39 protein-coding genes and 1 tRNA gene (1 of these 40 running past the window's edge) are annotated in these 57,671 nt (G+C 46.9%); 27 read left to right on the top strand and 13 right to left on the bottom strand.

Translation table 11 applies throughout. The features are described from left to right. From ACTHMC_RS10310 to ACTHMC_RS10265, 10 genes are all read left to right on the top strand, one after another. Positions 1-2,955: part of a SusC/RagA family TonB-linked outer membrane protein coding region (locus tag ACTHMC_RS10310; protein WP_440413030.1), annotated on the top strand (this coding region is incomplete at its 5' end). 220 nt of the annotated region lie to the left of the window's left edge; the window shows 2,955 of its 3,175 annotated nt. Positions 2,956-2,982: 27 nt separating this feature from the next. After that, positions 2,983-4,455 (top strand): SusD/RagB family nutrient-binding outer membrane lipoprotein, encoded by a 1,473-nt coding sequence (locus tag ACTHMC_RS10305; RefSeq protein ID WP_440413029.1) that lies wholly within the window; start codon positions 2,983-2,985, stop codon positions 4,453-4,455. 32 nt (positions 4,456-4,487) lie between these two features. Next, complete coding sequence (locus ACTHMC_RS10300; protein ID WP_440413028.1) at positions 4,488-5,759, top strand: DUF5689 domain-containing protein; 1,272 nt, start codon at positions 4,488-4,490, stop codon at positions 5,757-5,759. A gap of 97 nt (positions 5,760-5,856) precedes the next feature. Next, entirely contained in the window at positions 5,857-7,278 is a 1,422-nt protein-coding gene (locus ACTHMC_RS10295; protein WP_440413027.1) for a calcineurin-like phosphoesterase C-terminal domain-containing protein, read from the top strand. A gap of 42 nt (positions 7,279-7,320) precedes the next feature. Beyond that, entirely contained in the window at positions 7,321-8,811 is a 1,491-nt protein-coding gene (glpK, locus tag ACTHMC_RS10290; RefSeq protein ID WP_440413026.1) for a glycerol kinase GlpK, read from the top strand. A 48-nt stretch (positions 8,812-8,859) separates the two neighbouring features. Further along, complete coding sequence (locus ACTHMC_RS10285; protein ID WP_440413025.1) at positions 8,860-9,603, top strand: MIP/aquaporin family protein; 744 nt, start codon at positions 8,860-8,862, stop codon at positions 9,601-9,603. Between the two features lie 12 nt (positions 9,604-9,615). Beyond that, on the top strand, positions 9,616-10,521 hold the full coding sequence (locus ACTHMC_RS10280; protein WP_440413024.1) for a glycerophosphodiester phosphodiesterase family protein: 906 nt from the start codon (positions 9,616-9,618) through the stop codon (positions 10,519-10,521). Between the two features lie 296 nt (positions 10,522-10,817). Then, positions 10,818-11,387 carry a hypothetical protein gene (locus ACTHMC_RS10275; protein ID WP_440413023.1) on the top strand — a complete coding sequence of 190 codons (570 nt, stop codon included), beginning with the start codon at positions 10,818-10,820 and terminating at the stop codon, positions 11,385-11,387. A gap of 76 nt (positions 11,388-11,463) precedes the next feature. Next, positions 11,464-14,802, top strand: coding sequence for a beta strand repeat-containing protein (locus tag ACTHMC_RS10270; protein ID WP_440413022.1), 3,339 nt, complete (start codon positions 11,464-11,466; stop codon positions 14,800-14,802). 18 nt (positions 14,803-14,820) lie between these two features. Next, positions 14,821-15,339, top strand: a complete 519-nt coding sequence (locus tag ACTHMC_RS10265) for a hypothetical protein (protein ID WP_440413021.1) — start codon at positions 14,821-14,823, stop codon at positions 15,337-15,339. 75 nt (positions 15,340-15,414) lie between these two features. Here the strand turns inward: ACTHMC_RS10265 and ACTHMC_RS10260 are convergent, their stop codons facing one another. Beyond that, positions 15,415-18,276, bottom strand: a complete 2,862-nt coding sequence (locus ACTHMC_RS10260) for a DEAD/DEAH box helicase (protein ID WP_440413020.1) — start codon at positions 18,274-18,276, stop codon at positions 15,415-15,417. 83 nt (positions 18,277-18,359) lie between these two features. Between ACTHMC_RS10260 and ACTHMC_RS10255 the strand changes: the two genes are divergently transcribed. From ACTHMC_RS10255 to ACTHMC_RS10235, 5 genes are all read left to right on the top strand, one after another. Further along, positions 18,360-18,956, top strand: coding sequence for a TetR/AcrR family transcriptional regulator (locus ACTHMC_RS10255; RefSeq protein WP_440413019.1), 597 nt, complete (start codon positions 18,360-18,362; stop codon positions 18,954-18,956). A gap of 65 nt (positions 18,957-19,021) precedes the next feature. Next, entirely contained in the window at positions 19,022-20,281 is a 1,260-nt protein-coding gene (locus ACTHMC_RS10250) for an MFS transporter (RefSeq protein WP_440413018.1), read from the top strand. Positions 20,282-20,409: 128 nt separating this feature from the next. Next, positions 20,410-22,284 carry a M1 family metallopeptidase gene (locus tag ACTHMC_RS10245; protein ID WP_440413017.1) on the top strand — a complete coding sequence of 625 codons (1,875 nt, stop codon included), beginning with the start codon at positions 20,410-20,412 and terminating at the stop codon, positions 22,282-22,284. 9 nt (positions 22,285-22,293) lie between these two features. Further along, positions 22,294-23,121 (top strand): formyltetrahydrofolate deformylase, encoded by an 828-nt coding sequence (gene purU, locus ACTHMC_RS10240; protein WP_440413016.1) that lies wholly within the window; start codon positions 22,294-22,296, stop codon positions 23,119-23,121. A gap of 53 nt (positions 23,122-23,174) precedes the next feature. Further along, positions 23,175-23,258 (top strand) — tRNA-Leu (locus ACTHMC_RS10235). A 196-nt stretch (positions 23,259-23,454) separates the two neighbouring features. On the opposite strand, the gene ACTHMC_RS10230 is transcribed toward ACTHMC_RS10235, so the two are convergent. Together ACTHMC_RS10230 and ACTHMC_RS10225 are read right to left on the bottom strand one after the other, a co-directional pair. Beyond that, positions 23,455-23,673 (bottom strand): hypothetical protein, encoded by a 219-nt coding sequence (locus ACTHMC_RS10230; RefSeq protein WP_440413015.1) that lies wholly within the window; start codon positions 23,671-23,673, stop codon positions 23,455-23,457. 266 nt (positions 23,674-23,939) lie between these two features. Then, entirely contained in the window at positions 23,940-24,635 is a 696-nt protein-coding gene (locus tag ACTHMC_RS10225) for a nuclease-related domain-containing protein (protein WP_440413014.1), read from the bottom strand. A 1,045-nt stretch (positions 24,636-25,680) separates the two neighbouring features. On the opposite strand from ACTHMC_RS10225, the gene ACTHMC_RS10220 reads away from it, so the two are divergent. The 12 genes from ACTHMC_RS10220 to ACTHMC_RS10165 all read left to right on the top strand — a co-directional run bounded on the left by ACTHMC_RS10220 (position 25,681) and on the right by ACTHMC_RS10165 (position 44,675). Further along, positions 25,681-26,961 carry a hypothetical protein gene (locus tag ACTHMC_RS10220; RefSeq protein ID WP_440413013.1) on the top strand — a complete coding sequence of 427 codons (1,281 nt, stop codon included), beginning with the start codon at positions 25,681-25,683 and terminating at the stop codon, positions 26,959-26,961. Between the two features lie 324 nt (positions 26,962-27,285). Next, positions 27,286-27,882, top strand: a complete 597-nt coding sequence (locus ACTHMC_RS10215) for an RNA polymerase sigma factor (RefSeq protein WP_440413012.1) — start codon at positions 27,286-27,288, stop codon at positions 27,880-27,882. Positions 27,883-27,935: 53 nt separating this feature from the next. Beyond that, entirely contained in the window at positions 27,936-29,138 is a 1,203-nt protein-coding gene (locus ACTHMC_RS10210; RefSeq protein ID WP_440413011.1) for a FecR family protein, read from the top strand. Between the two features lie 90 nt (positions 29,139-29,228). Then, positions 29,229-32,849, top strand: a complete 3,621-nt coding sequence (locus ACTHMC_RS10205; RefSeq protein ID WP_440413010.1) for a SusC/RagA family TonB-linked outer membrane protein — start codon at positions 29,229-29,231, stop codon at positions 32,847-32,849. 14 nt (positions 32,850-32,863) lie between these two features. Continuing rightward, positions 32,864-34,354 carry a RagB/SusD family nutrient uptake outer membrane protein gene (locus ACTHMC_RS10200; RefSeq protein ID WP_440413009.1) on the top strand — a complete coding sequence of 497 codons (1,491 nt, stop codon included), beginning with the start codon at positions 32,864-32,866 and terminating at the stop codon, positions 34,352-34,354. A 36-nt stretch (positions 34,355-34,390) separates the two neighbouring features. Continuing rightward, positions 34,391-35,323 carry a hypothetical protein gene (locus ACTHMC_RS10195; RefSeq protein WP_440413008.1) on the top strand — a complete coding sequence of 311 codons (933 nt, stop codon included), beginning with the start codon at positions 34,391-34,393 and terminating at the stop codon, positions 35,321-35,323. A gap of 27 nt (positions 35,324-35,350) precedes the next feature. Then, a complete protein-coding gene (locus ACTHMC_RS10190; protein WP_440413007.1) occupies positions 35,351-36,094 on the top strand; it encodes an RNA polymerase sigma factor in 744 nt (247 codons plus the stop codon). Positions 36,095-36,192: 98 nt separating this feature from the next. Then, positions 36,193-37,113 (top strand): ABC transporter ATP-binding protein, encoded by a 921-nt coding sequence (locus tag ACTHMC_RS10185; protein ID WP_440413006.1) that lies wholly within the window; start codon positions 36,193-36,195, stop codon positions 37,111-37,113. Positions 37,114-37,235: 122 nt separating this feature from the next. Further along, positions 37,236-39,614: a Gldg family protein gene (locus ACTHMC_RS10180; RefSeq protein ID WP_440413005.1), complete on the top strand. Its 2,379-nt coding sequence runs from the start codon at positions 37,236-37,238 to the stop codon at positions 39,612-39,614. A gap of 76 nt (positions 39,615-39,690) precedes the next feature. Continuing rightward, complete coding sequence (locus tag ACTHMC_RS10175; RefSeq protein ID WP_440413004.1) at positions 39,691-41,997, top strand: Gldg family protein; 2,307 nt, start codon at positions 39,691-39,693, stop codon at positions 41,995-41,997. A 22-nt stretch (positions 41,998-42,019) separates the two neighbouring features. Next, a complete protein-coding gene (locus ACTHMC_RS10170; RefSeq protein ID WP_440413003.1) occupies positions 42,020-43,363 on the top strand; it encodes a MutS-related protein in 1,344 nt (447 codons plus the stop codon). Next, entirely contained in the window at positions 43,356-44,675 is a 1,320-nt protein-coding gene (locus ACTHMC_RS10165; RefSeq protein WP_440413002.1) for a MutS-related protein, read from the top strand. The genes ACTHMC_RS10170 and ACTHMC_RS10165 overlap by 8 nt, the downstream gene beginning before the upstream one ends. 124 nt (positions 44,676-44,799) lie before the next feature. Here ACTHMC_RS10165 and ACTHMC_RS10160 read toward each other — a convergent pair whose 3' ends face one another. From ACTHMC_RS10160 to ACTHMC_RS10115, 10 genes are all read right to left on the bottom strand, one after another. Then, positions 44,800-46,998, bottom strand: coding sequence for an alpha-N-acetylglucosaminidase (locus ACTHMC_RS10160; protein ID WP_440413001.1), 2,199 nt, complete (start codon positions 46,996-46,998; stop codon positions 44,800-44,802). Between the two features lie 18 nt (positions 46,999-47,016). Beyond that, positions 47,017-47,751 carry an endonuclease/exonuclease/phosphatase family protein gene (locus ACTHMC_RS10155; protein ID WP_440413000.1) on the bottom strand — a complete coding sequence of 245 codons (735 nt, stop codon included), beginning with the start codon at positions 47,749-47,751 and terminating at the stop codon, positions 47,017-47,019. An 86-nt stretch (positions 47,752-47,837) separates the two neighbouring features. Next, positions 47,838-48,614 carry an endonuclease/exonuclease/phosphatase family protein gene (locus ACTHMC_RS10150; RefSeq protein WP_440412999.1) on the bottom strand — a complete coding sequence of 259 codons (777 nt, stop codon included), beginning with the start codon at positions 48,612-48,614 and terminating at the stop codon, positions 47,838-47,840. Between the two features lie 53 nt (positions 48,615-48,667). Next, positions 48,668-50,248 carry a DUF5689 domain-containing protein gene (locus ACTHMC_RS10145; RefSeq protein ID WP_440412998.1) on the bottom strand — a complete coding sequence of 527 codons (1,581 nt, stop codon included), beginning with the start codon at positions 50,246-50,248 and terminating at the stop codon, positions 48,668-48,670. Positions 50,249-50,284: 36 nt separating this feature from the next. Beyond that, positions 50,285-51,154: a SusD/RagB family nutrient-binding outer membrane lipoprotein gene (locus ACTHMC_RS10140; RefSeq protein WP_440413031.1), complete on the bottom strand. Its 870-nt coding sequence runs from the start codon at positions 51,152-51,154 to the stop codon at positions 50,285-50,287. After that, positions 51,094-51,849 (bottom strand): SusD/RagB family nutrient-binding outer membrane lipoprotein, encoded by a 756-nt coding sequence (locus tag ACTHMC_RS10135; RefSeq protein ID WP_440412997.1) that lies wholly within the window; start codon positions 51,847-51,849, stop codon positions 51,094-51,096. Before ACTHMC_RS10135 ends, ACTHMC_RS10140 begins: the two co-directional genes overlap by 61 nt. A 25-nt stretch (positions 51,850-51,874) precedes the next feature. Continuing rightward, entirely contained in the window at positions 51,875-55,402 is a 3,528-nt protein-coding gene (locus ACTHMC_RS10130) for a SusC/RagA family TonB-linked outer membrane protein (protein ID WP_440412996.1), read from the bottom strand. A 50-nt stretch (positions 55,403-55,452) separates the two neighbouring features. Next, positions 55,453-56,463 (bottom strand): FecR domain-containing protein, encoded by a 1,011-nt coding sequence (locus tag ACTHMC_RS10125; protein WP_440412995.1) that lies wholly within the window; start codon positions 56,461-56,463, stop codon positions 55,453-55,455. A gap of 88 nt (positions 56,464-56,551) precedes the next feature. Next, positions 56,552-57,106, bottom strand: coding sequence for an RNA polymerase sigma-70 factor (locus tag ACTHMC_RS10120; RefSeq protein ID WP_440412994.1), 555 nt, complete (start codon positions 57,104-57,106; stop codon positions 56,552-56,554). A 110-nt stretch (positions 57,107-57,216) separates the two neighbouring features. Next, the coding region (locus ACTHMC_RS10115; protein WP_440412993.1) for a GNAT family N-acetyltransferase at positions 57,217-57,671 on the bottom strand (455 nt) is incomplete at its 5' end.

Below are 57,671 nucleotides of genomic sequence, written 5' to 3'. Positions count from 1 at the left end.
ATCATCTCCGCTGTTGGATTTCAAAACCGTGAGATCAAAGTTGGTAAAAGCGATAACATTTCCATTCAGTTGTTACCCAATAACAATGAAATGGAAAGTGTGGTAGTTACTGCCCTTGGTATCAAGCGCGATGAAAAAGCACTTGGCTACTCTGTTTCCAAACTCGGCACGGAGGAGCTCACGGACGCCATGAGCAATAACTGGACGAATGCACTGACCGGTAAAGTAGCCGGTCTGAACCTCATTAAATCAGGCGGTGGTCCTGCAGGTACCAACCGTATCATTCTCCGTGGTGAGAACTCACTCACCGGTTACAGTGATGCCCTCATAGTTGTGGACGGAGTGGTGATCAACAGCAGCTCAGGTTCCATGACAGGTACCGGCAGCAGTTCTTACCTGCAGGCGGAATCTCCCGTTGACTTCGGTACCAGCCTCAATGATATCAACCCGGAAGATATTGAAAGCGTATCCTTCCTGAAAGGCCCCGGTGCTGCTGCCCTCTACGGCGCACGAGGCGCCAACGGTGCCGTGATCATCACCACCAAATCAGGCAAATCCGTTCAACGCGGACTGGGGATTACCCTCAATTCAAACTTCAGCATCGAAAGTATCAACCGCTGGCCTGATTATCAATATGAATACGGTCAGGGTGCAACAGGACAAAGTACCTGGTATTCTTATAACGATTCTGAAGACGGTCCTTCTACCCGCAGCACCAGCTCTGCATGGGGGCCTAAATTCAACGGACAAAGCTATTACCAGTACGATCCCGTTACACGCGCCAAAGGAGAAACAAGAACTCCATGGATCCCTTACAAAGATGCGCGTAAAGACTTTTTCGATAATGCGAGGACCTTCACCAATACCGTGGCTATTGAAGGTGGCACCAAAACAACCAATGCGCGTTTGAGCTTCACCAACCTGGATAACAAATGGATCGTTCCCAATACAGGTTACAAAAGGAATACAGCGGCACTGTCGCTTACCCATAAGTTGTCTGACAAAATGCAGCTGGCCACCAAAGTGAACTACACCAAAAAGAAAAGCGATAACCTGCCCACCACCGGTTACAATAACCAAACCATCATGTACTTCATCAGGGGCTTAACTCCCAACATGAATATGGACTGGTTCAAGGATTACTGGGTGCCGGGCAAAGAAGGTCTGGAACAAACAAGGCCATTCAGTTCCCTGCTGGATAATCCTTATCTGCAGGCCAATGAAATGCTGAACAGCTCCGACAGGAATGGTGTGATCGGCAACCTGTCTGCCACATACAATTTCACTAAGAACCTCAGTGTATTGGTTCGCACCTCACTGGATTGGTCATCTGAAACCCGCTCACAGCAAAGGCCGATGGGTACCCAGAAATTTGTGAACGGTATGTACCGCACGCAGAATATCATTACACAGGAGATCAACTCAGATTTCCTCGCCCGCTATACACATGAGATCACCAGCAAGCTGAAAGGAACACTGTCTGTTGGCGGTAGCACCATCACCAACAAATACAATAAGGATGAAGTAAGATCTGAGAAACTGATCTACCCAGGCATCTACTCTCATGCAAACAGCAAGGACGGATGGCAGGTATTCCCTTATCGTTCACAATTCAAAGTGAACAGTCTGTATGCACTGGCACAATTTGAATATGACGGCTGGTTGTTCATGGATATGACAGGCCGTAACGACTGGGCAAGCCAGCTGGCTACGCCAAAGAGCAAGGACAATGTAAGTTTTTTCTATCCATCCGTGAACCTCAGTACCATTCTGTCTGAGAAGTTCAAAATGCCGGCAGCTATCTCTTTCCTGAAAGTACGTGGATCATGGTCGCAGGTAGGTAGCGGAGGTTTCAGGCCTTACCTGACCTCATACGAGTTTCAGCCAACCCTGTTTCCCGGCGGCCTCGCCAACCCCACCAGCATGCCGAATGCAGAGCTCTCTGCGTTGTTGACCACCAGTCTTGAAGTTGGTCTGGATATCCGTTTCCTCAACAACAGGTTCGGACTGGATGTGGCATTGTACAAGAACAAAACAACTGATGATATCATCAACGTTCCTGTAGACAGGGCAACCGGTTACAGCTCCATGGTGGCCAATGCCGGCCGTGTAGACAACAAGGGTATCGAGATCACGGCCAATGCCGCTGTATATAAAAACCCAAAAGGATTTTCCTGGACGCTGAACGGAACCTTTGCTTCAAACCGCAACAAAGTGGTTGAACTGGTTGAAGGTGTTGATACTTATGTGATGAGCACTGGTCCTGCCAACCGCGGATCCATGGAAGCAAGGCCCGGTGGCAGAATGGGCGACCTCTACGGGATCGGTTACCAGCGTTCACCTGAAGGCCAGATCATCTACAACAGCCAGGGACTGCCGGTGAGAACAGAAGGAATTATTTATCTCGGCAATACCAATGCAGACTGGAAAGCTGGTCTGGGCAGTGAATGGAGATATAAGAACATCGGCTTCAGCGTGCTCTGGGATTGCCAGGTTGGTGGTGTAGCTTATTCACTCACACATGCAGTATTGAGTGAAGAAGGTAAGCTGAAGAAAACATTACCCGGCCGCGATAATGGAATCATCGGAAATGGAGTGGTGCAGACGCCTGATGGCAAATTCGTTCCCAATACAACTGTAGTGACCAATATCCAGGCATACTACGATGCGCATTTCAACAGGGACAATGTGGAAGGAAATATATTCAGCACAGACTTCGTGAAATGGAGGGAAGCCAGGCTGGATTACACATTCAATGCAAAACTGGTGAAGAGGCTGAAACTGCAGAAAGCATCAATCGGTCTTTATGGCCGTGACCTGCTGGTGATCAGCAAATGGCCTTCCTTCGATCCTGAATTCGGTACGCTGAATAACGGAACGGTGGATGCAGGTTTCGAGATCGGACAGTTTCCTTCTACCCGCAGCTTTGGTATTGCACTGTCTGTAGGCTTCTAAACATTGTTTCAATCTAAATTGACAAAAATGAAATCATTAAAAAATAAAATGCTCGCGGTGATGATGCTGTCAGGAGTTGGAATGATGAGCAGCTGCAGCAAAGACTTTGAAAAGATCAATACCAATCCCAATACGGTGAGTGCCGTAAGGCCTGAGGCTTTGATAGAAGCATCCATCTATGACCTGGTGACCAAAAACCAGACCCGCGCGCTCCGCATCACCAACGAACTGATGCAGGTGCACGTAACTACCATCAACTCGGATGAGATCCATCGGTATATCATCCGTCCTTCGGAATCGGATTATATGTGGAACAACTGGTACCTGCAATTGCTGAACATCCGCGACATGTACAACCAGGCGAAGAACCTGGATGATCTTACCTTCCAGGGGATTGCCCGTGTGCTGGAAGCCTGGGTGTTCTCACTGGTAACAGATACTTATGGAGATGTGCCTTATTCCGAAGCACTGAAAGGATACAGTGATGCAGTCTATCAACCCAAATTCGATCCGCAGAAGGATATCTACACTGATATTTTCGCTAAACTGGAAGAGGCCAACGAGGCGCTGAGAACAGCCGCTGTACCTGCTTCTGAAGTTGCGCTCCGCGATCCGCTGTATGGCAAGGCCAATGCTGCCAATATAAATGCACTCTGGAGAAAATTCGGCAATACACTCTACCTGCGTCTCCTGCTCCGCGTTTCCAATAAAACAGAAATGAATGCGGTGGCAAAGATCAAAGAGATCGCTGAAACCAATAAGGCCAATTACCCGATGTTTGCGAGCAATGCAGAATCGGCCGTACTGAAATTCACTACCACACTTCCTTATGTGAGCGCTTTCAACTCATACAGGGATTATGATTTCAACGGGGATAACGGGCTTACACAATTTTTCATCAATACCCTCAATACCTGGGAAGATCCCCGCAGAACAGTGTGGGCCAACACGGTTGGTGTTTCCAACTATGAAGGTGTTCCCAGTGGCTATGCGCCTGGTCAGATCCCCGAGAGGCTGAGCACTTATAAAGTGACGTTGAAGAATGAACCTTTGATGGGAAATATCATCAACTATCCCGAGTTGCAGTTCATGCTGGCAGAATGTGCCCTGAAAGGGTATATCACCGGAAACGCACAAACACTGTATGAGTCCGGTGTGACCAATGCCATCACTTTCTGGAATCTGGCAGTGCCGGCAGGACATCTTGCAAAACCGGGTGTGGCCTGGCTTGCAGCCGGAACTGATGAAGAGAAACTGGAGCAGATCATCACACAGAAATACTTCACCTACTTCTTTACAGATTTCCAGATGTGGTTTGAGCACAGGAGAACCGGTTATCCCATATTGCCTAAAGGCCCTGGTTTACAGAATGGAGGAGAGATGCCTGCCAGGCTCAAGTACCCGGTTTCGGTACAGTCGCTCAACAGGACCAATTACCAGAAGGCCGTTGATGCAATGGGTGGAGATGATATCAATATCAAAGTATGGTGGGCAAAATAATTCCTGCAACTATTCACTTTAAAATGAGAACAATGAAATTCTTACAATATAGTTTATTGATTGCGGGAGTGGTGTCAATGACCTCCTGCCTGAAAGATTACAACAATCCTGCGGAAGGTGTGCTTGCCAGTGATGTGAATATCTGGGCGGTACGCAATGCGTTCAAGGGAAATGCCCTGGAACTGGGGCCCAATACGCTGTCTGGTGCTGTAAACACATATGGCGTGGTGGTGTCTGATGCAGCGTCAAAGAATATCGCTCCAGGTACATTCATATTGCAGAGCGACCTGGCTTCACCCAACCAGGCTGGTGATATCACCAGGGGTATTGTGGTTGATATGGGTGCTTCCACGGTAGTTCCTTTTGTTCCCGGCGATTCTTTGAAGATCAATGTAGAAGGAGCAAAGCTGGAGAAAGTGAATGGCCGCATGACCATCACTGGTGTAAAGGCAGAAAAGATTACCAAACTTGCGAGCAATGCAAGTTTCACTATCCGCCCGGTAACCCTCAATATGGTGGCTTCTTCCTTTGATGATTATGAATCCACTGTGGTGAGTTTTCACGCTGATCTCAAAGACTACAGTGCCGGCGCTACTTTCAGCGGAGAACATACGCTCTATGATAACAGTGGCGCTGATCTGACACTGCTCACCAGGTCAGATGCCGCTTTTGCTGCTGATCCGCTTCCAGCCAATGCAGGGCTGACGGGTGTGGTTACTTATGAAGGAGAGAAGAAGGTGGTACAGCTGAGATCAGCTGCCGATGTGCAGTCTGCCAGCGGCCAGCTGTATGCGGGTTTCCCGGAAAGTTTTGAATCGCCTGATTTTACGGCGAAATCAAGTTACAATATGACTGCCACTAACAATGATATAGATCTCAAGACCGGTAACTGGAAGCTGTTACAGGCGATCCTCGGCAATACATTCCTGCGTGATAAATACAACCTGCCTGGTAAACAATGTGTCCGGATGCAGCAGAACCTGTCTTCTTCAGGATATGTTCAGATGAACTTCGATCTTCCTGATGGTGCTTCCAAAGTGACAGTGTTCTACGGCAAATATTATACTGATGTACCCAGCACTTTCAGACTGGAATACTCCACCAATGGAGGGACTACCTGGACACAGACCGGAGCTGATGTAAAAGATATGCCTGAGCGGGGATCCAAGCAGGCAGTATTCATGGTGAACATTTCCGGCCCCGTTCGTTTCCGGATCAACAAACGTGGCCTGGGCACTTCTTCCGCCACTATCAATAATGGCCGTCTTTGTATAGAAGATTTCGCAATTTATAAAGCACTTTAAAATTCGTTAACATGAGTAAGCGGTAAGAGGGGATTGCTTTTTATAAAAGTTTCCTATCTTACCGCGTCTCATATTTAATGGAAGAACACCACAAAAAATGCAGCGTAGAAAATTCATTCAACAGGCAGGTTTACTCGCAGGTGGATTGGTGATTGCAGGATGGCATGCAGCCAGTGGATATACTGCAAACGATAAGAAATTAAAAGGGATTGTCCGCTCCGGAAAAAAAGGAATTGCAGGCGTGATTGTCAGCGATGGCTACAGTGTTGTGGCCACTGATAATGCCGGCAGATTTGAAATGGAAATCCACCCGGATGCGGTGGCGGTTTTTGTTTCAACGCCGTCAGGATATGCTTTCCCCCAGGAGAAAAACATTGCACGTCATTATAAAATGGTATCGGATATCAATAAGCGAAAAGACCTGGTGTTCAACCTGGAGAAACTTGCCAGGAATGATGAAGAGCATCAGTTTGTGATCTGGGCCGATCCGCAGGTAAAGACGAAGCAAGATGTTGAGAAGATGATGGCGAAGGCAGTACCCGATGTACAGCAGTGGGTAAACGCTGCCGGAGCAGGTGCCCTGATCCATGGTATCACCGTTGGTGATATCGTGTGGGATAATCATGCGCTCTTTGCCGATTACGATGAAGCGGTAGGGCAGATGGGCATTCCTTTCTTCCAGTGCCTGGGCAATCATGATATGGACTACAGGCAGGGAGGAGATGAAATGTCCGATAAAACTTTCCAGAAACTATACGGTCCTACCTGGTATTCTTTCAACCGCGGCAAAGCACATTATGTGGTAATGGATGATGTGCGTTATCTTGGTAATGAAAGAGAATATGATGGATATATATCGCAGCAGCAGCTTGACTGGCTGGCGAAGGACCTTCAGTTCGTTCCCAAAGATCACCTGGTGATCCTCAATGTGCATATTCCCGTGCACAATGGCGTAAAGAACAATCTGGAATTGTATGAAGTGCTGAAGAATCACAGTAATGTTCATATCATGAGTGGTCATACCCATTACCACCGCAATGTGGTGATCGGGAATATCTATGAGCACAATCACGGTACCGTATGTGGTGCCTGGTGGACCGGCCCTATCTGCGGCGATGGTACTCCCTGTGGATATGGCGTGTACAGTGTGAAAGGAACAGAGCTGAGCTGGCAGTACAAGTCTACCGGACATGATACCAGCTTCCAGTTGACTGCCAGCATCAATGAAAAAGAGAAAGAGAAAGAAGTGATCGTGAACGTATGGAATTACGATCCGGAATGGACAATCAATTGCACCAGTAATGAGGGAACCAGCATCAAAGCTGAGAGGTTCAAAGGACTGGACCCTGTTGCCGTTGCATTGTATCAGGGCCCTGAACTGCCCAAGCCACGCGGCTTTGCGGAACCCAGCAAAACCGATCATCTTTTCCGGGTGAAGGTACCTGCGTCTGCTCAGAATATAAAAGTGGTGGCAACAGACCGCTTCGGGCAACAATATGAAACAACAGTTACAGTATAGGAATTGCTTATAAAAGTCAACATACAAAATAAACGCTACGATATGCAGCCATACATTCTCGCACTAGACCAGGGCACTACCAGTTCCCGAGCTATCATCTTTGATCAGCAGGGTGGTATCGTGAGCCTGGCTCAGAAAGAATTCCAGCAGATCTATCCGCAGCCCGGCTGGGTAGAACATGATCCTACCGATATCTGGAGCACCCAGGTGGCGGTGGCCGCTGAAGCCATCGTAAAGGCAGGGCTTTCTTCCGGACTGATCAATGCCATCGGTATTACCAACCAACGGGAAACCACCATTGTGTGGGACCGTAAAACAGGTGAGCCGGTATACAATGCCATCGTATGGCAGGACCGCCGTACGGCCGAGTTCTGTGATCAGTTGCGTGCTGATGGTCATGCTTCCATGATCCAGCAGAAAACCGGATTGATAGTGGATGCTTACTTTTCGGCCACCAAAGTGAAGTGGATCCTCGATAACGTTAAAGGGGCCCGCGAACGCGCCAATGCCGGTGAACTGGCATTCGGTACGGTTGACAGCTGGCTGATCTGGAACCTTACTTCCGGTAAAGTGCATGCAACGGATGTTACCAATGCATCGCGCACCATGCTGTACAATATTCATTCTCTTCAGTGGGATAAAGAGTTGTTACAACTGCTGGATGTTCCTGTCTCCATGTTGCCGGAAGTAAAGAATTCAAGCGAAGTGTTTGGGCATACAGCCACACAGCTGTTCTCTGCCGATCTTCCCATTGCGGGAGTGGCGGGCGATCAGCAGGCCGCACTCTTCGGGCAGATGTGCACAAAGAAAGGGATGGTGAAAAATACTTACGGAACAGGTTGTTTCATGCTGATGAATATCGGTGATCAACCTATCGTATCACAGAATAACCTGGTGACCACCATCGCCTGGAAGATCGGTGACCAGGTGCAGTACGCACTGGAAGGCAGCATCTTCATCGGAGGCGCTGTTGTGCAGTGGTTACGTGATGGGCTGGGCATCATCCGTGCTTCGGGAGATGTGGAAGAGCTGGCGCAGAAAGTACCGGATACCGGTGGTGTGTACCTGGTGCCTGCCTTTGCAGGATTGGGAGCTCCTCACTGGAATCAGTATGCGCGCGGTACGATGGTGGGTATCACCCGCGGAACGGAGGCTTCGCATATTGCGCGCGCGGCACTGGAAAGCATTGCCTACCAGACCATGGATGTGCTGAAGGCGATGGAAGCGGATGCAGGTGTAGAGATCGCTGAGCTGCGGGTTGATGGAGGTGCCACTGCCAATAACCTGCTGATGCAGATCCAGGCGGATGTGCTGCAGGCTTCGGTGGTGCGTCCGGAGATCACGGAAGTAACGGCCATCGGTGCCGCGTATCTTGCAGGCCTGGCAACAGGTGTATGGAAGAGCGCAGAAGAGATCCAGCAGCAATGGAAGATCAACCGCAGCTTCAAGGCTGACGGAAATACAGATATTGCTTCGAAGATCAAAGGATGGCAACGTGCTATCAGGGCTGCCAAAGCCTGGGCCGAAGAATAATCCGGCTGCTTTCGCTTCAAATTTTCTTAACCAGAACCAAACCTTCTTATGACAGCATTTATAGCAGAGATCATCGGCACCGCAGTGCTCATTCTGTTGGGCAATGGCGTTGTGGCCAATGTGGTACTCAATAAAACAAAAGGAAACGGGGGAGGATGGATAGTGATCACTACTGCATGGGCCCTTGCCGTATTTACAGGCGTTGTGATTGCGGGCCCCATCAGTGGAGCACATCTCAATCCGGCCGTGACCGTTGGATTGGCCGTTGCCGGCAAATTCACCTGGGACCTGGTACCTGAATATATGCTCGCGCAGTTGCTGGGGGCAATGATCGGCGGCTTCCTGGTATGGTTGATATATAAAGACCATTATAAAGAAACAGCAGATGCGGGCGCCAAGCAGGCTACTTTCTGTACGGCCCCTGCCATCAGGAACAATGCATCCAATCTGATCAGCGAGATCATCGGCACCTTTGTGCTGGTGTTCACCATATTCTATTTTACTGATCCTTCTTTCGGAGGCAAAGACCCTGTACCATTGACCAATATCGGAATGGGGTCTATCGGTGCAGTGCCGGTGGCCTTCGTGGTATGGGTGATCGGTCTGAGTCTGGGTGGCACTACCGGTTATGCCATCAATCCTGTACGTGATCTTGGCCCGCGCATCATGCATGCCATCCTTCCGATACCCGGTAAGGGATCGAGTGGCTGGGATTATGCATGGATCCCGGTGATCGGACCGGTACTGGGCGCAGCAGCGGCTGCCGGATTGTATATCCTGTTACAAAAATAAGCTCTTATAAAAATGAAACTGATCCTTCCCCTCCTTGCGGCAGGCTGCCTGGCGGCCTGTGGCACAACAAAACAGGCATCATCAAGACTGGCAGGTTATCCTTCATTCTACAAAGAAGGTCATCGTGGCGCTCGTGGATGGATGCCTGAGAATACAATACCTGCCATGAAGAAAGGTATTGAACTGGGTGCTAATATCATTGAAGTGGATGTGTATGTAAGTAAAGACGGACAGGTGCTGATTGCCCATGATCCCTTTGTGAACACCGGTATCTCCACGCTGCCGGGTGGCCATAGCGTATCGAAGGATAGTGCCAGACTGTATACCTGGCACCAGATGAACTATGCAGATATCCGCAGGATCGATGTAGGGGCGAAGGGCAATAGCGCTTTCCCTAAGCAGGTGCCTACGCCGGCTTATATGCCGCTGATGGGCGAGCTGATCGATTCAGTGGAAGCGTTCACGGCATCCCGGAAAATGAAGCCGGTGATCTACAATATCGAGATCAAGAGCAGTCCGAAAATGGATGGAGTATATCAGCCGACTCCGGATGTGCTGGTGAAAGCGGTGATGGATGTGGTGAAGACAAAGCAGATCGGTAAAAGATTTTATCTGCAATCATTCGATATGCGTCCCTTGCAGGAAGCGCATAAAAAATACCCGGATGTGACCATTGGTTTTCTCACGGGTGACGCAAAGAAGAGTGTGGAAGAGAACCTGCAGGCGCTGGGTTTCAAACCAGACATTTATAGCCCTGCTTACCAGTTGGTGAAGGCGGAAACAGTAGCTGCCTGCAAAAAGCAGGGGATGAAACTGGTGCCCTGGACGGTGAACACGGCTGCTGAAGTGGAGCAGATGGTGAAGCTGGGTGTAGATGGTATCATCACGGATTACCCGGATCTGCTTACGAAGTACTAAATATTTGTAATGTTCAAAACAGCGGTCATTCTTAACCGGGAAAGGTTTTGCGTGATCGCTGTATTATTTATCCGTACATCTACTATTTTTTATAATCTGTTTTTTCTATACTTTTGATTCATCATCAGTCAATCCCCGCGACTGACCCTCTGATTTGGTACTGATATCAGCTTTTATCATTTACAACCCCGACTCCTGCACTGTAGTTACGCTTCAGTCATTTTCACATTACCCTTACTGAGCTCTGGTTGATAGCATTGATAGCAATTATTAACCTTTTTTAATTGATCCTGCTTATGAACAAAATTTACAAGCCAGGGTTTGTTGTTGTATTGCTGTTACTGATCTCCATTGGAACTTTTTCTCAATCTGTGACGCCGGCTACTTTCAATGTGGCGGGTGGTACGTATCAGAATGCTGATTCGTATTTTCAGTTTGAGTGGAGTCTCGGGGAGTCATCATTAATAAGTGCATTCGCAACGGCAGACAGTTCCTTGTTCCTTACCCATGGCGTATTACAACCCTGCACAGACAAAGCAGAGAAGTCTCCATTCATTGTGTATTTCGAAACAACGGACATCAAACTTTTTCCCAATCCAACAAAGGGGAGGTTTGAAGTGGATTTCTTTGTGCGGCAGACGGGCCGTATGGAGATCCAGCTGGCGGACGCTACCGGCAAAGTGCTGGAGAAGCGTACCTATCCCTATGACGGCTGTTGCCGCATAGAGTATTTTGATCTCACTCCTTACCAGAATGGTGTGTATTTCGTGATCGCTACTTTATATCCCAGTACCAATCGCCCGGGTGACAACCTGAATGTGGTACGTCACAGCGGATTCAAGGTGGTGAAGAATGCCCACCGTTAAACGTATTGCATTATCCCTCCAATAGTGCAGCCTTTTCTTCGTGATTGTTCAATAACCTATCAACAAAGCAACAACTATGAGACAATTTTTACTGGCATTATCAGCCCTGTTACTGATAGCAGCAGGCAGTTATGCGCAGGCGCCCGGACTTATGAATTACCAGGGCGTAGCAAGAAATGCAGTAGGCAATGTGCTTGCCAATACCAAGATCACTTTACGTTTATCCATACGTGATAATTCAAGTGCTGGTCCGATCGTTTATTCTGAAACAAGATCCATTACCACCAATACGGTTGGTCTTTTCAACGTACAGATGGGAAGCGCCGGGGCTACCAATGTTACGGGAACACTTCCCACTGTCAACTGGGGAGTTGGTAACAAATTCATCCAGGTTGAGATCGATCCGGCTGGTGGAAGTTCATTCGTCAATATCGGTACCTCACAACTGGCTTCCGTGCCATTTGCCATGAGTGCCGGAAACAGTGCGCCTACCGGACCTGCCGGCGGCGCGCTCACCGGAACCTATCCTAACCCGCAACTGGCCAATGGAGCTGTTGATGCAGGTAAGATCGCCAATGGCGCTATCACCCAGGCAAAACTGGCTCCTGGTATCACTGCCATACCGAGTGGTGCGGCGGGAGGTTCGCTTACGGGCAATTATCCCAATCCCACCATTGCGGCCAATGCTGTGAGTGCAGCGCAACTGGCCAACAATGCTGTGAACAATACAAAGATCGCTGACGGTGCAGTGAGCACTACCAAACTGGTGGATGCTTCTGTAACTACACCCAAGATAGCAGATGGTGCTGTTACGCTTGCCAAGATCGCTCCGGGTGTTATCCCTGTTGGCTTGCCTCCTACAGGCGCAGCAGGTGGCAGCCTGGCAGGTACTTATCCCAATCCCACCATTGCTGCCAATGCGGTAACCACTGCTGAGATCATGGATGGTGCTGTTGTTGCCGCTAAACTGGCCGACGGCAGCGTACTGACTATCAAGCTGGCTGATGCTGCTGTAACCACCGCTAAAATAGCCGATGCAAATGTGACCACCCCCAAGTTGGCTGACGCATCTGTAACGCTTGCCAAAATTGCGCCGGGCGTTATTCCTGCTTCATTACCTCCAAATGGTGCAGCGGGTGGTGATCTCAGCGGCAGTTATCCGAATCCGTTAGTTGCTCAATTACAGGGAAGGCCTTTGAGCAATGCTGCTCCGGCCCTCAATAATATTTTAAAATGGGACGGCGCCAGCTGGATACCGGCAGCGCCGGGCGGCGGCGGCAGCTTTACGATTCCATATGCCAGTGTTGAAAACGATCCGGCCACTTTGTTCTCTCTCACCAATGATGGTGATGGAACATCCCTGGAAGGTGTCAACAACACCACTACATCCAGCGTTGCTGCTGTAAGAGGTATCATTTCCAGCACTGCCCCGGGAGGTTTTTCTTCCGCAGTCCGTGGTATCAACAATGGTACCGGCGGTCTGGGTATCGGTGTATGGGGTAGCCAGGCCGGAAGCGGCTGGGGCGTATATGGTGTAACCCCTAATGGACTGGGTGTTTATGGTAATTCCTCTGCCAACGGATACGGTGTGTATGCCAATAGCAATACCGGTACCGGTTTGCAGGCAACCAGTAACAATGGGATTCCTGCTTCTATTTCCATCTTCAACAATGCCAACAACAACAATGCTCTGGTGGTGAATTCAGTTGGTAACGGAACAGTAGTGAATGTTACCACTTCCGGTAATGGCGTTGGTGTACGTGCCACAACCGGCGGAGGTTTTGGTATCCATGGTATCACGTCTGCACAATCATCCGCCGGTGTTGTGGGGGATAACAACGGAGGTGGTGAAGCAGTGGTAGGCCGTACAACATCCGATATTGCCGGTGCAGTAGTGGGAAGGAATGATGGCGGCGGATACGGTGTACGGGGCTTCATTGCCACCAGTACTGCCAATACAGGTGCGGGTGTGCTGGGGCAAGTGGGCATTAACAACAGTACAGGTATGGCAGGAAAATTCGAGAATTTCAATCAGAACAATACGGAAGCCAATATCCTCGATGTAGTGTCAAACAGTAACGGTAATATTCCTGACAATACATTGGGTAACGCTTCTTCATTCCTGCTTGATAATACAAATAGTGTAGGCGCAGCCGTTAGAGCCGAGGTGAATACCATTTTTGGTAATTTCGGGGCAGCCGGTGTATTTGGTATTTCTTCAGGTACAGGCGGCCGTGCCGGTCTCTTCTACGCTTCCAATCCTGCCGGTAATGGCGCTTCACTGATTGCCCTTACGGATGGAAATGGAAATGCTATCACTGCCAATGCAGGTAAAGATGGCAATGGTGTTGAAACCAATATCGATGGTGCAGGTACTGCATTGTATGCCTGGGTGCCTTCTTTTTCAGAAGGACGTGCAGGCAGGTTCGAGATCTTCAATGAAGACAATGAGAATGATGTAATATCAGTAAAAACTGTAGGCAATGGTACTGCAGGTAATTTCTTTGTAGACCGCACTACCGGTACATCTCCTGCCATCAAAGCAGAGGTGAATTCGCAATTCGCCAACTTTGGCACTGCTGGTATCTTTGCAGAGTCTTCGGGCACCGGTGGTTATGCAGGCTTGTTCTATGCATCCAATCCGGCCGGTAATGGCCCGTCTTTACTGTCACTTTCAGATGGAAACGGAAATGCCATCACTGCCAATGCCGGGGGTAATGGTGATGGTGTAGAAGCTTCCTGTGATGGAGGCGGTAACGCTATCTCCGGTTTCATTCCCAATTTCGGTACCGGTAAAGCAGGCAGATTTGCCAACTTCAATAATGCCAACGGACAACCGGTAGTTCATGTAACTACTACCGGTACTGGTTCCACGCTGCTGATCAATCATCAGGGCGCATCAGGCAATATTGCTCAATTTCAAAGCGCTTCAGCAAACGTGGCACGGATCAATAAGGCAGGACGCGGGTTTTTCAATGGCGGTACCCAGAACAGTGGCGCCGACGTGGCGGAATCCTTTGCTGTTACCGGTTCTGTGAATGCTTATGAAGCAGGCGATATCCTGGTGATCTCCACGAGTGCGGACCGTACCGTTGAAAAATCAAGCGCTCCCTATTCAACGCTGGTAGCAGGTGTATATGCTACAAAACCTGGCGTATTGCTCACTGAAAGTGATATCGATGCTGATCTGTCCGGTGAAGTTCCGATGGGCGTTATTGGTGTGATACCTACCAAGGTTTGCCTGGAAGGCGGCGCCATCAAACGCGGCGACCTGCTGGTTACTTCTTCCATTGCAGGTGTGGCCATGAAAGCTGACCCTGATAAGGTGAAAGTTGGACAGGTGATCGGAAAAGCGTTGCAGGATTATGATGCCAATGTAACCGGTAAGATCAAGGTGCTGGTTAGTATAAAATAACTGATTTAAATAAATATTATGAGAAGAATAAATTTGCTCCTGTGCATCATTACACTTGTAGTTGCAAACAACAACCTGATGGCGCAGGACGATAGAACATCATTCGATAAAAGCCGGAAGATCTCCGATCAGTTGAAGAATGGAACTGCACCGGGAATGAGGTTTGCTCCTGTCACCCACAAAAAAGTGAAAAGAGAAGAACCAGACCGTGCTAAGATTTCCACCCGCTTTAGTGAACAACTGAAAAATGGTACATTGGAAGGCAATAATGTGGCACGTGGAGGCGGTGGTACTAAATCCCGTACCATCAATACCAATGCAAGACGAAGCAATGCAGGCTCATCCAAACTTCCCAGTGATCAGCAAAGCAGCAAAACGCCCGAAACAACTCCGGCCGTTGATGTGAAGCAGCCTTCACAGGGTGGGGTAGCGCAGCCAGACCTGAAAGTAGTGGTGCCCAAATCAACAAAAAAAGATCCAACACCAGCGCCTGCTGCGGGTAATGCGCCCGACGCCGGTAAGCTGAAAAGGAATTGATACAGGAAATACAGGTAAAGCAGCACCGCAGTATATTTTTACTGCGGTGTTTTTTTTAATAATCCGCGAATGCGATTAGCTGAACAGGAACTGGATATCGTCTTCCGTGAGTGCCTTTACAAAGCCTTCGTCTTCTGAAACCAGGTCCTCCGCCAGTTGTTTCTTTCGCTGTTGCAGCTGAATGATCTTCTCTTCGATAGTGTCTTTACAGATCATCTTATAAGCAAAGATATTCTTCGTTTGTCCGATACGGTGAGTACGGTCGATCGCCTGCTGCTGCACGGCTGTATTCCACCAGGGGTCTACCAGGAATACGTAACTGGCTGCGGTGAGGTTCAGACCCGCGTTGCCTGCTTTCAGACTGATAAGGAAAACGTTGGTGGTATTGCCTTCCTGCTGGAATGCTTCCACCATTTCGGCTCTCTTCGCCGGAGGTGTTGAGCCGTCGAAATGGAAGAACTCAATTCCTTTGGCGGTGCATGCTTCGGCCAGGAGGTCAAGCATGCTGGTGAACTGGGAAAATACCAGTACTTTCTGATCCTTCAGGTTATTGCTGAGCTCGTCCATCAGCATTTCCATTTTCACGGCATCATCGGAGGTGCGGTCTTCCGATGGAAGCAGCATGGGAGAGTTGCAGAGCTGACGCAGTTTCAGCATGCCCTGCAGCACGGCCAGCTTGCTCTTGTTGAGGCCTTCGCTCTTGATATTGAGAAAGAGGCTGCTCCGGATGCTGTCGCGGATAGTATCGTACATCGCTTTCTGAGCGCTGCCCATTTCGCACCACATCACGATTTCCGTTTTTGCAGGGAGGTCTTTTGCCACCTGGTTCTTGGTCCGGCGCAGGATGAAGGGGGCAGTGAGTTTCTGAAGTCCCTGGATCCTGGCTTCATCACCATTGCGATCGATGGGATCCGCATATTCACGCTTAAAGAATTCCCGGCTGCCGAAGATGCCCGGTAGCAGGAAATCCAACTGTGCATAGAGATCGAATGTATTGTTCATCACGGGCGTACCACTCAGTGCAATGCGGGAAGCGCACTGGAGCCTGGCCACCGCCCTGGTGATCTGTGCTGCGGGGTTCTTGATATTATGGCTTTCATCCAGCACTACTACTCCAAATGGTTTGTTGCCCAGGTGATCGATATCCGAGCGGATGGTGCCGTAGCTGGTGATCACGATCTGTGATTTTGCATTCTGCAGCGTGCTCACATCACGGTCGCTTCCATGATACACCCAGGTACTGATCCCCGGTGCAAATTTCAGGAGCTCGGACTGCCAGTTATAGATCAGGGAAGAGGGAGCGATGATGATGTGCACGGCTTCAGGGTTCACTTGCAGCTGGTGGGCGAGAAAGCAGATGGTCTGTAATGTTTTACCCAGACCCATGTCATCGGCCAGACAGGCTCCTGCGCCTGCTTCTGCGAGCAGCTGCATCCATTCGAAACCTTTCTGCTGATAGGGGCGAAGGGTGGCGTTCACGGAAGGAGGTACGGGATAAAGCGTCGATTCAGGATCCTGCCAGCGGACCCAGCGTTGGCGCCAGCCTTCCTGCAGCGCAGGTTTGAGGGCAGACACCTGCTCTCCGTTCTTCTGTTCGCCGAAGGCCATCCATTTGCTCACTTTCATTTCCTTCTTGTTCAGTTTGCCATGTTTGAAGATGGCGCCGAACTGTTGCAGCCATTCATCGTCCAGGATACCGAAGGAGCCATCTTTCAGCATGATGGTGCGTTGTCCTGCCAGCAGTATCTTCTGCAACTCTTCGATGGGAATGGCTTCTTCGCCAAAACTCACTTTCACTTCCATAATGAGGAAATGCTCTTCTTCACGAAGAATATTCATCAGGGTTTCCGGCTTGAACTGCGAGTAGCGGAAATGCTGTAGCATATCCATGCCCGTTAGTTCGATATTCAGCTCGAGTAATTTATGGTAGGCTTTGAGGAACCATTGCTTTTTCTGTGCTTCCGCAAAAGGGAGGTAAAAGTAGCCGTTCATCTGTTTGCTGAAGAGCGGATGCATGCCTTCCAGCAGTTGTGTGAACTGTGTTTCCGCTTCTTTGTTGCGGTTGATTCGGTACACTTCTCCCTGGCGGTTGAACTCCACACTTTCTTTATAAGGGCCTTCAATCAGGAAACCATCATACAGCCATTGTGGCGTCAGCATCAGGAAAGAATTGCTCAGCTCACTCAGCATCACGCGGTTCACGGGAAGGGCGTCGATGGCTTTCTGCTCGAAGAGCTGGTTGCGGTTGACGGTATAATCCTCTTCCAGTTTGCCCAGGATCTCGCGGGCCAGTCCCTGCGGATCTTTGCTGTACTGAGCGGGCTTCTGCTGCTCCAGCCATTCGAGGGTCTGGAAGTCTTTAAAGGCGAGCAGGTAATATTCGTTCCGGCTTTCCAGCAGGAAATGATAGCGGGTAAAACCGGTGAGCGGGTAGGGCTGGTTGTTCAGGGTGATGGTGGTGCGAAGCTCCAGTCCGGCTGGCTCTTTCACTACCTCAAACTGCAATTGCGGTTTGTAAACGCTGAACACGCAGGGGCCGGTCCTGTAATTCCCTTTATCGGTCTTGATCTTATGGAACCATTTTGCCAGAACGGCAAAAGGCTTGAGTGTTTCCAGCACACCGTGCAGTTCCCGCAGCATGGCGTTGCGGAAGAAGGGCTCAAAGGCTACACCTGCGCGTTTGATGGTATAGCGTTGTTTGATCTGGCCGATGATATTGCTGACACCGGCTTTGGAGAACTGGATCAGCAGTTCCCTGGCAGGCTTGGGCAGTTGTTCGTATTTACTTTTGATCTCGGCGGCATCCAGTTCTTTATTGATGAAGGTGGTGCCTTTGGCATTCTTCACAATGTGGAGGCTTTCCAGGATCTGATGGTCTTCCAGCATTTTCTGCGGGCTTAACAGGAGAACGGTCTTCAGCTCATCTTTCATTGCCATAGGTAAACTCCGGACTTTTGGCCGCGAACATACAAATTTTTACGGCGGTGCTCTAAAGTGAATGATCATTCACTTATCTTTGTATGAATATGCGCACGCGCGACGAAAATAAGATTATTGCCATCAGGGAGAAGGCCATTGACCTGATGGTGGAGGAGGGCCTCGACGGCTTCAGTATTCAGAAGCTGGCGAAGGCGGCGGGCGTGTCTCCGGCCACTATTTATATCTATTACAAAGACCGCGAGGATCTCATCATCCAGCTGGCTACAGAGCTGACCAATATCTTGCTGGAATGGAGTTTACAGGGCTTTGATCCGGAAATGAGCTTCGCTGAGGGGTTGAAAGTGCAGTGGAAGAACCGGGCGGCGCATTTCATGAAATATCCGAAGCATGTGGAGTTCATGGAGCATATCCGTTATTCGCCGCTGTATGAGAAGGTGCGTGTTCAGATGACTTCGCAGTTTGGCGAAGTGATGGGCGCATTCGTTCACAATGCTGTCCGCAATAAGCAACTACACAAGCTTTCATTTGAAGTGTATTGGGCTGTGGCTTTCGCACCATTGTACCAGTTGATGAAATACCATTCACAGGGGAGGAGCCATAAGAGCGAGCATTTCGCGCTCAGCAACAGGATCCTGATGCAGGCCTGTGAACTGGTGATCAAAGGTCTTACACCCTGACCTTATTTTTTTTCTATTTTTTTAAATGAATGTTCATTTTGTTCTCGTGTTAATTTAATCCTTATATGACAAGTTCAACAAGGGCTTCCAAACAAAAGCTATTCAGTTCTTACCAGGTGTTCATGATAGCCATGATGTCTGTTCTGCACTTCACTATCATCGTGGACTTTATGGTATTGAGTCCACTGGGGGCCATCCTCATGCCTAAGTTAAATATGCATCCGGGTGAGTTCGGCATGGTGGTTTCTGGTTATGCGTTCAGTGCGGGGATCTCCGGCATCATTGCCGCAGGGTTTGCAGATAAGTTTGACAGGAAGAAAATGCTGGTGTTTTTCTATATCGGGTTCATCATCGGAACCTTTCTTTGCGCTATAGCTTCCAGCTTTGAATTCCTGCTGATAGCGCGGATCGTTACAGGTTTATTCGGTGGTGTGATCGGTTCTATCGGTTTCGCTATTCTGACTGACCTGTTTGCTGTGGAAGTAAGAGGCAGAGTGATGGGCTTTGTTCAGATGGCGTTGTCAGCCAGCCAGGTTCTCGGTATTCCCATTGGTTTGTATCTGGCCACGCATCTTAGCTGGCATGCGCCTTTCTGGATGCTCGTGATCTTTTGTACTATTGTACTGGTGCTGATTATCCGTTTCATGAAGCCTGTTACCGGTCACCTGGCTGCAAAGGGTACCCGGGATCCCATCATGCATCTTATTGCAACTGTTTCCAATAAACAATACCTGCTTGCATTTGCCACTACTACCTTACTGGCTACCGGTGGTTTTATGCTAATGCCATTCGGCAGTGCATTCAGCACCAATAATCTTGGTATCACGCTGAACCAGCTGACCCTGCTTTACCTGGTTTCCGGCATCTGTAATATGATCATTGGTCCATTTGTTGGAAAGGCATCCGACAGGTTCGGGAAATATCCCATTTTCGTGATCGGTTCCCTGCTTACCATCATCATGGTGCTGGTGTATACCAACCTGGGACCGATACCGGTATATGTTCTGATTCTGATCAATGTGGTGATGTTCACTGGTATTTCTTCCCGTATGATCGCAAGCTCGGCACTGCTCTCTGTAGTTCCTGCCATGCAGGACAGGGGAGCATTCATGAGCATCAATTCTTCTGTACAGCAGATCTCCGGCGGCATCGGAGCTTTCATTGCCGGATTGATTGTGGTGGAAACCCCGTCCCATAAGATCATGCATTTTGATACTGTTGGATATGTTGTGGTGGTGACCAGCGTGATAACCATCTTTATGATGTACCTGCTGAACAATCTGGTGAAGCGCATCATGGCAGCGCGTGCTGCACATACAAACTAGTTTGCACTCTGACATTCCATAGCGCCGCTCCGGATTCCCGGGCGGCGCTTCCAGGTTTACAATTGTGTTCAGCGGATATTGGTATTGGAGGATATTCAATAACTTTCCTGTCCAAATTCAATCATCTCATGTTTAAGAAAGGAATGTTGCCATTGCTGGTATTACTGACTGGTATTGGCCTGGAAAGGACGATAGCTCAATCTTTGTATATGCCTGCGGATGTCCGTAAAGCCTATGCGAATAAAACGCGTTCCATGGATGGAAGGCCCGGGCCTAAATACTGGCAGAATAAAGCGCGGTACAATATCCAGCTGCAGGTGAACCCGCCCGACAGGAATGTGAAAGGCTCCGAAGAGATCGTGTATATCAATAACAGTCCGGATACCATCCGTAACCCCCAACTTAAATTATTCCTCAATATCCATTTGCCTGGGGCTGCAAGGGAGCGGGATGCGTACCGGGATTATCTCACCAGTGGTGTACATATAGAAAGCATCAAAGCAAATGGACAGGTCATTGAATGGCCTGCAGATTACCAGTCCACTTCCATGGGATTTGAACTGCCAAAAGCCCTTGCTCCCGGCGATTCCGTGCTGCTCAATATTCAATGGAACTTTGATGTTTCCGTACAGAGTGGCCGTGAAGGCATGATCGACAGCACCAGTTTCTTCCTGGCTTATTTCTATCCCCGTTTTGCAGTGTATGATGATTACAATGGCTGGGACAGGTCTGATTTTACTGACGGCCATGAATTCTATAACGACTTCAACGACTATACTGTAACCATCCAGGTCCCGAAAAATTTCATTGTATGGGGAACGGGCACATTGCATCAGCCTGAAAAGCTTTTGCAGCCTGAGTTTGCAGCACGATATGTTAGATCTCTTAAAGAAGATAAGAAGATCAGGATTGCCAGCAGGGAAGAAATGACTGCCGGTAAAGTAACGGCACAGCAGGAATTCAACAGCTGGAAATTTACATCTTCACATATTCCGGACGTGGCCTTTGGCCTCAGCGATCATTACGTATGGGATGCTGCCAGTGTGGTGGTAGATGAAAAGACCGGCCGCAGAGCCAGTGTTCAGGCGGCTTTTAATGATACGGCTGCAGACTACCATCATATGGTTGGATTTGCAGGAGATGCGTTGAAATGGTTCTCGCGCAACTGGCCGGGCATTCCTTATCCATATGAAAAGATGACTGTGTACCAGGGTTATGCAGGAATGGAATACCCCATGATGGCGAATGATGAATCATATGAAGACAGTGCTTTTTCAAGACTGGTAGCCAATCACGAGATCGCTCATACCTATATGCCATTCTATATGGGCATCAATGAAACCCGTTATGGGTTTATGGATGAGGGCTGGGCAACCACCCTGGAGTTGCTGATCGGGTATGAGTACATGGGCAAACAGCAGGCAGAAGAACTGTTCAAAATGTTCCGTGTCAATAACTGGACGAAAGACCGTTCTGCAGATATGGACCTGCCCATCATCACACCGGGAACATCGCTCACAGGAAAGGGGCTTAGCGCCAACCAGTATGGAAAGGCAGCGCTGGGCTATCTGGCTCTGAAAGACATGATGGGAGACGCCATGTTCAAAAAATGTCTGCATGCGTATATGGACCGCTGGCATGGAAAGCACCCGATCCCCTGGGATTTCTTTTATACGTTCAATGATGTGAACGGGAAATCGCTCGACTGGTTCTGGAACAACTGGTTCTTTGCTCCGGGTTATATGGATATCGGAATTGAACATGTGAACAAATCAGTGGTTACCCTAAGCAACACAGGCGGGAAGCCAATTCCTTTTGATCTGGAAATTACATTTGCAGATGGCTCCAAAAAAGTACAGCATTGTACTTCGCAGGTATGGGAAGCCAATCCGCATAAAGCAACCGTTACTGTTCCCGCTACAAAAGCAATCAGATCTGTAATGATCAATACCGGGTATTTCCTGGATGCGAACACCGCTGATAACAGTTTCACAACCCGATAAACCGCTGATATGATCATCCTTATTCAATGCCGCGACCAGGTTGGATTGGTAGCCGCAATTTCAGGAGTACTGGCTGCTGAGCAAATGAATATCGTTTCCTTACGCGAGTATGTGGACAAGCAGGCCAATCATTTTTTCATGCGGGTGGAAGTGGAGGAGGGGGAAGAGGTCCCCGAGCTTCAGCAACGATTGCAGCAGGTATTACCACCCGATGCCGTGGTGCAGGTGAATCCGCAGCCGCAAAAGCGCATAGTGGTACTTGTTACGAAGGAATACCATTGCCTGGCGGATATCCTGATCAGGAATTACTTTCAATCTCTAGGCGCCACGGTGCAGGCTGTGATCGGCCATTACGATACATTGGAAGATATCTGCCGCCGGTTTGATATTCCCTTTCATAAGATTGAGGTGCCTTCTTCTTCGAGGGTATTGTTTGAGCAGCAGGTGGAAGACCTGGTAAGGCAGTATGAGCCGGATTATATTGTGCTGGCAAAATTCATGCGGATCCTTTCTCCTGAGTTTGTGGCAAAATTCCCGATGCGGATCATCAATATCCATCATTCATTTCTTCCGGCCTTTGCGGGCGCGCAGCCGTACAAGCAAGCATTTGAGCGGGGAGTGAAACTGATCGGCGCCACGGCGCATTTTGTAACGGACCACCTGGATGAGGGCCCGATCCTGTCCCAGCAGATCATTCCGGTGAGCCATTCGGCTACCACGGCGGATATGGTAAAGGCAGGGAAAGAGATAGAAACGGCCGTACTGGCGCGGGGTTTGAGGCTGGTGTTGGAGGACAGGGTGTTTGTGTACGGAAATAAAACCGTGGTATTTGAGTAAGGGATTTGGTACGAAAGGAGTTAATGCTTAATATTGCAGCCCCAAGATTATTGGCCCGGATGGCGGAACTGGTAGACGCGCTAGACTCAAAATCTTGTTATCGAAAGGTAGTGCAGGTTCGATTCCTGTTCCGGGCACTTGAAAAGAAAAGGCTTTAAGTCGTTAGACTTGAAGCCTTTTTAGTTTATACCAATTTATTGTTTTGACGCCAATATTCAAATCATTGATCCGAAATAGTTTATATGGTTCGATTCCGGATGGGGCTAATTCTTGAAAATTAAATTACGAACTAAACTTGCCATTAACGATCCTGAGTTTTGTGTTCAGTATTGACTATTTTTTTGGCGCCAATGGAATATGATGTTTGACTTCATTCATTTTCAAAGTCCAACGTAAATCTTTATGTCCCATTTCGTCAAGTTGAATAATTAATTGTTTAGTTTGGTCAATTTTATTTATTACTTTCCAATAAAGGTCATGGTTACTTTGTGATGATGTAGTGTCAAAAATAATTTCATCGCCTATATTTATGTCTTCAAATTTGTATTCCATAATTCTAATTTAAAAGTATTTTTTCAATTTCTTCACTGGCTTATTTCAAAGCTTCTTTTGTTTGCTTTTCGATGGTAGGGAATAGAATTCCGTCAGCCGGAGCCGCTACCTGGCTTTTTGATAAAGTTAAATATTAAGAACTAAAGCTAGCCTTTATTCGTTGAGTCCGCGAACCGAAATACAGGACAATTACTCCTGCTGATTGTTTCAATATCATGCTCCATTTTTGGCAACGCCAATGTTAGGGGAAAGTTTAATCGTATCTATTATCTATATCTACCACGCATGGCTTGAATATTCCTAATATGCTCTTCACAAATTTCGCTATTCTCGCCGTTTTGGACTGCCGCATTTAATAAATTTACAACTTCTCTTTTATCGGTATATTGTGCTTGTGGATTTGCTTGCAAGATCTGTTCCAATACATTATCTACTTGCCATGATTTGATAAGAAACACATCATCTGGAATTAATTTCAAATCTCTAAATTTACAATTTCCAAAAAAGACTATAACGGAATAAAATGGGATCTTTTCAAATTGAGGAAGTTGATGAATTAAATCGGTTATATGCTTTTTGTTCTGAAATATAGGATTATAGAAACGGAATTTCTGATTGCCATAAGCAAGAACCTGTGTCCATTCTCTTTGATTTCCAGTTCCAAAAATCCAACCACTATATTCTTTTATTTCAAATACTATAATTCCAACTTTTGTCACCACTACTAAATCCATTTGAGAATATCTTCCATTTGAATTTCTCAAGTACAAGTCGTGAAAAATAGTTTGGGCAGGAATTCTACGCTTCAAAAGAGTCAACACCATTTTCCGTTCTGACTGTGTTCCTCGGTAAGGCTTGGTTACAGTCTTAAGCAGCTTTTGATCTCTGAGGTGTATAAAGATCAAAGCTGCTATTGCCAGTATGCCTAAGCTCCCTATAATAACTATTGCACTCAGATTCATTTTTATTTTCCTGAATGTTCTTTAAGAAACCTGCATTTAACGTTCATTCAGGGTTTGCAGCACGTGTGGAATTAGTATTTCGTCTTCCCCGAAGACGCTGCTGACTGATGAAATAAAAGTGCAAGTTAAAAATCAAAAACTCATTGGCATTCCGTCAAGCCCGGACTGAAGTCCAACAGCGAACCTGCTTTTGGATATCCATCCACACTTGCAGAAAAACCCATGTTGTATGCCTTACCTCTGTTCAGTCTAAGTTAATAGTCAAGGTAGAAATTGGAAAATAAATTCCAAAAGCGTCTTGAGCCAGCACTCAACATGAACTGGCAAGTCTCCCCCCCATAAATTAATGAGGGATTCAATACTAGCAACTAGATTATAAAAATTTATAGAATTTTAGAAAGGCATTTTCACCCTTTTTCATCCTTAATAGACAGAGACAAGAAATCAATAAATCGATTTCGCATTGACTATCAGGTGTTTAAGTTTAAAAATAAGCCTTAATTCTTCTTTCTCCTGGTTCGATAATTCTCTAACGAGGGGCACTACGAAAGGCTTGTAATCAATTGATTTGCAATCCTTTTTCTTTTTGGAGCAGTTGTATTCGGTCACTTTCCAACACTCTTTTACAGTTACGATCAGCATTGTTGACTGAAAAATGACTGACCGTATGACTGACATTTTTTACGTCATATTCCTGCACTACACCTGCACCCCGCACGAACTACCTACGCTTCCGCACGCACTGCACGCGAACTACAAAACGACTTCATCAACGTTACACCAAACCGCCATGACATGCCATTACTTATACATGACACTGACATACTTTTGCTATGCCAGTCACCACCGCCATTACACGATAAATATTTCACCGGCTTTTACCGCTTCTTCACAATTTGGAAAATGTTACTATCAAAAAGGCCATTGAGGTTAATAAACCCAATGCCCATTTCTTTTGGTGTGGTTGCATGCGCTGAATTCACCTTTTCAGGGGATTGCCCGGCTTGCATTTCTGTGGAAATTTGAACTGAAAAAAATATAAACAATGAAAAAGCTTATCCTCCTGCTGGCTGCTACCATGTTTGTTACTGTCTCCCTTCAGGCGCAGTTACTGAAAAAGATGGCAGACAAAGTGAACAGCGCCGTTCAGCGTTCAGTAGATAAAGCAATAGACAAATCAGTGGACAAAACCGTAGATAAAACAGTGGGGAAGCCTACCGGAAAAGCTGCGGAGAAAACAAAGGAAGGATCTGCAGGTTCTCCGGCATTTCCACCAGAAGCCGATGTGGTGAATCGTCCTTCCTACTTGGCAATCGACAGCAAAGACAATATGTATGTAATTGACAGGGATGGCATAGTAATGATCACTCCTGACGGAACCGTAAAGAGGATACACAGCAGTGGCGGCCATCACATAATTATTGATGAGAAAGATAATATGTTTATTATGTTCGGAAGTACCATCAATAAAATGAAAGTGGTCAACGGGAAATGTGAGACCGAGTATTATGCGGGCGATAAAAATTATAGTGGCTTCGAAGACGGGGATCTGAAGTCTGCAAAATTCAATAGTTTCAGAAGCGTAGCATTCGGCAGCAACGGGGATATCTATATTGCAGATGTTGCATCGAGCTGCTTGAAGAGCATAGGAGGCGTAAAAACCGGCCGGGTAGCTTATGAACCGGGTATTCCCGAAAAATTGAGGACAGATGGCAGCTGGGACTACTGGTGCATTATACGCAAGGTCAGCAATGGCAAAGTAACCACCCTGAAAAACAGTGAAGGCCAGTATCTGCTGCTTTGCCTGGCTGACATGGCCGTTGATAAGGACGATAATATCATTTTTTCAGGAGGAGGGATCAGTCGCTCAGTAAGGAAACTGAACACAAAAACACTGCAGGTAAACACCATGGCCGGTAAGCCTTACAAAAGACAGTGGTGCCCTGTTTACACTACCGGCGATACCAGCAAAGCCGAATTGTTCGACCCAGGGTACGTAGTGCTCGATAAAAAAGGAGACATCGTGTATGCCGATAACAGAAGCCATCGCATCACTAAAATTGCAAACGGGAAAGTGATCACTCTCGCAGGGAATGGCGCTATCGCAGATTGCGGAAAAAATATTGGCGGCTTTGCAGAAGAAGGGCATAAGGATGGTAAAGCGCTGGCAGCCCTTTTCAATTTTCCGGATTGCATGGCATATGATAGCAAAGGCAATCTCTTTATCGTAGATACGAAAAACCTGGTGATCCGCAAACTCACACCTGATGGTATAGTGAGCAGCTTCACGCCCTTCGACCGGTCAAAAGCAGATATCTCCAATTGATCTCAAAATAATGGTGCTGTTGAGGGTAATCGTCATTTCTTATTCAGACTCGTTACCGGATACTATGCATATCCTAAGGTTTGTAATCTGTACTAACTAGCTGATTAGTAGTATCTTGAACTGCCTGCTCCGGGCGCATGGAAGTCCTGTTGGTCATAAATCAACAGGACTTCTTCTTTATTTACCGAGAGCTTTGTGCGGTAAAAGACAGAAAATAGCAGTCCTGCATCTTTTACAATCAACTTGTGTATATTCGCCTGATACTACATTTATTTGTTTTTGGTTCTGATACATATATCCGTGCTAACCTAAATTACTAATCCGGTGGATGGCGGCCCTCTCAATAGCGACGAAGAACTTATCAGGCGTCTGAACGCTGGTGAAAGCGAAGCGTATTGCAAAGTTTATCAGCAGTTTTACCCTGTTGTAATGCTCCTGGCCAAAAAATATGTAGCCAATGAAACAGCCGCCGATATAACTGCCGAAGTATTTATCCGGCTTTGGAACCAGTCCAAACACTTTGAATCCTTACGACATCTGCTTAATTCGTTACAATTAACCACCAGGAATTTATGCATAGATCACCTGCGTCTGCAGAAAACCGAGGATAAACATTATGAACAGCTCAAACAGCTGAACGAACATGAAACAACTGACAGTATCCAGCAGGAATTGGTCAGGGCACGTGTTTATGGATTGATCCTGGAAGAGATCGATAAGCTCCCGGACTATCTCAGAGAAGTTTTCCGGCTTGCTTATGTTGAAGGGCTTGGAAATGACCAAATAGGAGAGCGGCTGAACCTGAAAGATTCTACAGTGCGTACCAAGAAGTCCCAGGCGCTTGAAATGCTACGCAAAAAACTTTCTGGTTTGGAGTTTGCGCTTCTTTTGGCCGCAATTCCCCCGGACTACTTCAATTAAAAAAATCCGGAAAAAATCCGGTAACAATTCCTTCATACTCCCGTAATTAAGATATGTCTGATTCCGGCGATATCAATATTATAAGTCAACTGCTCTTCAGGTCGATGACCGGTCAACTGGATGCGGCCGAAAGAAAGCAGCTGAATGAATGGCGCAACGCTTCCTCAGAAAACAACAGCATATACGAAGAATTTCAGCGTGCTGAGCTGTGGCAGAAAGAAGTGAGAACGCTATTGGATAACAGGCGGAAAGTAGACCAGGCTTTACTAAATGCTAATGTTCCTGTCAATCATATCGACAGGCCTGAGCCTGGCGAGGGGCATATAGTTCCCTTCAGAAGAAAATGGATCAGATATGCTGCGGCAGCAGTACTGCTGATCGGAGTTGGCGCATACTTTTACAGGAGCAACCCATCTGTAGTACAATCGGCGGCTGTGGCGAATAATAATGAACCGGCTGCTTCCTTTGATAAAGCAACGCTTACGCTCTCTGATGGTTCAGTGGTTCAACTTGATAGTGCCGGTATTGGAATGGTGGCAAAGGAAGGGGAGTCCAGGATAGTGAAATTGGAGGATGGTCAGGTAAAATATGAACCTGGTTCAGGCATGAACAACCACCTGATGAATGAAATGGCCACACCAACTGGCGGCCAATACAAGTTGACGCTGCCGGATGGCTCCAGGGTTTGGCTGAATGCTTCTTCCTCTATCAAATATCCGGTGGCTTTTACCAATGAGGAACGTGTGGTGTCAGTAAAAGGCGAAGTTTTTTTTGAAGTTGCAAAGGATGTAAAGAAACCCTTCCGTGTAAAAGTGGGTGACATGCAGATCGATGTGCTGGGCACAAGCTTTAATGTGAATGCCTATGACAATGAACCATTAGTAAAAACAACACTGCTTGATGGATCAGTGAAAGTGAGCAACAAAAAGAGAGCGGTACACCTTTCCCCGGAGGAGCAGTCACAGATGGATCTTAACGGACAATTTGTTGTAAAGAATTCAATCAATACAGAAGAAACGATCGCCTGGAAAAACGGATATTTTTATTTCGATAAAGTTGAACTTCCCATTATTCTCCGCGAATTTGCGAGGTGGTATGACCTTGATGTGGTATATGAAGGCGCTATTCCTGATGAAAAACTCCTTATCATCTTAAAGCGGAGCAGTAGCCTGCAATCGGTATTAGGCGCTTTACAGATCAATAATATAGATTTTGCCATCGATGGCAGAAAACTGATCATCAGATCTGCCCGTTGATCAGTCCACTAAACCAGTCCTGTCAGCTGCATGCACTGCTTACATGCTGCTCATCATCTTTTTAAGGAATGCTTTAACCGAATTAATTGTATGAGAAAATTATTGCCCATCTTATTGCTATTTCTATGTGCTTTATCAAAGCGAAGTCTGGCGCAGGACAATGACCCCCGGGTTTCACTTTCAGTGAAGAATCAATCCCTGGAAGGGGTCTTTAAAATGATTCAGGCGCAAACCAGATTGAATATCATGATCACGGAAAAAATGCTGGCAGGGGCTAAAAAAGTTACACTTGATGTAAAGAATATGCCCCTGTCACAGGCACTTGAGCTGTGCTTCAAGGGAACTGATCTGACATTTACAATTTATGATGGTACTATCATCATAAAAAAGAAAGATCCTAAAAGCGACGACAGCTATATCATAAATACTGAGTCGGATAAAAGCATCAATATTGCCGGACAGGTTATTGACCGGAACCGGAAACCGGTTGTTGGCGTAACTGTACAGGCAGAAAAGAGGAATACTGCAGTACAAACTGACCTGGATGGTAAATTTCTCATAGAAGCTGATCCGAAAGATCAACTGTCGTTTACCCATATCAGTTATAAACGGGAACTTGTTTCAGTAAAAGGAAGGAGCAATATAGATCTTACGATGGAACCCGTTCAGGATTCAATGAATGAAGTGGTCATTTCTACCGGTTATCAGAGGATCCGTCAAAAGAGCCTTACAGGAGCTGTAACCACGCTGAAAATGGATTCCATTAACCAACCCGGTCTTACCACAGTTGATAAGATGCTTGAAGGGCGTGTTCCCGGTATGATAATGATGCAGAACTCGGGGCAGGTGGGCGCCGCACCTAAATTGCGTATCCGCGGTACTTCCACCATACTGGGTACAAGGGAGCCATTATGGGTGGTTGATGGCATAGTTCGGGTTGATCCGGTACCCATCCCCGCCAGTAAGATCAATGACCTGGATTTTGTAAATCTTGTAGGCAATGCCATATCAAATATTAATCCAAATGATATTGAAAGCATTGATGTATTGAAAGATGCCGCTGCTACCGCCTTGTACGGGGTAAGGGCGGCCAACGGAGTGATTGTGATCACCACCAGGAGAGGAACGCCGGGGCCACCATCAGTCAACTACAACAGCAGCCTCACTTATTCGCGCCGTCCGCGATATACGGATAATGATGTGTACATGATGAATTCACAGGAACGGATAGATGTTTCAAGGGAAATGTTCGAGAGGCAGATACCCGTTATCGGTTATCCGGAAGCCTATGAAAAGGCAGTAATAGATTATTACGGCGGCAGGATCGATTATGACACTTATAACGAGCGTATAAGAAGGGCCGGTCAAATGAACACGGATTGGCTGGGTATAGTAACACAGGACGTAATATCTTCCAATCATTCTCTTGGCCTTTCCGGAGGGAATCAGCTGAGCCGTTATTATGCATCGGTAGGATATACCAATGAACGCGGCGTGATCAAAGGTGAATATAATAAACGGTATACGGGACAGATAAACTTCGACCTGAACTACAGAAAGCTGAAGGCGCAGTTCAGCATCATGGCCAATAAGAATGATCGTATGTATACGCCATCCGATGTGGGGGTTATGAACTATGCCTATGGGACCAGCCGGACCATTCCTTTATACAATGAGGACGGCAGCCTGTATTTTTATCCCAATGGCCAGGCTTCCCCAAGACCCAGCTTCAATATTTTAAACGAAATGAACCGCAGCGGCCAGACAGTCAATGGCAGCGGTTATACTGCCACTGCCAACTTCAATTATGCATTGATGCAAGGTTTGCAATTGGAAGCCACCCTTTCTTACTCGGCAACGAACACGGAACAGCGCACCTGGTATGATGAACAAACGAATTTTATGGACCTGAAGAGAGGCGAATTTCCGGAAGATCTGACACGGAACGCTTTCCCGTTCGGCGGACTTCTTCAATGGCAGAATAACCGGCAAAGCGCCTACACTATCCGTGGGCAGGCAAACTACAGCCGGTATGTTGATGAGAGTAAAAAGCACCTTATCACTGCAAACCTTGGCAGTGAATTGTCTTCTGCAAAAAACAGCGGTATAGCGCAGCTCAGGCAAGGCTACTATCCTGAAAGAGGGCAAACATTCGCTGAACTGCATGACGCTAAGTATGTGGCTTATATCGCTGAAATGATGACTCCCCAATATACGCCTGTTATTTCGGAAGGGTTGACCAACCTGGCTTCCATGTATCTGGCGGCCAGCTATACTTATAATGACAGGTATATACTGAGCGTCAATACCCGCAGCGACTTTTCAAATGCATTTGGCTCCCGCAGCAACGAAAGGTTCCTGCCAACCTGGGGAATTTCGGGCAGATGGAATATTGACAGGGAACTGTTGAAAGATGTAAAATGGGTGAACCAGGCTGCATTGCGCGTTTCATATGGCACGCAGGGCACTATGCTGGCTGGGCAAACGCCTTATACCATCATTCAAAAAGGCGCATTCAACTCATTTTTTCAGACATATACTTCCAGCATTGTAAACTACCCCAATCCCAACCTGCAATGGGAAAAAACAGATGCCTATAATGCCACTTTGGACTTTATTCTTTTCAACTCCAGGATCAATGGCTCTTTTACGGTATTCTATAAAAAGACCAGCAATGCATTCCTGACCAGAACTATTTCAGAAGTAAATGGCCTGAATTCTTATGTGGTTAATGGAGGTAGTCTGGAGAACAAGGGAATAGAGCTGCTTTTCAACTTCACTCCCGTTAATCAGTCATTGGGAAGCAATAGAAGATTCATCTGGCGCATAGATCCTCAATTTGGTCAGGTCTTCAACAAATTACTGAGCAATGCAATCAAGATCCAGGGAAAAGGATCATTGGCCGATGCTGCTACCAGGGATACCTACGAGACCTACCTGGCAGGCCAGGTTGTGTTGGATGGGAAAGCGGTCAATACTTTTTACTCTTACCGTTTCAAAGGTTTGAACGGGATCGGGCAGCCTGTTTTTTATGGTGCAGAGCCCGAAAATGCGGAAGAACTGAAAGAACGCTATGGTAAAATGAACAACCAGGAATTATTGGGTGTGATACTGGTGGAATCCGGCAAACGCGAACCGGTGCTTCAGGGAGGTATCTCGAATTATGTTGCCTACGGGAACTGGTCGTTGAACTTCAATTTTACCTATAGCTTAGGCAATAAGATCCGCTTGCTGCAGATAGCTTCAGGCAATTACGGTACTTATAAACCAAGTTCCCAGAGAAACCTGCGTAAAGAGTTCGTTGATCGCTGGCGTTATCCCGGCGATGAACTGAAAACCAATATTCCCGGACTGTACCCTCCGGGCGCGGATATGAACTGGTGGCTGCAGACCGGAGGTGGAAATACAAGCACAGGTTCCTTTATTCCATTTGCCAGGGATTATTACCAGATGTATGATAATTCAGACATACGGGTTGTAAGCGGCGATTATATCAAATTGCAATCTGCTGCACTGAACTATACCTGCACACCTGAACTATGCCGGCGCATGCATCTTAAAGCTGCCAGATTCAGTTTGTCAGGCTCAAATTTACTCACCTGGGCAAACAAGGATCTGCGCGGACAGGATCCAACGCAATCCGGATCAACTCCCAATATCAATCTGGGACTACGGCCGTCTTTCTCATTTTCAATCAATGTTACATTCTGACAAATTATATCAGTATGAAATCAGTTACAATATTCCTCATCGCCGTGCTTATTCTTACAGGCGCTTCCTGTAAAAAATTCCTGGCGGCCTATTCGCAAAACCAGACATTTCTCCAGTCTGTTGATGATCTGCAGGAGGTGCTGTTAGGTGAAGGATATCCTAATAGTCAATTCTGGCATGATCAGGCTTTCATGGATGATGACGCCGAACATAATCCGGTACCCCGTTTTAATAATATCGAGCCATTTTATCAGTTTGGGATGCATTTCTGGCAACAGGTGCCGGAAGTGAAGAGTGATGGCACATTAAGCGATATCTATGGAAGATATTACTCCGGTTTTTATAAAATGATCGCGGCCCTCAACTCAGTTTTATTCAATATCTCCCAGATGAAGGAGGGAAATGCCTCCAGGCAAAAATTGCAACAGCTCTCAGGAGAAGCACACGCATTGAGAGCCTACTATTATTTTTTACTGGTAAATACTTATGGGAAACCTTATCGTGCTGCTACCGCTTCCACAGATTATGGAGTGCCGCTGAAAATAATACCTGAGATACAGAGCGCACCCTTTCCGAGATCCAGTGTTCAGCAAGTGTATGATCAGATCATTTCGGATCTGCTCGAAGCCGAAAAAGAGCTGGATGGGTTCAATGAAACATCAGTGGTCAGGGTCAACCAGGCATTGGCACAAACCTTATTGTCCAGGATCTACCTGTACCAGGAGAATTATGAAAAAGCAGTGATCTATGCGGATAAGGTCATTGCAAAACAATACAGGCTCAGGGATATGAACAATTGGGTAGCCGGCACTCCATTTGTGACACGCGCTTCTCCGGAACTCATTTATACAACCAGAAGTGGTCCTTATCTGGCAGAAAGAATGGCGGATATTTCATTGGGTTCTCTTTCACAGGACACTTACAGGGTTTCTGAAGATCTGCTGGGAATATTCTCTCAAAAGGATCTGAGATGGTCTTTCTTTTTCAAGAAAGCAGGTACAGGTGATTTCCTGGCCAGAAAATCGGGGGAGGTGCAGCAAATTGATATTTCAGACCTGAGCGCTTTCCGCCTGCCGGAGTTATACCTGAATAAAGCCGAAGCGCTGGCCATCCTGGGCCGTAATGAAGAAGCTATCGCTGTCCTGCAGGAGCTTCGTAAAAACCGGTTCAAACCAGCAGACCTTACGGTGATCGATCTGAGCGGAGCGCCCCTGGTTGATTTCATAAGAAACGAACGCCGCAGGGAGCTTTGTTTTGAATATCATCGTTGGTTTGATCTGAGACGCTATGGAGTGAACAGTAAATATCCTTTTGGTAAAGCCATCAGGCACCCCTCTTTTGTCCTGGATGGTATGGGCGGGCGGTCTCTGGAAGGTTATTATGAACTCAGACCCTATGCAGAAGAACCGTCAGCTTATGTGCTGACCGTACCTGTTGCAGAAATTGATTTTGGCCATGGAGTGATTTCCAATGAGCCCCGCCCGATCCGTCCATTGATACAATAGAGCAGTACATGTTTTTCTAATCCGAAAACAGCATATATGATTGCAATAAAAAAAAGCTATGGCTTCCTGATATTTCTCCTTGCTTTGACAATGATTGCCTGTAAGAAAGAAGCAGCGCTGCAACCAGACAATAAAGAAGAATTTCACCTGACAGTAAAGGATAATCCCTCCGATGCGGTTGATCACGCTATATTCCAGTTTTATGAAGCCACAGGCATACCTGTATTTTACAACGACACAGTTTCCAGAACTCAGGTGGATATTTTGAATGGAACTCCACGCTACTCTTACCAAAGGTTGTCAATAAAGTATTCTCCCACAGGCACGCAGCCAGGCATCACCTGGGTATTGCTGCCCGAAAAGGAAGCGTTGCTTCCTATGTTACCCTTACTGAAAGACAGGCTGGTGCCGCAACTGGCCAATGTATTTCCGCTGCAAAGCCTGTTTCTGGTGAAAAGCTCCAGAGCAAGGCAATTCGAGGGATTGTCGGCCAGGGTAAACAGACCTTTTCTGGGATTCAATACACTTATGCTGATCAATGTCAATCCTGCAACGATGTCTGATTCTGCACAAAGAAAATATGTGGCAGATGCGCTGGCTACCATTGCGTATAAGATGTTGAGACCTGGTTATGATAAACGGCTGGTATCCGATTTCAATAGTATTACGATTAGCACAACTTCGCATCCGGAGGTCTATGGAAGGGATCTGTATCTTTTATCTCCTGACGGAAACGGAACACTTGAAGACTTCAGCTTTTTGCCTCAACGTTTTTTGCCGGAAACACCTGCCGGACTCTCGCCCAAGTGGGAGCATGATTTCCTGTCGTACCTGGAAGCTGTATTCTTTTACAACAATAATCCCTCGGCCGATTTTGAAACAGACTATGCCGCCTATCCATTGATGATTAAAAAATTCAAAGTGATACGGACGTTTTTACAGGAAGCCGGATTCAAAATTTCCGGTTAATCCCCAACCTCCTAACCGTACATAAATATGGTTGATATGATCTCTCCCGATTATAAAATACAGTCCAGCGCTCAGTACGAAGAGCATCTGTTCAATCAAATGATTGTAATACATGCGCCACGCCTGCTTACGGATATAGCTGCCATTACCAGATGCAGGCATAGCGCCGCAGATATTCTACAGGATACCTTTTTGAAATTGTGGGACAAGCGGGATGCCATAACCGATGAGAACCCCGGTGGATGGCTGTACCGGGTAGCAGTACACGCTGCATACAAGCATCTGAAAAAGGAGAGCAGAAAAAGAAGGATACTGAATGAACTCAGAACAAGCGGCCAATCGGATGGTCTCACAGCTGAAAACAGGATACTCAGGAAAGAACAGCAGCACCAGCTCAAAGAAATATTCACCCGCCTTCCGCAAATGCAGCAGAAAGTATTCTGGCTGAGCAGGGAAGCCGGAATGAGCAGAGATGAGATCGCCTGCAAACTGCATATCTCTCACAATACCGTTAAAGTACATCTCACCAGGGCTCAACGTTTCTTTAAAGAACAGCTGAATGCTGTGGGGATCTTCCTGCTTTTTTCCGGATTTACTTTTTTTTGTTTCGGTACAGGTAATACCAAAAGTGGTTTGGAGGATATATACAATGAAGAGGAATTTTATAAAATCCGCTCAGTGGAAATGAAGTATTCTCTTAATTATGTAAGCAAACAAGAAATTATTACAACGGTCTGCATAACAGATGTAGTTAACCCTACTGGTGGTTGATCCGCGGACATTCTCAACAACATCCTGCGTTTACTGGTAACTGATGGGCTTTGTCCATTGAGGCAGGATCGTATTGTTCAATATTTATAACAAGAAGCATGATACTTAAAACCGAAAACCTGTCTCACAAATACAGCAGCAACTGGGCTATCCGGGATATCAATATTGAAATCGCAGAAGCAGGCATCATTGGGCTGCTGGGCTCCAATGGCGCGGGCAAGAGTACTACTATGAATATCATCTGCGGTACATTGAATCAGACAGAAGGCAACGTTTTTATCAATGATATCGATGTGAGAAAGTATCCATTGGAAGCAAAGAAGCAGATTGGTTTTCTGCCTCAGACGCCTCCCTTGTACACTGATCTTACTATCGATGAGTACCTGGAGTATTGTGCTGAGCTGAGGTTGATGGAAAGAACGAAGGTCAAAGCGGCGGTAGCGGAAGTAAAGGAGCGTTGCGGCATTGCACATTTCAGTTCCCGTTTGATCAATAACCTTTCAGGAGGATACCGGCAGCGGGTAGGCATTGCGCAGGCCATCCTTCATAAGCCTAAGCTGGTAGTGATGGATGAACCTACCAATGGTCTCGATCCCAACCAGATGATCGAGGCCAGAAAGCTCATCAAAGAAATTGCTGAAGAACACACGGTGCTTTTTTCATCGCATGTATTATCGGAAGTAAACCTGCTTTGCAGGGAAGTGATCATGATTGAGGGAGGCAGGATCGTTTTCTCCGATTCTATGGATGCGTTCAACAGTTATGCGCAATCAAACGCTGTATTGATGCGAGTGGATAATCCGCCGGCAACCACCGATATCCTGAAAGTGCCTGGCGTAACAGATGTACAATTCCTCTCAGACAAACAGGCCAGGATATTCTTCGAAGGAAGTGAAGAGGAAATCACTGACAGGCTGGTGGCTGCCAGTGTAGCAGGAGGCTGGCGCCTAAAGGAGATCAATCTCGAAAAAGGCTTGCTGGACGAAGTGTTCAAACAATTGTCGAACACCGGAGGATAATATTTACCATTATCAGGTTCATTTCACGGATACCTGTCAACTGCTTTACTGCAAAGTTGACGAGGCAGATTTTTGCTGCTAATCAATGATGAGTAGCCTGGAAACTATTAACTGATCAAAGAATGAGACGGATACTTATAATAGCGAAGAACGAATTAAGGAATCTCTTCTATACGCCGGTGGCCTGGTTTACGCTGATTGTGTTCTGGTGGATCTGTGCGTTATTCTATACCATGCGATTTGCCCGGGTTGGCCCCCGGTTGTATTATTCCGCTTTGGAATACCCGCATCTTCCATTTGTCAATCCCGGAACATTGACCGATGGGTTCATAACAAATCCAAACGGAAGTATGATTGCAGATGTGATGCAATATCTCTATCTGTTCATTCCATTGCTGACCATGGGCGCCATCAGCCGGGAATTCAATTCAGGCACACATAGATTGCTGTACTCATCTCCCTTGCGCATGAGGCAACTGGTAGCAGGCAAATTCCTGGGAATAACTGTTTTCAATCTGTTGTTTCTCCTTATTCTGGCGGCATTTATGGTTACAGCTGCATTCGATATAAAAAACATTGCTTATCCATTGTTATTATCGGCAGGACTCGGTGTTTTCCTGCTGCTTTCGGCTTACGCTGCTATTGGTTTTTTCGCCTCCAGCCTTACCAGGTACCCGATAGTGGCAGCAGTGATCAGTTTCTCCGTTCTTGTTATCCTGGGAAGTATAGATACCCTTTGGCAACAGTATGGATTTGTCAGGGATCTTACCTGGTTCCTTAGTATGAAAAGCAGGGCAGGCAGAATGCTGAAGGGCCTCATCACTACAAAAGATATTGTTTATTTCGCAGTGATCATCCTGATGTTTGTTTCCTTTGCTTTGTTGGTATTGAAACACAAGATGCAACAGTCCCCCTGGTATGTCAAACTCCGGAGATATCTTACTGTTATTGTTTTGAGTCTTGCTGTAGGCTATTTTTCATCCCTGCAGAATAATATAGGATACCTGGATGTATCAGCAGGAAAAACCAATACGCTTCACCCAAAGACCCAGCAGAACCTGAAATTATTTGATGGAGCGCCCATGGAAGTAACGCTCTATACCAACCTGCTGACACCAGACCCACAGGATGAATTTGCTTTTATCGGCTTTCCTGCAACTATCAACAGGTATTTAAGCATGTGGGAACCTTACCGCAGATTCAAGCCAGACATTGAATTCAAGTTCATTTATTATTACGCAGTACCTCCGGGCGACAGTTCTCAATACAGGACCTTTCCGGGAAAAACCCTCAAACAAATTGCAGGGCTTGTAGCAAGGACAATGAAAATTGACTCATCGATGTTTATGGGACCCGAAGAGATCAGGAAAATATTCGATCCGGAAAAAACAGGCTATAAAAGAGGACTCAAGATCAGTTGGAAAGACAGCTCGGTTTTTGTAGACTTCTTCCCCAGTGCAACCGGAAGCTCCGTATTTACTGGTGTGCAGAGGTCCAGCGAACCCGCATTTAATGCGGCTTTCAGGCGCCTGTCCGGTGAGAAAATGCCTCGCCTGGGATTTGTCACCGGCAATCTGGAACGCTCCATTACCAAAACTGGTGAGCGCGAATATGGCTGGCTGAACAGTTTATATCCTCTTGGTTTTGATGTAGACACTTTGAACCTGGCAACCCAGAACATCCCAGCTGATATCACCACCCTGGTGCTGGCAGATCCCAAAAAGGAACTGAGTGCAGATGTAATGAATAAACTGAAAAGTTACATCAGTGACGGAGGGAATATGCTCATATCAGGTGAGCCGGGTAAACAATATGTGCTCAACCCTTTATTGCAAAAACTGGGAATAAACCTGATGCCAGGTCAGCTCGTACATCCCTCTTATCATCAAACCCCTGATGTTGTTCCATATTATGAAGCTCCCGGCGTATTTGAATTAGGCGAAGAGTACAATCTTAAAACATACCGGCGATTGCTGACTCTTTTAGGAAACGGTATTCCATACAGTGATACCCAGGTTGCGTTGATATTTGGTGTAACAGGTATTGCACATAACAAAGACAGTGGGTTTAATGCCACCCCGTTATTTCAGGCATTGCCTGGAAGGAGCTGGCAAAAGATGGGAAAGCTGGTGCTTGATTCAGTTCCACCTGTATTCAATGAGCAGGAGGGAGACCGGAAAGAAAATTCATATGATATAACCCTGCAATTGACCAGGCAAAAGAATGGAAAAGAACAGCGGATCATTGTTGCGGGAGACGCTGATTTCATCAGCCCTTTACGGATAGACCAGAATGGTAAGCATGACCGTGTCCGCGCCATATTCAGCTGGCTGAATTACAATCGTTATCCAGCCTACACCATGTTCCCGTTCCCTGAAGACAACTGGCTCAAAATGACTCCCTCCTGGGTGAAACTGGAAAAGCTGATCTATGTATGGATCATTCCATCCCTTCTGATCTTATTGGGAAGCATCGTATTGGTCAGACGCAAAAGAAGATAAACGATCATATGCCAGGCTGGTAAGCCTGCACAAAATGTTCAGAAAAATAACTGTATCAAATAAAAATTCAGCGCAGATGCGATTGATCATCAGAATAGCTAAAAATGAATTGCGTTACCTGTTTTACTCGCCTGTAGCCTGGGTGGTGTTGCTGGCATTTTGGGTAATGATCGCATTGGATTATTTCAATGTGCTGCATGATATGGCCAATGTGCAGGAGGTTATGACAAAAAACAGTAACCCACAATGGAGCTGGTATCCCAAATCTGTAACCGGCATGCTGTTCGGTGGAGTATACAGAACAGCGGTGTCATACCTGTACCTTTTTATTCCCCTGCTCACCATGGGGCTGATCAGCCGGGAGAAAAATGCAGGTACCATCAGGTTACTGTATTCATCTCCAACAGGCTTGCGGCAAATAGTGCTGGGGAAATACCTGGGCATCATGCTATACCTTTTAATGCTGGTGGCCATTGTTGGCATTGTAATGATAGTGGGCGTGATCGATATACGAAAAGAAGATTATGGTTTGTTCATCTCCGGCCTGTTGGGATTCTATTTGCTGGCTTGCGCCTATTCGGCCATCGGTTTGTTCATGTCCGCAGTTTCAATACATCCGGTGATCTCCGCCATCAGTACTTTCATGATCATTTTTGTGCTGGACAGGATCGGGATGCTCTGGCAGCAGTATGATTTCCTCAGGGATCTTACCTGGTTCCTTTCAATGCAAAACCGGACGCAGAAAATGATCTTCGGTTTAGTGGTTACCAGGGATATTTTTTACTTCCTCGTGATCGCATTTATCTTCGTGAGCTTTACCATGATCAAACTGCAGTCGGGCAAAGAATCCAGGCCTTGGTTCATCAAGGCAGGGCGTTACATGCTTGTTATGATTGTTGCATTGATGACCGGGTATCTCACTTCAAGACCGGTACTGACTAAATACTGGGATACAACTGCTACCAAAGGCAATACGATACCTCCTGAGCTGCAACAGATGCTTGCCACTATTGGAGACAGTAGCCTGGAGGTAACACTCTATGTAAACATGCTGAGCAGGAATTCCTATTTTTCGCTTGGCATGCCGGAGAAGCGAAATCCCAGTTATCTCGCATTATTCTGGGATCAGTACCTCCGCTTCAAACCTGATATCAGGTTCAACTACGAATACTTCTATGATATCGATCCGCAAACGCCGGACAGCACCTGGTATGATATTTATCCCGGCAAGACCCCGCAACAGATCGCGCTCAAAGTGGCGGAACGGAAAGAATGGGATATGAGCAAAGTCAAATCGCCGGAGGAGATCCGGAAGATAGTGGACCTGAAAAAGGAAGGTAACCGCATGGTAATGGTTTTGAAATACAAAGGACGCACGGAAGTGGCCAGGACTCTGAATGATACCCAATGCTGGCCGGACTGGTATAATATGTCAGCAGTGTTCAAACGATTGCTGGAACCAGAAAAGATCTCAAAAATATACTTCCTTACCGGAGACCTTGAACGTGATATTCGCATCAGAGGCGACCGGGGGTATTATGATCATACAGAAAAAAGCATCAGGGCATCCCTGCCGAATATGGGCTTCGATATAGATACCCTGAACCTGAATACGCAGGCACTACCCCCAGATATGGCAACATTGGTACTGGCAGATCCGATCATGGACCTGAGCACCGGAGTGCAGGCTAAAATAAAGAGCTATCTGAACAATGGCGGTAATATGATGATCCTCGGCAAGCCAGGCAAGCAATATGTGCTTAATCCGCTGCTGCAGCAACTGGGCGTGCAACTCTTGCCCGGACAACTGGTGCAGCCAAGTTATGATGAAACCCCTGAGAAAGTGGTTGCTCTTCCTACATCAAGGGCTGATTCACTTTCATGGTTGACCGAAGGATTGGATATTGTTGGAATGCCCTGCGTGGCTGGTATTGACACCATCAGGGGAAGCAATTATTCACCCAATCTTTTACTGCATACGGCGCCAGGTAAAACCTGGCTGAAAGCGGGTGATCTGATCATTGATTCCACTTTGCCGGCTTTCAATGCCCTGGCGGGAGATATGAAGCGGAACATATTTGCTACATCATTTCAATTGACCAGGAATACAGGAAAGAAAGAACAGCGGATCATTGTTTTCGGAAGTGCTGACTTTATCAGCAACCTGCGGATCTTAATGAATCTTGACTTCATCAAAGGCGCCCATAGCTGGCTTACCTACAATCATTTTCCTGTACAACTGACAATGATTGCTCCTGCAGATATTCTGCTGACTGTGTCTGAAAGGGGAGCTTACGTGCAAAAAATATTGTTCATATGGATATTGCCCGGCTGCCTGTTGCTCACGGGGACCATCCTGCTGATCAGAAGAAAAAGAAAATAGTAATCCGATAAAAACAGATGCGATGAACTTACTTCGGACAGATGAACAGACCATCAGTGATCTGGAAATCTTTTCAAAACAGAGTGGTGGAGGTATCGTGGATATCTACAATCACGCAAATACACGCGGAGGTGCGGCCCTGCTGAGCGACCTGTTCCGTAACCCGCTTTCCGATAAGAATGCCATTAACCGGCGCAGCAGCATCATTGAAAACTTTGCCCGGTTAAAGCTGCGTTTCCCCTACGACGCAGCGCTGTTTGATATGGCGGAAAAATACCTGAGCCATTCAGAAGAAGGGATAAAAGCAAAGAACAGCCGCGTGGCATTGGGCGAAAAGGAGATCCAGAATGGCGTGCAGGCTGTTATCGATATCATTAAAACCACCTCCCGGTTTATTGAGCAGCCTGAAATAAAACATATTGAAGCCTATGGAGAGGAGCGAATATTGCTGATTAAGCTGCTGATGGATCCTGCCCTTGAACCGGCACTCAAGGAATCGGATAAATCCCGTTTGAGTTACAGTGCAGTGACAGCATTTGACTCACTGTTCCGGATAGCCGAAAGGGAGAAGGTGCAGCAGCTCCTCAAATCCATCTATCACCTGGATGTGTACATGTCAGTGGCGCAAACCGCCGTTGAACGAAAATTCGTATTCCCAAAAGCCCTCGAAAAAGGACGGGCAATGCTGAACCTCAAAGGTGTGTATCACCCTTCGCTTAAAAAGCCGGTATCTAACGACCTGCACATGCACGATGCTAAAAATACGCTCTTCCTCACGGGTGCTAATATGGCCGGTAAATCTACTTTCCTGCGTTCGCTGAGTACAGCACTCTACATTGCACACATGGGTTTCCCGGTAGCAGCAGCCAGTATGGAGTTTTCAGTACTGGATGGTATCTACACAACCATCAATCTTCCTGATAACCTCGGCATTGGCGCCAGCCATTTTTATGTGGAAGTATTGCGTGTGAGGAAAATGGCACAGGAACTCAGCCAGGGCGGGTCTTTCTTTATTCTTTTTGACGAACTTTTCCGTGGTACCAATGTGAAGGATGCGCATGAAGCTACGGTGGCCGTTATCAAAGGGTTTGCCCGCAAACATAACAGCCTGTTCATCGTTTCTTCACATATCGTGGAGGCAGGCGATCAGTTGCAGGCTACCGGCAATATCGATTTCCAGTTTCTTCCAACGCGTATGAACGGCCATGTACCTGAGTACACTTATCAGCTGGAGCGCGGTATCACCGATGACCGCCATGGCATGATCATCATCCGCAATGAAGGCATTCTGGATATCCTTGCCGCCGGAAATAAAGGCAGCAATGCTGCTGCATCAACCACTCAAATAGCTTTGCCCCATGTTTAACAACGACAAACAAACGATCGAAGAGCTCAATATCCTCGGTAAGTTCCGCCAGGGATCCGTGTATGGATTATTCAGTCAGGTAAAGACCAGGGGCGGAGAGCAGCTCCTCGATCAGATGTTCCGCAACCCCTTGCAGGATGCCACTGGCATCAACCAGCGCAGCAGCGTCTTTCAGTTCTTCCAACAGGAAAAACTCAGCTTTCCTTTTGACAATTCCCAACTGACCATCATGAGGGAGTTTCTCGATACGGAGAGTGGCAATAACAAAGTATTGGTACTTGCAGCCACCCTGATCAAAAAACTGCTGGCCTCTGTTACCCGTGACGAGCGCTACAAAAAAATGATGCAGGGGCTGCAGGCTACCATCGTTACCCTCAATAAATGCTATCAGTTCGTAGAACCACTGGTGAAAATTGAAGGGCCCTTTCAAAGCAGGTTCCGGTCTGTCAGGAGCATGCTGGAGACACCGGAACTTGAGCAGTTACGGATGATCGATATCTACCAGGCCCTTCCGGTCAGAACACTCTCTGAGTATGAATACCTGCTAAAAGGCCGTATGAAAGAAAAGCTGGCCTCCATCATGGAGTTCATCAGTGAAGTGGATGTGAACATTACGGTAGGCAATACTGCTGCTGCCAAAGCATTCAACTATGCCACGGCATTGCCTTCCGCCATGAACAAACTGGAAGCGAAGGGCCTTTTCCACCCCTGTGTAGAGAAAGCTGTGGGGAATGACCTGGCAATGAATGGAAATTCCAATGTATTGTTTCTGACCGGAGCCAATATGGCCGGGAAATCAACCCTGATGAAAGCCATCGGCATTAACTTTTACCTCGCACATATGGGCTTTCCGGTGGCAGTAAGGTCAATGGAGTTTTCTGTCAGCGAAGGACTTTATTCCAGCATCAATGTTGCCGATAATATCGGATTGGGGTATAGCCATTTTTACGCAGAAGTGGTGCGTGTAAAACAGGCAGCAGTGGCCGCGGCCAGTGGCAAGCGGCTACTGCTCATGTTTGATGAGCTCTTCAAAGGAACCAATGTGAAGGATGCCTATGACGGTACACTGGCCGTTACAGAAGGCTTTGCTGATTACAGGAACTGCCTGTTCATCGTATCAACCCATATAATTGAAGTGGGAGCTGCCTTGCAGCATAAACCTAATATTCAGTTTGTATATATGCCTACCATCATGGAGGGCAGCCATCCGCGCTATCCCTATAAACTGGCAAGTGGCATTACTGAAGACAGGCAGGGGATGCTCATCATTACCAATGAAGGTATACTGGAGTTGCTGGGAGAAAAGAATTAGGACAAAAGCGCTTCAATCAATTGTCGATTCAGTCCCTGTATTTCTGCGAGGAATATAAAAGCAATTCAGAGGAATTTTTATTCCTTTTTGTAAAGCCCGGGCTGAAGCGCGCAGCCCGGATTTTCTATTTCACCTTACCCCAATACTTCTGAAACAATTCCTTTGCAATCACCACCGGATCTCCCGCCGGAACATCACTGAATTTATCCTGTTTGTTTACCCATTGCCATTCCCAGGCCTTCATTTTCTCTTCAAAGGATTTTTGATCGAAGTTCCTGTTGCTATTCAGCGCATCAATTGCCGCAGAATAAAACTGTTGCCAGCGCAGCAGGTAAAAGTCCTTCAGCATACCTGACCATTGTTTGCAGGCATATTCATGCAGACTGCTATTCTGATTACCCCATAACGTGATCAGGTTGCGGGCATTCCTTTCGTATAGTTTTTTCTCTGCGGCGTTGTTGCCCCATCGAACAGCATCATTCAACCAGCGGCCTAAGAGGAAATCCTTTTGTGAAGCCAGCAGCCTGTCCATGTCGTTGATCACTGCAGTGAACTGATTAAATAAACTGGTGAACCTGGCTCTGTCTTTTTCCTGGTAAGCTTTGGCAAACTCGCGTTGTAAGGTATCTGCATAATTCGCCAGCACCTGCCTGGTGAGGTCCACCAGGTCATAGCGAAAACCTTCACTGGCTTTTAGTTTATCTGCCGCGGAGAGCATCAACTCCCATGCAGGCAGGATCTCAGCGGGGCGATATCCTTTTGTGGTGTTAGTGCAACCTGCTTTAGCTGCAAAAGTGGGACGGCCAGTGATGATGCTTTCAGGTCCTCCGTTGGATACTCCAGCATTATATACGGTTTGCTTCAGGATCATCCAGGCATTTTCTGCAGCTGCATTGCGCGCACCATACCGGCGGAATACATAATCTTTCAACCAATTTGTAAGATCAATGGGTTGATTGCGCCAAACATTCTCCAGCATCAGTGCATACATCACCGGGTTTTGTTCGATGGCTTCAGGTGTGAGACCGATTCCGCTCAGTTGTCCTGTTTCCGGCTGATCGATCAAAGATGCCGGCTTTGCTGCCACTTCATCCATTCTCCCATACATACTGATATTGCCCCCGAAATTGTGCAGCATGCACCAGATCCAGGGTTTGCCATAATATGCTTCGGTTTTATTCCATACAGGATTGTTCTCGCTCCAGAGATCGAGAATGATCATTTTATCGTCAGGCACTGCATTCAGCATAGCCTTTATTTGTGTGGGCTTCCAGAAAGAAGATTGAAAATGGAATAACCACCCCTGCATGATCCATTTTGCTTCCGGATCAGCGGCAGCCATGGCCTGGTATACTTTTTTGCTGATCTCACTCAGGTAAGTACTGTCGTTGGTGGGCGGTTTGTTTTCATTGAAAGTATCCGAAGAATACAAATGATCGGTGCCGAAGGTTTTTGTTTGTTCCTGTATAAAGTTTTTGCCGATCTCCATGAAGAGGGGATCTTCCGGATCGAGTATGGATACCGCCGGAAACTTCGACCAGGTGGTTTGTTTCAGATTGGCATTGGGGAATTTCTTTTTGAAGGCAGGTGGTACATGCCCCGTAAAAGCAGGCAATACAGGTGTCATACCCAGGCTTCTTTGCCTGGCAAGGATTTTCTTTTGCAACGCTTCATGACTTTTCATCCAGCTCATGGGCAGCGGGCCTCCCCAGCCATCCAGGTTGCCCATCCAGAACCAGTTGAAATAGGCCGGACCACTGAAGAAACTTTCAAGGTCTTTATCCGTGAATCCCATTTGTTTGTACACCCTGTACCAGATTATGTTCTGGCCTGTGATGGCCAATGGCATATTGATGCCGTTCAAAGCCATCCAGTCAATTTCTTTCTCCCACCTTTCCCAATCCCACCAGCTCATCGTATAATTGAACGTGCAATAATTCAGATAGTAACGGTACGTATAAGGAGTAGCCTGCCTGATGGTATCAGGTACAAGTGGCAGGGGATCAGGAATAGTCAGGTTGCTGCCGTTCCAGCCGATATCACAATGCGCATAGTGTTTGAGATAGTAATTCAAAGCACTCGCAATGGCCACGCCATTGGACCCCGCAAGTACTATCTTGTTATTTTTTGAATACAATTCAAAAACATCCTTTGCGTTGGTAGATTCAATCAATACTACTTCAAAATTTTTGTGTACCCGCTCCGGCAATATACGTTTGATCAGTGCATAAGCGGCACTTGTTACGGAATCTTTTCCGGTGGCGGCAGCTGCTTTGACTGCAGCAAAGAGGACAACAGTTAACAGTAAACTCCTGAATTGCATAATCAAAATATGGGTGGATTATTTAGGATTGTTGTTTGAAAGTTTGAAGACGGCTAAAACCGGACGGTGGTCGGAAGCATAGGTTTCCGGGATCACTTGGTATTTCAGTAAGGTCCAGTCTGCATTCCGCGATGCTATGAAGTCGATTGTCCGGGTGGGATTGTTTTGTGGCACTGTGCCGGCGCAATTATCAATACAGGTACGTTTGAACTGCATATCCAACAGGTTGATGGTTTCAGATCCTGCAACACTGTTCAGGTCACCGCAAAGAATGATGGGTAGTTTTTCCTGTTCCACTGTTTTCAGGATCTCCTTCATCTGCAAAATCCTGTTTTCATGCGTCCGGGTAGCGTCAAGGTGGGTGTTGGCAAAAATGATGTTTTGCCCATTTACCTTCAATGTAGCCAACGCCAGTATTCTGTCTTCCGCTTTTATGGCCTGAGGTAGCGGGATCAGTTTAGTGTTGGTCAGTGGAAAACGACTGAGTATTGCCAGCCCATATTCTCCACCATCATGATCGATGGCTTTAAAGAACTGGTATTGCAGCCCTGTTTTTTCTGCCAGTTCTTTTGCCTCATCGATACGTCCGCTCCGGTTTGTATTCCTGTCCACTTCCTGCAATGCAACAATATCAGGATGGGCCTCCCTGATCACACGGGCAATGGCATCGATATCTATGAAGCCGGTTTTTCCCGGCGGGTTGGCATGATGGATATTGTAACACAATACGCGGAGCTCCTGTGTTGCGGACATTGTTTGAACAGCCGCCTTCCTTTGACAGGCAAAGGATAACAAAAGCAATATTCCTGAGAGTAGTTTCTTCATGTTAATATTCTTTTCTATTTGAATACAGCCAATATCGGATAATGATCAGATAAGCCATCCGTAATACTGTCCCTGATGATTTCTGCAGCGGTCAGTTCTGATAATGCCGTTTTATTGGCGAATACATAATCGATCCTGGCAGGTGTTTTCACTTTATATTGATACGTTGTTGTTGGAAAACTGAATTCAAACTGGTGATGGAACTGCCGGAATACATCTGTAAAATCAGCATCCAGCAAGCTGTGCACCACTCCGTACCGCCGCTTTCCCGGATAATTCAGGCTATCAGCAGGGGAGAAGGAGTTGAGGTCGCCGGCAATAAGCAGCTTTTCGGTAGCAGGAATAGCGGCAGCCCTGGCGATTATTCCCTTCATCTCTTCAACACATTTTTCATAACTGAAAGGGTTGAGGTGTGTAACAAAGAAATGTACATTACCCGTTTGTGTATAAATACAGCCATGGTGCATGTTGCCAGAGATCCTTTCAGTATTGGTGAACGGGTACTTTGATGTAATACCGATAGGCGATCCGTTCCCTTTATTCAATATTGCAAAATGGTGACCGTACCTGCGTGCAAAGCGCTCCAGCGAATCCTGGGTAAATGTGCTCAGCTCCTGGAATGCGATCACATCAAAATTTTTATCTTTTGCCCATTCAATAAATTTATCGGACTGCAGTGGATTTTTCTGAAATCCTGTGAGCACATTGTAGGTAAGGAATCGTTTAACGAAAGCAGGAGCGTGCCGTTCCGGATCCGGAGCAGCACGCTGCTGACTTGTGCAACCTTGCACAAATACAACAATTATAACAACCATCAGTATACGCTGCATTGCTGTAATCATCTTTAATCGATCACCTGGGTTGGTTTACGCACTTCTGTGCCGCCGCCTGTAACCACTACTGTACCTTCACCTTCCAGGTCGTTCAGTGTGGATGTTTTATCCAGATCAACAGCACCTTGTGATCTGGCTTTTGACCAGCGGCCGAGGCTCGCGTTGTAAACGCCTCCCAGTTTATAGAACCATCCCACATTGGTGGGTGAGGGACGCAACAGGCAAATGGTATTGGATCCCTGTTTGTAGAACGGCTGTGGTTCCAGCGTAACAGGATTCACGATATCATACCAGTCTGTATTGCCGATGCGCAGACCTGCGTTTTGTGCGATATTGAGGATAGCACCATTGTATCCTGTGATGATCACATCGGAGGGTGTTGAGTTCTTATCGATGCTGGTACCTTCAAAAACAGCAATGCCATCGGTAAAAAGGCTCACGCCATTGAGCAGGAGATCTGCATTCGCATTGCCCAGCCCATCACCGGGTGTGGTTTGTGTATTCCTTGAAACGATCCATTTGGCATTGGCGATACTGGTTGAGCCCGCGCCATTGATCAGTTTCACGGAATTGCCCACATAGAAATATTCACCCTTGCTGACGGTGCCACTCGTAAGATCAAATTTGTAGGAACGGCTGCCGCCCATGGCCCAGCCATTTACAGGAACACCCGTAGGCTGATATCCGGAGTTGGTATTATGTGTTACCACACAGTAAGGAGTAACCGAAAAATCAATATCTCTGGTGGCCAGGAACTGAATATATTCTCCGTTCGGATCGGGAGTGCCTTCCACATCGGCCATGAAACCTGAAATAACGATCGGGGTTTGGGTAATGGTGGAGCTCAGCACCCTGATGTCATTGGAGTTCCGGATCCGGAAGCGAGGCTTATAGTTGCCATTGTTGTCGCGTGTATAATCGATCACACCAAAAAAATTGGCAAGACCTGGCACATGCTCATTAGCAAAACTTGCAGCAGGTTCTGTTCTGAACGGAATATTGTCAAATCCATCGTTCACTGTTTTATCGCCGCTGTAGGTGTCTGAGCTACCGGCAGCAGGAACAAAGCTTCCTTTTACGATCACGATCTCAGTGCTTTCATACTTACCGGGATCAGCCAGGATATTGGTGCTGGGAACCCGATTCACGGAAATGGTAACGCCGGATGCCACTTTCTTCACCGCAGAAGGGCTTACGCCTTCCACCTGCAGCAATCCATCCACACGTTTCATTACACCACCCGAAAGGTTGATGGTGACTGAATCACCGGGAATATATTGCGCTGCATCTTCTCCGATATTGATGGCAATACCACGCAGTTCATTCAAACGTAACCTGTCCTGCACCATCAGCAGTCCTGGTTTCATATTGTTACCGCGATGATCGGAAACAACAGTGCCTGAGATGCCGGAATAACCCTGCATGGAAGCTGGGCTCAGCTTGAGATCGGCTCCATTGTACATATTCCGCAGATCGAAAATGGCCACATACGGGCTCACCTCTGCACCGGGGAAATTGCCGGTTTTATCGCAACCTCCCAGAATCATCACTGCCATGCCCAGCAAAAAACTATGTTGGATTAACTTCTTCATATTACCTTGAATATTTTTATTGACGGCTATTGTTAATTATGGTTTTTGCCACCACATCAATGTGTTCACTGCATCACCACCCATGCTTTGTACAGCTTTGCTGTAATTGGTAGGATTGGTTGCCTGCACATAAATGGGATAATTCATCCGGGCGGGCATTATTCCCCCGTTCTTCAATCCTGCACCTTTAGGTAATATCGGATGCCCGGTGCGCCTGTATTCGAACCATTGCTGGAAGTCGTTGAGAAAAAGACTGTAGTATTTCATCAAATGGATACGCTCCATTTGACTGTCGCCCGTGAGCTTATCCAGTATTAGATTGTTATCCCATTCAATTCCGGTGGTAGCCGCTATGTAGCTGGTGAAAACGGGATTGGTGATGTCTTCTGGAAATGCCGGGACCCAATAGTTGATGCTGGCAGCGATCCCCTTGTAATAATATTCTTCAGCACTTCCCGTAGTGATCCAGTTCTTTGCTGCCGCTTCCGCTAATATGAATTGCAATTCTGCATAGCTCATGATCACACCACCTGCCAGCGGGCTCTTTTGGATGGAAAAATCGGAGTTACTGTATGAATAGAAATAAGACTGCTTGGTTTCTCCGCCGCCCCCCGGGGTATAACCACTTTCGATGCCGATAAAACCACCCGGACCGGGAGCAATACCCATCCTGTTACGGGACCCGGTGCCATAGGTGTTGCTGATATCGATGCGCGGATCGTTCCAGCTGTTCAGTTTCAGGATAAAAAAATTGCAGATGGAGGGTATATTGAAATCAAGCTCACGGAGACTGGTAACTGTTGGGTTTGTAAAGGGATCTGTGGTTACAATGGTCCCATTCCATTTCAATACCGCCGCCTCTGCGTTACTGTTGAATACGGGAAACTGAGCTGGATTCTCTGCCAGTTGTTTGATTTGTGCAATGGCGTCAGAGACAATTCAGCTTTTCCGGAAATGCGCAGCAGCAACCGCAGGCGGAGGCTGTTGGCCAGTTTGCGCCAGAGCCCGGTATCACCGTGGTAGATGGGATCACTGCCGCCAACAATCTGTACACCGGCCGATAGCAGTGTATTGGCCTGCTCCAGTTTCTGCAGCAGGCTCTGATAGATATCTTTCTGCTTGTCGAAGACAGGTTCTACCAGTCCTTCTTTTCCCCTGTTGGCTTCTGTATACGGCACATCGCCATAAGTGTCTGTCAACATTTGAAAGATCCAGGCTTCCAGGATCAGTGAAATTCCTTTGTAAGAATCGTTCTGATATTCCGGTGTGGAAGCGATAGTGTATATGTCCCTGATATTGGTCAGTTCCGAATACCAGGCATTCCAGGTAAGATCAGCCAGGCTTGGACGGAAATCATACCTGAATACAGCGAACTCATCTTCACTCTGCGTAACTGTGACCTGCATGAGTTCGTTATTAAAACTCCTGTTACGGCTCATATTGGCGGATAGAACATTCACCAGTGCGGGCGACAATAATTTTTCAGGAGCTGAACTGATGATATTGATGGGGTCTGTATTTGTTTTTTCAAATCCTTTATCACAGGCAGTAAAGCTGATGGTCAGCATTACCAGGGATAAAAATGCTACAGTGCGTTTCATCTGTTTTTATTTTAAATGACTCCGGTTAGTTGATGCCGAGTGTCAGGTTAAAACCATATGTACGGGTAGAGGGAAACTGTCCAACTTCAAGCCCCTGTACGATATCCGTGCCGGACAATGTACCGAATTCTGGATCGAACAATGGCCAGGTGGTCCAGGTGAATAAGTTACGGCCATAAACACCTACCGTGAGCCTGGAGAGTTTTAATTTCTTCAGGGACTTTGCAGGCAGTGAATATTCAATCCTTGCTTCCCTCAGTTTAATGAAATCCGTTTTGTAGGTGGCGCCTTCTGCATTGGGGGTTCCCATCATATTGGGATAAAAGGATGATCTGAGTTGTTCACCACCGATCACCACCACATCATTGGGCCTGTAAGAGCCGTCGGGGTTCTGTATCACTCCTTTGCCGGTGATACCACTGTATCTACCCGGTACAGTGGCTTCAATTTTTCCGAAATCAGCCAATCGCGCATAGGTATAGGAGTGGGCCACGGCGCCGTATTGCGCATCAAACAGGATATTCATCCGGAACTGTTTGTATGCAAATTCATTTCCGAAACTGGCCCTGAACTTAGGCATGGAATTACCAAGAAAAACAGGTGTGGAAGTGAGTAGGGGAATTCCGGTATTGGAATATACCACCTGCCCGTCAGGCGATCTTTGAAATCCGATGCCATACAGATCTCCCATGCTGCCGCCTACTTTGGCCACTATCTGCGTGCCGCCCACAGCGCCCGTTCTCAATACAACGGAAGTGTCGTCGCCGGAAAGTTTTACAATTTTGTTTCTGTTAGCAGCATAGGTCATATAAGTGGTCCATTTGAAATTCTTCATTTTCAAAGGAACGATGTTCACTGTGAGCTCAATGCCTTTATTATCTATCTGGCCGGCATTGATCAGTTGGCGGGTATAGCCGGAAGAGCGGTCTACAATGCGTTCCAGGATCTGGTTCTTTGTATGGCCTGTGTACAAGGCTACATCAATTCCCAGGCGGCTATCAAAAAGTTTCACATCGGCGCCCACTTCATAGGTGGTTGTCTTCAGTGGTTTCAGATTGGGATTGGGGATCATTGCCGGATTGGCCAGTGAACTGTCTGGATATGTTCCATTGGCTGCCAGGTTATACAGGTAAGCAGTACGGTAAGGAGTGGTTCCGCCGCTGCCTACCTGGGCTACCGACATACGGAGCTTCAGGTAGTTGATAGTGGAAGAGAGTTTGAAAAAATCTGAGGCTATAAAGCTCAGACTGGCCGAAGGATAAAAGAAACCTACATTGTCCTTACGGTAAGGGGTGGCCAGCACACTGCTCCAGTCCTTTCTTCCGGTAATATCCAGGTAAAGCCAGTTCTTGTAGGCTGCTGAGATCAGACCGTAGAAACTGTTGATCTCAAAGCGACTGGTATCGGGAATATACACAAGCGCATTGGCTGCATTGTCGAAGCTGTACACATCAGGCAGTTTCAGGCCATCCGCTCTCTTTTCATTTTTGTAATAATGGTTCTTCAGTCTGCTGCCGCCCAGTGAACTGGTTATCCGGAAATCCTTGTTGATCTTTTTATCATACTTCAACAGGAAGTCGCCGGTGATTTCCTGTGAGATGATATCCTGTGTACGGTAGGAACCTGTAGGAAGCCGGTAGGCCGTAAAAGGCCGGTGTTGCCAGCGGTCGTCATCCGTACGATCCATGGTTCCACGTACCATCAGGCTGAGTTCCTTTGTTAGGTTATAGGTCAGCTGGATATTTCCTGTAATGCCATTACGCCTGGATCCATTGATGAATTCATATGATACGGCATAAGGATTTTCCGGGGCTGTTGTAAATACATCAGCCAACTGTTCCTTTTCTTTGCCATTCACCCAGTAATTCCTCAACCAGTTGATATTTCCGTTGGGTACCCAAAACACATACCAGTACATTACAGACTGATTGCCATATCCCATGCCGGGCAGGTTATCGCTGGTCCTGTTGGTATAGTTCGCTTTCAAACTCAGGTTCAGTTTGGAAGTGATCTTTGAGTTCAGCGATAAGGTGGCGTTGGCGCGATCATACCCTGTATTCGGAATGATCCAGTTGTTCTTGCCATAGGAAGCTGATAGTCTCCAACTTGTATGGTCTTTTATCTTTCCATCGATGCCGATGGTATTGGTAAAGGTGGTGCCGGTTTCAAAGAAATCTTTGAGTGCGTTTTTATACGGTACCCAGGGTGTTCTTTCTGTGCCGGTAGTTTGTGTAACGGGGTCGTACTGGTAGAAATTTTGTCCATTGAATGGTGCGCCCCAGGCCACGCTGGTATTGCCGTTGCTCACACCATCGGAAGTATTGCCGTAAGAGTAATACGCTTCCCCGTTCAAGCCCTGTCCGTATTTATATTGCATATCTGGCCAGCGGTTGATAGTTTCAGCAGAGGCGTTGGAGGTAAAATTGATACCGATCGTTTTCTTTTTGGCGCCTCCGGATTTTGTGGTGATAACGATAGCGCCGTTGGCGCCACGCTGGCCATACAATGCAGATGCAGCAGGACCTTTAAGCACCGTAACGCTTTCTATATCTTCAGGGTTGATATCATTGATGCCGCTACCGAAATCAGTAGGCTGCACGCCATCAGACGGAGCGGATGCGGAACCACCTGTTGCTGTACGGCGGCCGCTGCCACTGCTAACTACAACACCATCCACCACAATCAGCGCTTCATTTTCACCGGTGAGGTTATTCTCTCCTCTGAGGATGATCTTATTGGAACCGGCAGGTCCGCCATTGGACCTGATCATATTCAGGCCAGCCACTTTCCCGGAAAGGGCGTCCAGCCAGTTGCCTGATACGGCATCTGTCAATTGTTCATTATCTACTTTGGTTACAGCATAGCCCAAGGCTCTTTCATTCCGTTTGATACCAAGTGCAGTAACCACCACATTACTGAGCTGGCTGGCGGAAGGTCTGAGCCGGATGATGATATTGTCCTGGCTCTGGCCAAACTGCTGATTGAGTGTTTCAAAACCGATGGAAGAGAATACCAGTTCAGTATTGGCGGCAACAGTGATGGAAAATAATCCCTTCGCATCGGTGATACCGCTCACTTTTTTCTGGTCGCCCATGATGGTTACACCGGATACAGCAGAACTGTCGTCTGCATTCATCACCCTGCCTTTTAAAGTGATCAGTGAAGTGCGCTGCGCGGGTTCTGTTGCGGGTGCTTTGTAATTAGGAGAGGGCAACAGGAAGATCATATTCCCTTTGATGGAGTAAGTAACAGGGCTCTTTTCAAAAATGTGGTCCAGTACTGTTTTTACCGTTGCATTGGATGCGTTGAATGTAATATTCTTCCCATAGGCCTGTAATGTTTTTTCAGAAAAGGAAAAAATGAATGCGCTTTGCTTTTCGATATTCGTGCATGCGTTCCGTAAAGGAGTATTGTTGAATTGAACGGATATCTTTTTATTGATATCCTGCGCTATTAAGGCTGTACTTAACAAAAGGGTGCAAAGTATGTAAAAAGCACGGAGTGCTTTCACGCTTCGTATCAGGTATGAATATCGCGTTCGCTTGTTATTCATATTTCAGGAGTTATGTATTTAATTGAATGAGTGGCTATCTGAATGTTTTCTTATTTGATCAGTACTTCATTTGTTGACTGGTGTATCTGAACACCTGCTGTGAGGGCAATGATTTCAAGTGCTTCTCTGACCGATGCTTTATGGATACTGGTAGTGATCAGCAAATCCGCAGTTGCGGGGTCTGCGAAGCGGATATGGATATCATAGAATCTTTCCAGTTCCCCGGCAACTTCCTGTAATGATTGTTTATGGAAGCTGAGGATACCATCCTTCCAGCCTCCAATGGTTGCAGCATCCGGCAACTGTTGCACGGTTGCTTTCCTGGTGGCGGTGTGATAGCTTAATTGCTGTTTTTGTGTAAGTAGAGAAACTATTGTTCCTCCGGACTGTACGTTCACAGCACCTTCGGCCACAGCCACTTTAACTATGGGATCGGAATTGCGGTACCTGATATTGAATGCTGTGCCGATATCCACAGTTGTGATGGATCCGCTGCGTACACTGAAAGGGAATTCTTTTCCGTGTTTAACAATAAAGAACGCCTCGCCCTCCAGTGCTACATTCCTGTTCGTTTTGCCAAAATTCTTATTGTACTGCAGGCTGCTGGCGGCATTCAGGTATACCTGTGAACTATCCGGTAACAGGATCATGGTGCGTTTTCCTGCTTCATTATGGACCCGCACTATTTTGTTTTCCAGGAGTGCCAGCTGTTTGTTTTGCTCCTCCTGTTTCCAATGCCATCCAATAAACCCCAGGGCGCCAATGAAAACGGCAGCGGCAGCCACTTGCCACCATCGGCGGGAAACAATACGTTTTACGGGAGTTTGCTCAACCGCAGGCTGAACAATGGAAAGAAATTGCCGGAATATTTCTGGAGATTTCTCTTCCTCATCATAGTGCTGGCTTGAAACATCCTGCCAATCCATTTTCAACCATTCTTCCAGGCTCTGCCTGTAGGCTGGGTTGGTCAGGAATTCCCGGACGACAGCCAATTGCTCTTTAGAGCATTTGCCATCCATATATAATCGGAGTAGCTCTTTATCAACTGGTAGTTGTTGCATTATGGTAAAAGTTTAGACTCTTACCTGTGTATATCCTTTTTTCAGAAAGTACCCCTATGGGTAACAATTTATTAATATGGGGGAGGTGTCAAACGATAATGGAAGCGAGGTATTGTGCAAGCTGGGTGCGCAATTGTTTTAAAGATGCAGCGATTTGGTTTTCAACGGTTTTGGGAGAGATTTTAAGGTGCTCGGCAATCTGCCTGTAACTGAGGTTCTGTTCCCGGTGAAGCAAAAAGATCCGGCGGCGCTGTTCGGGGAGGGTAGCCAGGCTTTCCTGGTAATGTTGTTCCAGCTCTTTGTACATGACAGGGTCCGTTGCCCTGGCGGTGTCAGCAGGTTCTACCCCTGCATCCAGCGCCAGCAGGAAGTCCACCTTCTTCTGCCAGGCCTTGATCAGGCAGTTGCGGGCGATGGTGAACAAATAGTTCTCAAAAGTGGCTGTATTGCTGACGGATTGCCTGTTTTGCCAGATCTTCACCAGTACTTCCGTGGTGAGATCCTCTGCAGCTACATCGTTCCTCAGATAACGAAAGGTATACCGCAATAGCCTTGGCCGGTAATAATGGAACACCGCTTCAAATGAAGTGTCATCACCTTGAACCCAACGGCTTACATGTACTGAAATATCTTCCCGGAACATATTGTTATATACAATTAATGCTGCAAAGAAAAAGACTAATTATGAAGATAATATTAATAGTGGAAAATGCGATGGATGATGAGAACGATTACGGCGACTCAATAAGCTTGTTATAGTAATTCAGATCGCATCTCTGTCAGGATCTGTTGAAACCCCGCTTTCTCATATGCTCTAATTGCGGCTTTATTTTCGGTATAAACCTGAAGTCTAACTTCGGTCATCCCCTTCGATCTTGCCCATGTCATCAGCGCTTCGATCAATTGCTGATTCAATCCCTTGCCTCTGTGTTCAGGAAGCACGAACATGAAACCAAGATGAGCATATTCTTTATACGTCAGAAATGTTTTTGCCGGGCGGATCTGCGCATAGCCGCAACCAACCAGTTTCCCTCCGGTTTCAAGCACCATCAGTTCTGAGTTTTCTTTTTCGATCAGGTCTTTGAGATCGTAGTATATCAGATCTCCTTCCTGCAAGGTCACGTCAAATGGCCTTTCGGCAATTACCAGCATCTGTAGGAATTCAGCCAGTACAGGAAGATCATTCAGTGTGGCAGGTCTTGTTTTAA

The organism is Pseudobacter sp., assembly GCF_051955275.1.
Lineage (GTDB): Bacteria > Bacteroidota > Bacteroidia > Chitinophagales > Chitinophagaceae > Pseudobacter.
Note: the sequence above shows the minus strand (reverse complement) of the source record. Positions and strands in the feature narration are given on the sequence as shown.

Excerpts from the sequence above, each read along its gene's own strand:
- ACTHMC_RS10220 (WP_440413013.1), top strand. The coding sequence starts at position 25,681 with ATGAAAAAGCTTATCCTCCTGCTGGCTGCTACCATGTTTGTTACTGTC.
- ACTHMC_RS10155 (WP_440413000.1), bottom strand. The coding sequence starts at position 47,751 with ATGTCCGCAACACAGGAGCTCCGCGTATTGTGTTACAATATCCATCAT.
- ACTHMC_RS10250 (WP_440413018.1), top strand. The coding sequence starts at position 19,022 with ATGACAAGTTCAACAAGGGCTTCCAAACAAAAGCTATTCAGTTCTTAC.
- ACTHMC_RS10300 (WP_440413028.1), top strand. The coding sequence starts at position 4,488 with ATGAAATTCTTACAATATAGTTTATTGATTGCGGGAGTGGTGTCAATG.
- ACTHMC_RS10305 (WP_440413029.1), top strand. The coding sequence starts at position 2,983 with ATGAAATCATTAAAAAATAAAATGCTCGCGGTGATGATGCTGTCAGGA.
- ACTHMC_RS10275 (WP_440413023.1), top strand. The coding sequence starts at position 10,818 with ATGAACAAAATTTACAAGCCAGGGTTTGTTGTTGTATTGCTGTTACTG.
- ACTHMC_RS10145 (WP_440412998.1), bottom strand. The coding sequence starts at position 50,248 with ATGAAGAAGTTAATCCAACATAGTTTTTTGCTGGGCATGGCAGTGATG.
- ACTHMC_RS10180 (WP_440413005.1), top strand. The coding sequence starts at position 37,236 with ATGAGACGGATACTTATAATAGCGAAGAACGAATTAAGGAATCTCTTC.
- ACTHMC_RS10210 (WP_440413011.1), top strand. The coding sequence starts at position 27,936 with ATGTCTGATTCCGGCGATATCAATATTATAAGTCAACTGCTCTTCAGG.
- ACTHMC_RS10225 (WP_440413014.1), bottom strand. The coding sequence starts at position 24,635 with ATGAATCTGAGTGCAATAGTTATTATAGGGAGCTTAGGCATACTGGCA.
- ACTHMC_RS10285 (WP_440413025.1), top strand. The coding sequence starts at position 8,860 with ATGACAGCATTTATAGCAGAGATCATCGGCACCGCAGTGCTCATTCTG.
- ACTHMC_RS10160 (WP_440413001.1), bottom strand. The coding sequence starts at position 46,998 with ATGCAATTCAGGAGTTTACTGTTAACTGTTGTCCTCTTTGCTGCAGTC.
- ACTHMC_RS10125 (WP_440412995.1), bottom strand. The coding sequence starts at position 56,463 with ATGCAACAACTACCAGTTGATAAAGAGCTACTCCGATTATATATGGAT.
- glpK (WP_440413026.1), top strand. The coding sequence starts at position 7,321 with ATGCAGCCATACATTCTCGCACTAGACCAGGGCACTACCAGTTCCCGA.
- ACTHMC_RS10165 (WP_440413002.1), top strand. The coding sequence starts at position 43,356 with ATGTTTAACAACGACAAACAAACGATCGAAGAGCTCAATATCCTCGGT.
- ACTHMC_RS10130 (WP_440412996.1), bottom strand. The coding sequence starts at position 55,402 with ATGAATAACAAGCGAACGCGATATTCATACCTGATACGAAGCGTGAAA.
- ACTHMC_RS10245 (WP_440413017.1), top strand. The coding sequence starts at position 20,410 with ATGTTTAAGAAAGGAATGTTGCCATTGCTGGTATTACTGACTGGTATT.
- ACTHMC_RS10280 (WP_440413024.1), top strand. The coding sequence starts at position 9,616 with ATGAAACTGATCCTTCCCCTCCTTGCGGCAGGCTGCCTGGCGGCCTGT.
- ACTHMC_RS10135 (WP_440412997.1), bottom strand. The coding sequence starts at position 51,849 with ATGAAACGCACTGTAGCATTTTTATCCCTGGTAATGCTGACCATCAGC.
- ACTHMC_RS10200 (WP_440413009.1), top strand. The coding sequence starts at position 32,864 with ATGAAATCAGTTACAATATTCCTCATCGCCGTGCTTATTCTTACAGGC.
- ACTHMC_RS10260 (WP_440413020.1), bottom strand. The coding sequence starts at position 18,276 with ATGGCAATGAAAGATGAGCTGAAGACCGTTCTCCTGTTAAGCCCGCAG.
- purU (WP_440413016.1), top strand. The coding sequence starts at position 22,294 with ATGATCATCCTTATTCAATGCCGCGACCAGGTTGGATTGGTAGCCGCA.
- ACTHMC_RS10255 (WP_440413019.1), top strand. The coding sequence starts at position 18,360 with ATGAATATGCGCACGCGCGACGAAAATAAGATTATTGCCATCAGGGAG.
- ACTHMC_RS10270 (WP_440413022.1), top strand. The coding sequence starts at position 11,464 with ATGAGACAATTTTTACTGGCATTATCAGCCCTGTTACTGATAGCAGCA.
- ACTHMC_RS10120 (WP_440412994.1), bottom strand. The coding sequence starts at position 57,106 with ATGTTCCGGGAAGATATTTCAGTACATGTAAGCCGTTGGGTTCAAGGT.
- ACTHMC_RS10230 (WP_440413015.1), bottom strand. The coding sequence starts at position 23,673 with ATGGAATACAAATTTGAAGACATAAATATAGGCGATGAAATTATTTTT.
- ACTHMC_RS10190 (WP_440413007.1), top strand. The coding sequence starts at position 35,351 with ATGGTTGATATGATCTCTCCCGATTATAAAATACAGTCCAGCGCTCAG.
- ACTHMC_RS10195 (WP_440413008.1), top strand. The coding sequence starts at position 34,391 with ATGATTGCAATAAAAAAAAGCTATGGCTTCCTGATATTTCTCCTTGCT.
- ACTHMC_RS10185 (WP_440413006.1), top strand. The coding sequence starts at position 36,193 with ATGATACTTAAAACCGAAAACCTGTCTCACAAATACAGCAGCAACTGG.
- ACTHMC_RS10295 (WP_440413027.1), top strand. The coding sequence starts at position 5,857 with ATGCAGCGTAGAAAATTCATTCAACAGGCAGGTTTACTCGCAGGTGGA.
- ACTHMC_RS10205 (WP_440413010.1), top strand. The coding sequence starts at position 29,229 with ATGAGAAAATTATTGCCCATCTTATTGCTATTTCTATGTGCTTTATCA.
- ACTHMC_RS10170 (WP_440413003.1), top strand. The coding sequence starts at position 42,020 with ATGAACTTACTTCGGACAGATGAACAGACCATCAGTGATCTGGAAATC.
- ACTHMC_RS10175 (WP_440413004.1), top strand. The coding sequence starts at position 39,691 with ATGCGATTGATCATCAGAATAGCTAAAAATGAATTGCGTTACCTGTTT.
- ACTHMC_RS10265 (WP_440413021.1), top strand. The coding sequence starts at position 14,821 with ATGAGAAGAATAAATTTGCTCCTGTGCATCATTACACTTGTAGTTGCA.